The sequence below is a fragment of the Streptomyces maremycinicus genome, from assembly GCF_001184025.1.
GTDB lineage: Bacteria > Actinomycetota > Actinomycetes > Streptomycetales > Streptomycetaceae > Streptomyces > Streptomyces maremycinicus.
In genome coordinates, this window is sequence record NZ_BBYG01000015.1 from 505,715 (window position 1) to 559,825 (window position 54,111).

The window sequence follows — 54,111 nt, forward strand, 5'->3', positions numbered from 1 at the left end:
CATGGGTACGGGCTGCCTCGGCGCGGCCGAGTTTGGCGTAGTCCGCCGCCAGGTTGAGGTGCAGGGACGGGTAGAGGGCGCGCACCTCGGCCGAGCCGCGGTGCTCCTCCGCCGCCGTGAGCGCCCGCAGGTCCCACGCCAGCTCGTCGCAGGGGTCGTCGTGGGTGTCGGCCAGGTAGTGGGCGAGGGTGCAGCGGTGCAGCGGGGCGCCGTCCTCGCCGAGTTCCGTCCACAGGTCGAGGAGCCGGCGCCTTGCCTCCTCGCGGTCTCCCCCGTGGTGCAGCATCACGACCTGCCCGATCCGCGTCAGCAGGGCGTCCGGCACCGTCTGCCCCTGTCGCTCCGCCACCTCGGCCTCCTTGCGTCGTTGCGACGACGCTAGCCGCAGGCCCGGGCAATCCCGGTCAGGCGGCACCGTGCCGGTCCGCGGAGGAACCGGCCCGGCGGCAGGCGCGCGCCTCGCGGTCGCCCCGGGCCGCGTCGGGGGCGCGTCGGAGCGGGGCGCTTCGGGTCAGGCCTGGTCGGCCAGGTTCGGGATCGTCCAGTCGATCGGCTCGTGGCCCTGCCGGGCGACCGCCTCGTTGATCTGCGTGAACGGCCGGGAACCGAAGAACTTCTTCGCCGACAGCGGCGAGGGGTGGGCGCCCTTGACCACGATGTGCCGGCTCTCGTCGATGAGCGGGAGCTTCTTCTGCGCGTAGTTGCCCCACAGGACGAAGACGGCCGGGTCGGGCCGGTCGGCCACCGCGCGGATCACCGCGTCCGTGAACTTCTCCCAGCCCTTGCCCTTGTGCGAGTTCGCCTCACCGGAACGGACCGTGAGGACCGCGTTGAGCAGCAGCACGCCCTGCCGGGCCCATGGCATCAGGTAGCCGTTGTCCGGGATCGGCGTGTCCAGCTCCGCGTGCATCTCCTTGTAGATGTTGCGCAGGGACGGCGGGATCTTCACCCCAGGCCGCACCGAGAAGCACAGACCGTGCCCCTGCCCCTCGCCGTGGTACGGGTCCTGGCCGAGGACGAGCACCTTCACCCGCTCGTACGGCGTGGCGTCGAGCGCGGCGAAGACCTCCTCGCGCGGGGGATAGACGGGACCCGCCGCGCGCTCCTCCTCGACGAACTCCGTCAGCTCCTTGAAGTAGGGCTGCTGGAGTTCGTCGCCCAGAATCCCGCGCCAGGACTCGGGCAGCATGGCGATGTCGGTCACGTCAACGTCCTTGTGTCGTGCGGTCACTTGCAGAGCACAGAACCTACAGGCGACCACTGACAACCGGCGCCGCGGACCGGTCGCCGACCGCCTACCAGCTGGTCTTCCGCGTCAGCTCCCACACCATCATGATCGTCGAGGGGTCCAGGGACCGCTCGCCGCCGGAGACGTCCTCGGACGAGGCGAGGTACTGCTTGCCCTGCCACAGCGGGAGCAGCCGGGCGTCGTCGACGAGGATCTGCTGGGCCTCCTCGAAGTCCTTCACCACGTTGGCCCGGTCGCTCTCGCCACGGGAGCGGGGCAGCAGGACCTGGGTGATCTCCTTCGCCGGGTAGGGCGTGCCGAGGGCGTTCTGGTCGCCGACGAAGGGGGCGATGAAGTTGTCCGCGTCGGGGAAGTCCGGGGCCCAGCCGCGCCCGAAGACCGGGTACTCGCCCTTCTGGTAGCCCACGACGTAGGTGTTCCAGGGGCGGCTCTTCAGCGTGACCGAGAACAGGCCCGAGGCTTCGAGCTGCCGCTTGATCTCCTTGAACTCGAGAGCGGTGTCGGAGCCGTAGCGGTCGGTGGTGTACCAGAGGGTGAGCGGGACGGTCTCGGTGATCCCCGCCTCGGTGAGGATCTTGCGGGCCTTGGACTTGTCCGGGTCGCCGAAGGAGTCGAAGAAGCCGGTGGTGTGGCCGGTCAGGCCGGACGGGACCATGGAGTACAACGGCTCGACCGTGTCCTTGTAGACCTCGTGGGCGATGGCCGCCCGGTCCACGACCTGGGCCACGGCCCGGCGCACGGCGACCTTCTCGGACCACGGGTCCTTGGGGTTGAACACCAGGTAGTTGATGTTGCTGCCGGCGCCCTCGATGAGCTGGAGGCCCTCGTTGGCGGCGGTCTTGCCGTCGAGGTCGACGATGTCGTCGGCGGCGAGGCCCTGGTACGTGATGTCGATGTCGCCGCCGCGCAGGGCCTTGACCATCTCGCCGGAGTCCTGGAAGTAGCGGATCGTCACCGCGTTGTTCTTGCGGTCGGCGAAGCCCTTGTAGTTGTCGTTGCGCACCAGGACGGACTGCTTGCCCTGCTCGTAGGACTGGAGGCGGTACGGGCCGGAGCCGACGATGCCGTCCTCCTTGCGCAGGGCCTTCGCGGAGTAGTCGTCGGGGTTGACCAGGGACATGCCCGGGGTGGCGAGCACGAACGGGAAGGTGGCGTCGGGCTTGTTGAGCCGGAACAGCACCTGCCGCTCGCCCTTGGTCTCCACGCTGTCGAGGCTGCCCAGGAGTCCGTTCGGACCGGTGTCCGCGTTGATCGTCCGGATGCGGTCGATCGAGTACTTCACGGCCTTCGCGTCCAGCGTGTCACCGTTGGAGAACTTGAGGCCCTCGCGCAGGTCGCACTTGTAGGTGCGGTTCGAACTGTCCGTGAACTCACAGGACTCGGCGGCGTCCGGCTGGGGGCTCGTCGCTCCGTTGGGGTAGTTCAGCAACGTCTGGTAGACGTTGCGGAACAGCTCCCAGGAGCCGTCCCAGGCGGCGGCGGGGTCGAGCGTGCTGGGAGCACTGGTGGTGCCCACGACGATCGGTCCGGCATCGTCGGAGCTCTCCTCTCCCAGGAGGCTGCATCCGGCCACCAGGGATATGGACACGATCGCCGCCATCTGCTGCAAGGATCGGTTCCGGTTGAACACGCGCACGCTCCTCGATCTGCCATGCCAAGGGTTGGCAGACCATACCGCAGCCCCAGGCGCCGTGAACCCACGCCCTTGAAGCATTCTTGATCACTTTTGGGTGACTACGTTGTCATCGACCGTGACGGCGCCCGAACGACGCCACGGGCGCCGTTTCCGTCAGGAAACGGCGCCCGTGGAGGTCGAATTCCGGCCAGGCCGTGATCAGCCCACGCCGGCGTTGAGGAAGATCCCGCCGTCGACGACGAGCGTCTGGCCGGTGATCCAGTCCGACTGTGCCGAGGTCAGGAACGCGGCGGTGCCACCGATGTCGGAGGGCACGCCGAGCCGGGCGAGCGGGTAGGCGGCGGCCGCCTCCGCCTCGCGGCCCTCGTACAGGGCCTCGGCGAACTTCGTCTTCACCACGGCCGGGGCGATCGCGTTGACCCGCACGCGCGGCGCGAACTCGTGCGCCAGCTGCTGGGTCAGGTTGATCATCGCGGCCTTGCTGACGCCGTAAGCGCCGATGAAGGGCGAGGCGGAGAGTCCCGCGACGGAGGCGATGTTGACGATCGCGCCGCCGTTGTCCTTCTGCCAGGCGTGCCAGGTCCGCTGCGCGAAGCCGAGCGCGGAGACCACGTTCGTCTCGAAGACCTTGCGGGCCACGTCCAGGTCGAGGTCGGCGATCGGCCCGAACACCGGGTTCGTACCGGCGTTGTTGACCAGGAAGTCGACCCGGCCGAAGGCCTCCATGGTGCGCTCGACGGCGGTGGCCTGGTGTGCCAGGTCGTGCGCCTTGCCGGCGACGCCGATGACCCGGTCGGCGCCGAGCTGCTCGACGGCCTCCTTGAGCGCGTCCTCGTTGCGGCCGGTGATGCAGACCCGGTCGCCACGGGCGACGAGCGCCTCGGCGACGCCGTAGCCGATGCCGCGGCTGGCGCCCGTGACGAGGGCGACCTTGCCGGAGAGTGCGGGCAGTTCAGTCATGTGATCCCCAGTGCTTCCTAGTGCTCCCTGGTGGCCTTTAGTCGAGCGGTCCGCCGGCGACGTACAGCACCTGCCCGGAGACGAAGCCGGCGGCCTCGTTCGTGAAGAAGGCGATCGCGTTGGCGATGTCGTCGGGCTCACCGACGCGCGCGACGGGGATCTGGGTGGCGGCCGCGGCCTTGAACTCCTCGAAGCCCATGCCGACCCGGGCGGCGGTCGCGGCGGTCATGTCGGTGGCGATGAAGCCGGGGGCGACGGCGTTGGCGGTGATGCCGAACTTGCCGAGCTCGATGGCGAGGGTCTTGGTGAAGCCCTGGAGACCGGCCTTGGCGGCGGAGTAGTTGGCCTGACCGCGGTTGCCGAGCGCCGAGGAGGACGACAGGTTGACGACCCGGCCGAAGCCCGCGTCGACCATGTGCTTCTGGACGGCCTTGGTCATCAGGAAGGAGCCGCGCAGGTGCACGCCGAGGACGGTGTCCCAGTCGGCGACGCTCATCTTGAACAGCAGGTTGTCGCGGAGCACGCCCGCGTTGTTGACGAGGATCGTCGGCGCGCCCAGCTCCTCGACGATGCGTGCGACCGCCGCCTCGACCTGGGCCTCGTCGGAGACGTCGGCGCCGACGGCGAGGGCCTTGCCGCCCGCCGCGGTGATCTTCTCGACCGTGTCCTTGCAGGCGGCCTCGTCGAGGTCGACGACCGCGACCGCCCGGCCCTCCGCGGCCAGCCGTACGGCGGTGGCGGCTCCGATGCCGCGCGCCGCGCCCGTGACCACGGCGACCCGCTGCTCAGTGGTGGACATTGCTGGTTCTCCTCGCCCTTGAGAAAATCTGGATGCGCCCGAGTGGTGAGCGACCGCTTAGTACCTTCGGCAGACGTGACGCTAGAAGCCCTGGCACCCGGTGTCAACGCCACACGGCGCGGGTGTGATCCATTACCTCACCAGCAGTTCCAGCAGCCGCTCGGTCTCGGCGGCGGGATCGGTGGTGAGCCCGGTGTGGACGGGGCCCGGCTGGACGATCGTCGAGCGGGGCGCGATCAGCCAGCGGAAGCGACGTCCGGCGTCGTCGTGCGCCGCCTGTCCCGCCGACGCGCCACCGGCGCACACGCCCTCCACCGCCCGCAGCGCGGCCCGCACCCCGGCCACGTCCGCTTCCGGGTCCAGCGCCAGCAGTTTCGCCTCGTCGAGGTGGGTGCGGGCACCGACGTAGTCCTGGCCGCGGCAGTACACCAGCACGCCCGCGTTGACACACTCGCCGCGCTCGACGCGCGGTACGACGCGCAGCAGGGCGTACTCGAAGACGTCCCGGTCGCCGCCCTGACCCGGCCGGATGATGTGGCGCTCGTTCACTTGGTCCCCTTGATGCGGTCGTGGATGACGGCGGCCCGGGCGAGCAGCGGGGCCGCGTAGGCCCGGCGGAGCGCGTCCGGGGTGTCGAAACCGGGCTCGTCCGCCAGCCAGACGTCGGGGATCTCGGCGGTCACCTCGGCGAGGAGGTCGGCGGTGATCAGCGGCGCCAGTTCCGCCGCGGCGGCCGCGACGTCCGGCCCGAACCGGGCGAGGGCGTGGTCGCCGGCGTCGTAGGGGCGGGCCGCGGAGGTCTCGGCGGTGGGCCAGTTGTGCTGCCAGATCATGGTCGCGCCATGGTCGATCATCCAGAGGTCGCCGCGGTGGACCAGCAGGTTGGGGTTGCGCCAGGACCGGTCGACGTTGTTCACGAGCGCGTCGAACCAGACGATCCGGCCCGCCTCCTCGGCGCTCACCGGGAAGGCGAGCGGATCGAAGCCGAGGGCTCCGGAGAGGAAGTCCATGCCGAGGTTGGTGCCGCCGCTGGACTTCAGCAACTCCTGTACCTGCTGGTCGGGTTCGCCGAGTCCCAGCACGATGTCCAGCCGCACGGTCACCAGGCGGGGCACCCGGAGGCCGAGCCTGCGGGCGAGTTCACCGCAGACCACCTCGGCGACGAGCGTCTTGCGGCCCTGTCCGGCGCCGGTGAACTTCATGACGTACAGACCGAAGTCGTCGGCCTCGACGAGTCCCGGCAGGGAGCCGCCCTCACGCAGGGGGGTGACGAAGCGGGTCGCGGTGACTTCCTTGAGCATCGCCCCAGGCTACTGGGCCTGGCACGATGCGCGGCCGACAGCTCCGCGACAGCTCTGGCTTACGCCGCACTCATCTCGAACGGGTCAAGATCTCGACACTGTCCGGACTTGGCGGGGGTGCTGAACGACCGGCGCCCGCGGCTCGTACCTCTCGGCAGATCCACGCACCCCCTCGAAGGGAACCTCCAGCATGACCAGCGCATCGATCAAGTCCGCGTCGGGGCCCGCCCGCCGCACCGTCGTGGCAGCCGCCGGAGCCGCGGGGCTCGCCGTGGCGCTGACCGCGTGCGGAGGTTCCGACGACGACTCGTCGAGCTCCTCCGCCTCGGCCGGCACGTCGGAGGCCGCGAGCACGGGCGGCACCGGGGGCGGGGACAACGCCGCGGCCGGTTCCGCGCTGACCACGACCGCCGACATCCCCGAGGGCGGCGGCAAGGTGTTCGCCTCCGAGAAGGTGGTCGTCACCCAGCCGACGGCGGGCACGTACAAGGCGTTCTCCGCCGTCTGCACCCACCAGGGCTGCGCGGTGAAGAGCATCAGTGACGGCGTGATCAACTGCCCCTGTCACAACAGCAACTTCTCGATCACGGACGGCAGTGTGAAGAGCGGCCCCGCGCAGAAGCCGCTGCCCGAGGTGTCGATCACCGTCAGCGGGGACTCGATCACGCTGGCCTGACGGCGGGCCGCCGCAGACACGCCAGTACCTCGTCGGTGGTCGCGACCGTGGCGACCAGTGCGAGGGTGTGGCGGATCATCGCGGGGGTGTAGTCGGCGGGCACCCCGGCGATGGCGTCCGACGGCACGACGGCCGTGTAACCGCGGTTGACGGCGTCGAAGACGGTGTTCGGGATCGCCACGTTCGCCGAGACTCCGGTCACGACCAGCGTGCGGCAGCCCAGGTTGCGCAGCAGGGCGTCGACGTCGGTGCCCTGGACCGGCGACAGTCCGTGCAGCCGCCGGACCACGAGGTCCTGTTCGGCCACCTCGATCGGGGGCGCCGGGCGGGTCGCGTCGGTGCCGGCCAGCTGCTGGACGGGCAGCCGTTCGGCCGCGCGGAACAGCCGCGCGTTGCGGTTGGCGCCCAGGCCGTCGGGGCGGCGCTCGGCGACGGCGTGCACGACCTGGACGCGGCTCGCGTGAGCGGCGTCGACGAGCCGGGCGACGTTGGCGAGTGCCCCCGACTCCCGTGCCTCACGGGCGAGTTCGGGCAGCGCGGCATCGGGCCCGACGACGCCCCGCTGGCACTCGACCGTGATCAGCACGGTGCTCGCCGGGTCGAGGAGGGCGCTGAGCTGTTCGTACGTCGGCATGACTCCTCCTGGCGTCGGTCTGCGGCGGGCGACGGTAGCCGCCATTGCGCGCAGAAGGAAGAACACCCATGCTTTCCTGACGGATTTTCAGGAGAGCGGCACGTCCACACAAGAAAAGAATGAGGGGGCCGGATGACCGTCACGCAGCGCCGGGGCCGGAAGATCATGATGTCGCCGGGTGAACTGGACGCGTTCCTCACCCTCCAGCGCACCTGCCGGGTCGCGACCGTGTCCACCGACGGCGCCCCGCACGTCAGCGCCCTGTGGTTCCTCTGGGACGGCACGGCGTTGTGGCTGTACTCGGTCGTGCGCAGCAAGCGCTGGGCGGACCTGAAGCGCGATCCCCGGGTCGCGATCGTGATCGACACGGGCGAGGAGTACGACGCACTGCGGGGCGTCGAGCTGTCCGGCGCCGTGGAGTTCGTGGGCGAGAGCCCGCGCACCGGCGAGCTGTGCGCCGAACTCGACGCCGTGGAGACGCTGTTCGCCCGCAAGAACTTCGGCCTGGACGCGATGCCGCACGACGGGCGGCACGCGTGGGTGCGGCTGAAGCCGACGAAGATCGTCTCCTGGGACTTCCGCAAGCTGGGCGGTCTGTAGGACCGTTCGGCCCACGGCCCGCCCCCGGTTCGGCGCACCGCCCGCCCGCGGTTCAGCCCACGGCCCGCCCCGCCGCCTTGAGCGCCGCGACCGCCGCCCGGATCGACGGGCGGCGGTCGGCGTCCGCCCGCCAGAGCACATACACATGCCGGCGCACCCGCTGCCGCAGGGGAACCGTCACCACGCCCTCCGGCACCGGGTGCCGTCCGAGCAGGGGCGCGATGCACACGCCCAGTCCGGCGGCCACCAGACCGAGCTGGGTGTGCGTCTCGGCCGCCCGGTGGCCGACGATCGGCTCGACGCCCCGGGAGCGCAGCGTGAACATCAGCCACTCGTGACAGAACTCGCCCTCGCCCCAGGTGATCCACTCGTCCTCGGCGAACTCCGCCAGATCGACCTCGTCCCGGCCCGCGAGGGGGTGCGCGGTCGGCATCGCGACATCGGCGGGATCATCCAGGATGGGCGCCTTGACCAGGCCGTCGGGCACCGGCATCGGCTTGTTGTACCAGTCCAGGACGACGGCGAGATCGAGGTCGCCGCGGACCACGCCCGCGACCCCGCGCTCCGGTTCCAGTTCGCACGAGCGCAGGCGCAGCCCCGGGTGCGCCTTGCGCAGCTCGGCGAGCGCGACGGGGAAGAGCCCGCGGGCCGCGGTCGGGAAGGCGGAGAGCCGCAGCTCCCCCACCACCTGTCCGCGCTGGGCCTCCAGATCGGACTGGGCGAGCTCGACCTGCGACAGGATCCGGGACGCGTGGTCGGCGAGCAGCCGCCCCGCGTCGGTGAGCCGCACCCCTCTGCCCTGCTTGGCGAGGAGCCGCTGCCCGACCTCCCGTTCCAGCTTGGCCATCTGCTGCGAGACGGCCGAGGTGGTGATGTGCAGACCCAGGGCGGCGCCGCTGACCGATCCGTGCCGGGCCAGGGCGTCCAGGGTGCGCAGGCGCTCCAGGTTCAACATGTAAGCGATGCTACGAGGTATCGCTCGAATATTCTCGATTGTGTGAGGAGACGACGTACAGCATCGTTACGCTCATGACTGCTGTCACCGCCCCCGCCCGGACCTCGCCCCCGCCCGCCGCCACCCGCCCGCGCCGCACCCTCGACTGGCGGCTGCGCTTCGGCGTGCTGTCGTCGATCTGGGGCTTCAGCTTCCTGCTGATCAAGGTGGGCACCGACGGCTACGCGCCCTTCCAGGTCACTTTGGGCAGGCTGCTGTTCGGCACGGCGGTGCTGGCGGTCGCGATGGTCGTGAAGCGCGAGCGGCTGCCGCTCGGGGCCCGCACCTGGGCGCATCTGACGGTGGCGGCGTTCCTCCTCAACGCCCTGCCCTTCTCCCTGTTCGCCTACGCCGAGCTGACGATCCCCTCCACCCTGGCCGGGATCTGCAACGCCACCTCGCCGCTGTGGGGCATGGCCCTGTCCCTGGTGGCGCTGTCGGAGGACCGGCCGACCCGGCTGCGCGTCGCGGGACTGGGCCTCGGTTTCCTGGGCGTCCTGACGGTGCTCGGTGCCTGGCAGGGCTTCCACGGCCTGGACGCCCGGGGCACGGCCCTGGCCCTGCTGGCCTCGCTCAGCTATCCGATCGGCTGGATCTACCTCCGCCGCACGCTGGCGGACACCGGCTCCTCGGCCCTGTCGATGACCGGAGCGCAGCTGGCGCTCGCCACACTCCAACTGGCCGTCGTCACCCCGCTGTTCACGACCTTCCCGAGCCGTTTCCCGCTGGTCCCGCTGCTCGCGACGGCCGCCCTGGGCGCGCTCGGCACGGGTCTCGCCCTGCTGATCCAGTACGGCCTGGTCGCGGAGGTCGGCCCCACGACCGCCCAGATGGTCACCTACTTCATCCCGGTCATCGCGACGGCGGCGGGCGTCGCGATCCTCGGCGAGTCCCTGAGCTGGTCGACCCCGGTAGGCGCGGCAATAGTCCTGGCAGGAGCAGCCCTGACCCAGGCCCGCCGCAGACCCTGAACCGGGGGCGCACGCAGACCCTGAGCGGGGGGGCGCCGGAGACCCTGAGCCGGGGCCGCGCTGCGCGGCCGGCGCAGGGTGCGTCGCGTGGTGGCCAGTCACCTGCCCGGCACAGGATGCGTCGTGTGGTGGCCGGTCCGCCCACCCGGCGCGGGGTGCCGGCGCCCGAGGGACCGGCGTCCGCCACGTCGCGTCCGGTCGGCGGCCGCGCGTCTCAGACGTACCCCCGCGCTCCCCCCACCCGTACCGCCGCGGCGACCGCGTCCGCCAGGGGGTCGGTCTCCTCCCGGCCGAGGGTCGACACCGTGATCCGGATTCCCGGTGGCGCCTCGATCCGGAAGCGGGCCCCGGGCGCGACGGCCCAGCCCGCCTGGAGCAGCCGGGCGACGGCGCCCGTCTCGTCCGGCACGGGGATCCACACGTTCATCCCGCTGCGCCCCCGCGCCTCGACCCCCCGCTCGGCCAGCGCCGCGATCAGCGCGTTCCGCCGGCTTCCGTACGCCTCGGCCACCGCCCGCGCGTCCACCGCCCCGTCGGCCCACAGCCGCAGCACCGCCCGCTGGGTGATCAGGCTGACCCACCCGGGTCCGAGCCGCTGCCGCCCGCGCACCCGGTCGAGGGTGACCTCGTCCCCCGTGAGCACGGCGAACCGCAGGTCGGGCCCGTACGCCTTGGCCACCGAGCGCACGAACGCCCAGTGCCGGGTGACGCCCGCGAGGGGGTGCAGCGGGAGGTCGACGATCCCGTGGCCGTGGTCGTCCTCGACGAGCACGGTCCGCGGGTGTGCCCGCAGCACGGCACGCAGGGCACGCGCGCGTGCGGCACTCACCGCAGCGCCGGTCGGGTTCTGCGCCCGGTCGGTGACGATGAGGGCGCGCGCCCCGGCCTCCAGGGCGCGACGCACCTGCTCGGGCAGCGGGCCGTCGTCGTCGACGCCGACGGGGACCGGGCGCAGCCCGAGCGCCGGGACGAGGTCGAGCAGGGAGCCCCAGCCGGGATCCTCGACGGCCACGGTGTCGCCCGGCCGCAGATGCGCGGCGAGGACGCGTTCGATCGCGTCGAGCGAGCCGGAGGCGACGGCCACGGGTCCGGCCGGCACGCCGTCCTCGTCGAGTCCGGCCCGCGCGAGCCGCGCCAGTCCGGGCTCGAGCGGAGCGTGTCCGTACAGCACCGGCTCACGGTCGCCCTGCTCGGCGGCCCACGCGAAGGCCGGCGCCAGCGGGGGCAGCAGCGCGGTGTCCGGGTTGCCCGCGGCCGCGTCCCGCACCCCCTCCGACACCTCGACCCGGAGGAACTCGCGCCCGGTCGTGGCGGGCTTCGACCGCACCCGACTGCCCCGCCGGCCGTCGGTCTCGATCACCCCACGCTCCCGCAGGGTGCGGTACGCGGCCGCGACGGTGTTCGGGTTCACCCCCAACTCGGTCGCCAACTCCCGCATGGGCGGCAGCAGTTGACCGGGACCCAGCGCACCCGCCCCCACCGCCGCCTCGATGCTCGCGGAAATCTCCGCTGCGCGTCGGCCTTTGATCGGATATTCTCCTAGCACAAAGACCATTATGCACTAGTACAATGGAGAACGCCATGCAGGGGACCCCGGAGACGACCACGCGGCCCGCCGCCTACACCCCGACCGACCGCACGATCCCCACCCGGTCCGCGGAGAGGGCCTCGTACGACAGGGACGCCGTGCACGCGATACTCGACGAGGGCTACGTCTGCCACCTCGGTTTCGTCCGCGACGGCGTGCCGGTCGTGCTGCCGACCCTGTACGGCAGGGTCGGCGAGACGCTCTACGTCCACGGCTCCACGGGCTCGCGTCCGCTGCGGATGACGGGACAGGCGGACCCGGGACTGCCGGTGTGCCTGACGGTGACGCATGTCGACGGCCTGGTGCTGGCCCGCTCCGCCTTCCACCACTCGATCAACTACCGCTCGGTCGTGGTGCACGGCATCGCGTACGACGTGACGGACCCGCAGGAGAAGCGCGACGCGCTCGACGCCCTCGTCGACCATGTCGTGCCGGGCCGGGCCGCCGACTCGCGCCCCGCCAACAAGAAGGAGCTGGCGGCGACCGCGGTGATCCGCCTCGACCTGAACGAGGTCTCGGCCAAGACCCGCACCGGCGGGGTGAACGACGAACCGGAAGACCTCGCCCTCCCCCACTGGGCCGGCGTGCTCCCGCTGCGCAAGGGCTACGGCGCGCCCCTCCCGGAGGCCGACCTCGCCCCCGGCACCGCGCTCCCCGACTACCTCGCGGTGCCGTGATGCTCATCCACCCCTGGGACGCTCCCCACGACGACGCCGAATGGCGCGACTGGCTGTCCGGCCACGACTTCGGCCAGCTCGCGGTCAACGGCCCGGCGGGCGAGCCCCCGTTCGTCCAGCCCCTGCACTTCGCCTACGACCCCGACGCGGGCGAGGCCCTCACCCATCTGGCCCGCCCCAACCCGCTGTGGCCCGCCCTGGAGGCGGACCCGACCGTGATCCTGAGCGTGGTCGACGACTACGTGTTCGTCCCCGGCCCCTGGCAGGCGGCGCCGGGTGCCCCCGCCGAGCACGGCACCCCGACGAGCTTCTACGCGGCGGTGCAACTGCGCTGCACGGCGCACCTCGTGGACGATCCGACCGCCAAGGCCGAGCTGCTGGAACGCCAGATGGGGCACTTCCAGCCCGAGGGCGGCTCGGCCCGGCCCGCGGTCGGCGAGGCGCCGTACGGCCGACTGCTGTCCGGCATCCGTGGCGTCCGGCTGGAAGTGACCGGCGTACGGGCGAAGTTCAAGTACGCGGCGCACCGGCCGAGCGAGACCCAGGACCGGATCGCGGCCGGTCTGGCCGCCCGAGGCGGCCCACGCGACGCGGCGGCCGGCGCGCACCTGTCCCGGCGGCGCAGCGCATGACGGCGCGAGGTGCCCCACGGGACGGCGAGGTGCCCCACGGGACGGCGCGGGGCGCGGCGGGCAGTCGGCCCCACGCCCGCCCGCATCCCGTCAGGCCGGTGCCCCGGCGGTCCGTTCCTCCCCTGACTTCCGCGCCTCCCCTGACTTCCGCGCCTCCCCTGCCTCCCCGGGCTCCCGTGACCGCCGTCCGTCGGCGAGGGCCAGGCCGGTGACCGAAGCCGGCATCAGCAGAGTCCCCGCGAGGGGCGTCACCCGGAGTTGTTCGCCGAGGACGGCGACCGCCGACACCGCCGTGCTCACCGGTGCGAGGAGCATGATCACGGAGACGGTGGCGAAGGGCACGACGGCCGCGCCCGCGAAGTAGACGGCGTAGGCGAGGGCCGCGGGGGCAGCGGCCCTCGGACTTCATCCGCGGGCGGAACCGTCGACCCCGGCACCGTCGCCCCCGGCACCGTCGACCCCGGCAGCGGATACCGGGCGTGGTTCACGGGAGGGCCCGCCTCAGGAGGCCGACGGCGGCAGAACGCGTGCGTGCCAAGACAAGATCGACCCCCTAGGCGGCGGTTCCGCGGGCCGACAGCTCCCTTTCGGGGCTGCCGCCGGCCACCGGCTCCGGGGCGCCCTTGGCCGGCGCGGACGACTGCGCGATGAAGGCGCCCAGGAGCACCACCGCCCCGCCCACGATCTGCGGCGCCGACAGGTGTTCGCCGAGCAGCACCCATGCCAGGACCGTCGCGATGACCGCCTCCAGACAGGCCACGACGCCCGCGACCTGGGGAGAGAGCCGGCGCACGGAGACCACACCGGTGACGTACGCGATCACCGTCGCGATGAGCACGATCCAGCCGAGCAGCAGCCAGGCGGGGACCTCGGTGCCGTTCATACCGGCGGTGTGCGCGAGCACGGACCAGTCCATGCTCCAGGGGCGGGAGACGGCGGTCAGGACGACGGCGCCCACGAGCAGACCGTAGGCGATGACGCCCAGCGGATCGGGGGCCTGGTCCCCGGAGTCGCTGCCCTGGTCGGACAGGACGAAGTAGCCGACCTGGCAGCAGGCGGCCGCGAGCGCCAGCATCAGTCCGAGGACGTCGAAACTCAGCCCGGACCAGACCTCGACGACACAGGCCAGCCCGCCCACCGCGAGGACCACGCCGAGCGCGGCGGCGCGGGTCACCGGACGCCGCTGCACGAACTGCACCCAGCCGAGCACCAGCGCGGGCGCGAGGTACTCGACGAGCAGTGCCACGCCGACCGGGATACGGGAGATCGCGGCGAAGTAGAAGGCCTGGACGCCCGCCACGCCCAGCAGCCCGAATCCGGCGAGCAGGGCCGGGCGGGTGCGCAGCAGGGCGCGGTGCCGTACGGCGAGCGGCAGCATCACCAGGGCCGCGCCGGTCACCCGCAGCCACACCACATGCAGCGGATCGAGGCCCGCTTCGATCAGCGGTTTGGCCGCGACCCCGGATCCGCCGAAGGCGATGGCCGACCCGATCGCCAGACCGAGCCCGATGCCCCTTCCGCGCTTGCCCTCACTGCTCACAGACGTATGCACGGGCACATGATGACAGGCGATGACATGAGCGTCATCCCCGTTGACACCTGTCTCATCGGGTGGACTGCCCGGAACCGCCGACAAGGGCGCCGGAGCGGGCTCGGCAGACGGGCGCTTCGGGCAGGCTCAGCAGGCGCCCTCGGCACCTCCGGCGCGGGCCCGGAGGTCCCGCGGACCGTCCTCGATCCGGGCGCGCAGCCCCTGGACGTCGACGGCGGCACGGGTCAGCACCTCGACGGCCCGCGCCTGCGGGTCGGCGACGATCGCCGCGAGCAGGTCGACACCGCGGGCGGGCGCTCCGTCGCGCAGGGCGGCCCGCACGCACGCCTGCTCCAGGGCGGCCGCGGCCAGCGGGGAGAGGCCCTCGACGGCCGTCACGACGGGCAGGGTCCCGGAGTCCTCGACTCCGCTCTGCCAGCGCAGGCCGTAGCCGATGCTGCGCTGGACGAGGTAGCCGAGCAGCCGGGCGAGCTGGGGTCCGCCGTCGAAGGCGGCGCGTACCTGCGGGTCCTGTTCCAGGAGCGAGTGCAGCAGGTGGGCGGTGTCGATCTGCCGGTCCCCGTCCCGCACCGCCCTGCGGCGGGCGGCGGCGAGCGCCGCCGCGGGCTCGGCGGCGAGCCTGGGGTCGTCGTCCGTGCCGTGCGCCACCGGGTTCTGAGGCGACTGCCGGGAAGTACGGGATTGCACCATCCCACCCCATCAGTGCCCGCGGATGCGGTCATCCCCGGGGAGGAGCATCTTCGCGTCCCACACAGAGCTGACCCCTGCCGTCGGAATCTCCTCCCTACGGAGGAGATCAGGCCGTTCGGCCTCCGGGGCGCGCGCCGACTTGCCACACGCCCCCTTCACGGCCGGGCCGCCCCCGATCCGCCCGCGCCGAACGTCTCAGCGCTCTCCGCACCTCCGTCGCGTCACCCCCGTCGCACCTGCGCCTCCGCACCTCCGTCGCGCCACTCCGTCGCACCCGCGCCTCCGCACCTCCGATGTCTCACCCCCGTCGCACCTCCGTCTCCGCACCCTCCCCTCCGCACCTCCTTCTCCACACTTCCTGACGGTTCGTCAGTATTGAATGTTCGAGGTCCTGGAGTTACGTTCCGCGACACCGCAGCCCGAGTTGCCCGACACGAAGAGGTGGTCGCATGGCCGAAGTCAGCGCGGAGGCACGCATCCAGGCACCGGCCGAGAAGGTGTGGGCCCAGCTCACCGACTGGCCGGCGTACGGGGAGTGGAACGCGACCCACACCAACTTCCCGAAGGGCGGCCCGGAGACCCTCGAAGTGGGCGCGACCTTCCAGGAGAACATGAAGCTCATGGGCTTCCCGGCCGAGGTCGAGTGGACCGTGACGGAGCTGGAGCCCGCCCGGGTGCTCGAAATCCGCGGGAAGGGTCCGATGGCGGTGTCCGTCGCCACCCGCTACACCCTGACCCCCGAGGGAGACGCCACGACGGTCCGCATCGACGGCGAGTTCACGGGCGCGGCCGTGTCCCTGATGGCGGGCAGGCTCAAGGACTCGGGGACGGCCGCACTGGCCGAGTCACTGCGCAAGCTGGCCGGACTGGTCGCCTGACCGGGCGGCCCGGCCCGACCCGGCGGACCGATCACCCGTTCCGGCGCGGCGCCCGGCACACGAAGGCGCCCCGCGGATGACTCCACGGGGCGCCTCGACATCGCCGTACGGCGATCAGTCCTCGTCGGCGAGGATCAGGTACAGCTTCTTGCGGGCGTCGTTGATGACCGTGAGCGCCTTCTCGCGCTGCTCCTTGCTGCCGGTCTTCCACACCTGCCCGAAGGCCTCCATCAGACCGAATCCGGCCTGGCGGATCTCACTGAGAGCCTCCCAGTCGACCCCGCGCGAGGCCTCCTCCCAGGGAGCCTCCGGGCCCTCCTCGGCGGCCGTGCGACCTTCCTCGGTGAGCGAGAACAGCTTCTTGCCGCCGTCGCTCTCACTGCTGATCAGGCCCTCGTCCTCCAGCAGCTGGAGGGTGGGGTACACCGAGCCCGGACTGGGCTTCCACGCCCCGCCACTGCGCTCGGCGATCTCCTGGATCATCTCGTAGCCGTGCATCGGCCGGTCCTTGAGCAGGGCCAGGATCGAGGCCCGTACGTCACCGCGCCGCGCCCTCCCCCTCGGCCCGCCACGCCCTCGTCCGCCCCAGGGACCACCGAAGCCCGGCCCGAAGCCGGGACCGCCGGGGCCGAATCCCGGACCACCGGGGCCACCCGGACCGAAGGGCCCGAAAGCCGCCCGCCGTCCGTCGAAGCCGCCGCGGCCACGCCGGGGGCCGTCCTGTCCATGTCCACGCTCGAATCCGTGGGTACGCATCGCAAACCACTCCTTCATTCCATCGTTGATCTGTCGCGATGCGTCAACGATATATCGGAACAGTTCGCTTGGCAAGGACCCTGGACGTCCGGGGCGCGGCCGGCGTTCTAGGGTGCGGACATGACACCCAGCAGCTCCTCGCACGGCACCCCGGCCACCTACCTCTCCGAACTGTTCTCGCTGGAAGGCCGGGTCGCCCTGGTGACCGGCGGCAGTTCCGGCATCGGCCGGGCCATCGCCGGCGCTCTCGCCCGGGCGGGGGCGGCCGTGGTGATCGTGGCGCGCAAGGAGGCGGAACTGGCCGCCACGGTCGACGAGCTGACGGCGGACGGCTGCCGGGCCGCCTGGGTGAGCGCCGACCTGAGCACCCGTGACGGGGTGCGCGCCGCCGCGGAACAGGCGGCCGGCGTGTACGGCGAACCCGACATCCTCGTCAACTGCGCCGGGATCAACCTGCGGCCGCCGATGGGCGAGCTGGGCGAGGACGTGTGGGACGCCACGATGGCGGTGAACCTGGAGGCGCCCTATCTGCTGGGCCTGCGGTTCGGACCCGGCATGGCCGAGCGCGGCTTCGGCCGGATCATCCACATCAGTTCCCAGCAGGCGCACCGCGCGTTCGTCCAGAGCGGCGCCTACGGCGTCTCCAAGGGGGCCCTGGAGTCGCTGGCCCGCTCACAGGCCGAGGCGTGGTCACCGTACGGCGTCACCTGCAACACGCTGGTGCCCGGCTTCGTGCTGACCCCGCTCAACGCACGGCTTCAGTCCGACCCGGAGAAGGTCACGGCGCTGGCCGCGCGCACGATGGTCGGGCGCAACGGCCTGGCCGAGGACTTCGCCGGAGCGGCCGTGTTCCTGGCCGGCCGCTCCTCCGGCTATGTGACGGGCCAGTCGCTCTTCGTCGACGGCGGCTTCTCCGTCCACTGACCGCCCACGGCTCCTCCGTACGCCGACGGCCGCGGCTCCTCCGTACGCCGACGGCCGCGGCCTCTCCGTACGCCGACGACCAGCGGCCATCCGATGCACCGACGTCGCCGGTGCACGGATGGCCGCTGGTCGTCGGGGCTAGGCCGCCTGCGGGACGAAGTGGACGATGTCGTCCCCGCCCGGCTGCACCACGCCGTACGTGCTCTCGGGGACCTTGTTCCAGGCGCCGGGCAGATCGCCCAGGGGCTCGGACACGATGAGCCGGGTCTCGTCCGAGACCTCGCGCAGGAACGCCATGTCGGGGTGGAGCGAGCGGAGCGTGTCCACGGCGGTGCTGTAGAACAGCGAGCGCGAGTCTCCCTGGGTGGAGTAGCGGAAGGCCCACAGCCGTTCCCCGTCGGTCACGGCCACCGTCATCTGGACCGGGTACTCCACCCCGTGTGCGCGTCCGGTGCGTTCCACCAGGCCGACCATCCGCGCGACGGCGCCCGGCGGATCCTCTTCCAGGCCGAGGGTGAGGGCCAGGTAGAACATCATCTCGGAGTCCGTCGACCCCTCGATGTCGAGGAAGAGCTGCGGGTCGACGGAGAGGGCGAGATCCCGGCGCATCCGGTGGAAGTCGGCGATCGCTCCGTTGTGCATCCACATCCAGCGCCCGTGCCGGAACGGATGGGAGTTGGTCTGCTGCACCGCGGTGCCCGTCGAGGCCCTGATGTGCGCGAAGAACAGCGGTGAGCGCACATGACCGGCGATCTCCCGCAGATTGCGGTTGCTCCACGCCGGGCCGATCTCCCGGACCACCGCGGGGGTCCCGACGTCCGTCTCGGGTCCGTACCAGCCGACGCCGAAGCCGTCACCGTTGGTGGTCTCCACGCCCATCTTGGAGTGCAGACTCTGGTCGATCAGCGAGTGCGTCGGCCGGTAGAGAATCGTTTCGAGCAGGACAGGGGTTCCCGAGTAGGCGAGCCAACGGCACATCGTCTACCGCCTTCCTGGTGTGCTGCGGACGGGACGGCCCCACCCGGTCAGTCCGCGGACCTGTCCGGCTGCACCACGCACAGGGCCCAGATGACGAACCCGGAGAAGGCGATCATCACGACGGACCAGACCGGGTAGTACGGCAGGGAGAGGAAGTTGGCGATGACGATCAGCCCGGCGATGGCCACGCCGGCGACCCGTGCCCACGTCGCCGTACGGAACAGTCCGAGACTGACGAGCACCGCGACCGCGCCCAGGACGAGGTGGATCCAGCCCCAGCCGGTGAGGTCGAACGCGAAGACGTAGTTGCGGGTGGAGAGGAAGACGTCGTCCTCGGCGATCCCCATGATGCCCCGGAAGATGTCGAGCACTCCGGCGAGCATCAGCGTGACGGCGGCGAAGACCATCAGGCCTTCCGCCCATTGCTGTCGGGCCGAGTGCCGCTTGGCCGACGGCGCGTGAGTGGGGTGTGTCGCTGTCATCCCGAAGCCTCGATTCGGTTTCTCGTTCCGGCGTGCTCAGTGGCGGGAGCCGCTCAGCACCATCTGCTTGGCCCTGTTGAACTCCTCCTCCGTGATGTCACCCCGGGCACGGATCTCGGAGAGCTTGGCGAGTTCGTCGACGCTGCTCGTGGGTGCCGATCCCTTGGCGGTCTCGCGGACGTAGCTGTCGAAGGCCTGCTGCTGCTCCCGCGCCTGCTTGATCTCCCTGCGGCCCATGTTCTTGCCCCGCGCGATCACGTAGACGAAGACGCCCAGGAAGGGCAGCACGATGCAGAACACGAGCCAACCGGCCTTGGCCCAGCCACTGAGCTCGTCGTCCCGGAAGATGTCCACGACGATCCGGAACAGCAGGACGAACCACATGATCCACAGGAAGAACACCAGCATCGTCCAGAAGGCGCTCAGCAGCGGATAGTCGTACGCGAGGTACATGTCCCCACTCATCTCTTCCTCCGTTCCGGGCCGGGGCCCGATGCCGTGGATGGCGTATTCAGAGTGCGCGCGGCGAGGTCGCGCCGTCCTCACCCGAGGCGGGTGAGAGCACCGGCCTCTCAGACGGTCCCCGCGGGAGCCCCCGGCCCCGCCGCCCGCGCCCGGCGCAGCGCGGACCGCCAGGCGAAGGCGACCGCGGCCTCGACCAGGCCGAGCAGGACGAGCCACAGGCCGAGCAGCCTGGTCAGCGCCCTGGCGGACTCGGTGGGCAGGGCGAGCACCACGATCCCCGCGACGATGGCGAGCACGGCGGCGCCGAGCACGACTCCCCGGTGGGGCAGGTCCTTGGTGGCGAGCGCCGTGTGGAGGGTGAGGATGCCCGACACCAGCCACAGGACCCCGACGATGAGCGAGAGGGTCGCGATGGTCTGGAGCGGGTTCCTCAGGCACAGCACGCCGGCGACGACGTACAGCACCGCCAGCAGCAGCCCGGTGAGGCGCTCCCCGTGGTCCTCCCTGGCGAAGGCCGCGACGAACCGGAACCCTCCGGTCACCAGCAGGTACAGGCCGATCAGGACCGCGAGGACGTGCAGGGTCTCGTCCGGCCAGACCAGGATCAGGATGCCCGGCACGAGCGTGGCGACCGCCGAGCCCAGGATCCACGTCCAGGACCGCCCGAGCACGGCCAGCGCAGCGGCGGGATCCGCGCCCAGCGGCCCCGGTACCGTCCCGCCGGACGGCCGGTCACGGCCGCCGAACGGGTCGTCGGGTCCTGTGTGCGGTGCGGGACCAGGCGAAACGCTCATGACTCCTCCTCGTGCCGGCCGGCGACGACGCACCCCGGCACATCACTCCGGCAGTTGACGCATCTCCAGGACCCGCAGCCCCAGTGACTGGCAGCGGGCCAGCAGCCCGTACAGGTGCGCCTCGTCGACGACGTACCCGAACAGGACGGTCTGACCGGACATGACCACATGGTCCAGTTCGGGGAAGACCCTGGTCAGCGCCTCCGACAGATGTCCGTCGACGCGGATCTCGTAGCGCATGAGCTGCTCTCCCGGGATGGCCTGGGACTGGCGGACTGCGCACTCACTCTGCGATCCTCCGGCCGGTCGGGCCGGGTGGCCTCACCCCTTGCAGGTGATACCTGGACGATTCACGTCCCGCCGGTGCGTCACGGGCTGGCCCGGGGAGTCCCGGGCCCGCGAGTCCCGGGCCCGCCGAGTGCGTCACGGTCCCGGCTGGTGCGTCACGGACCCGGTGCGTCACGGACCCGGTGCGTCACGGACCCGGTGCGTCACGGTCCCGGTGCGTCACGGTCCCGGCTAGTGCGTCACGATGAGCTTGAACAGGATGATCAGCAGGCCGAGCACGAGGTTCACCGAGGCCGTGAGTGCCACCATGCGCCACGAGGCTCCGGCCCGCCGTGCCGCCGCCGAGGACCAGCCCACCTGGCCCGCCACGGCGACCGCGAGGGCGAGCCAGAGGGTGCCTTCGATGTCGAGCCCGAGCAGGGGACTGACGGCCACGGCGAGAGCCGGCGGGAGGGCCGCCTTGACGATGGGCCACTCCTCCCGGCACACGTGCAGCACGGTCCGGCGGTCCAGGCCCCCCGCCACCAGCCGCGCCCCGAACAACTGGGCGTGCACGTGCCCGACCCAGAACACCACTCCCGTGAGCAACAGCAGCAGCACGAGTTCCAGCCGGGGGACCGAGCCCAGGGTGCCCGCGCCGACGACCACCGAGGCGGCGAGCATCGATCCGTAGACGCCACCGGTGTAGTCGACGTCGCTCCTGCGCTCGACGGCGCCTGCCGGGTCCGCCGTGACGCGTTCGGTCCTGGGCATCGCGGCCTCTCTCGGCGAGCGGGAAGAACGGGACGAGCGGGACGGGTCCGGTGACTCCCCCGAAGACGAGTTCCGTGAAGGCGGGTCCGGTGAACCGGACGGGCGGCTGTGCACACTCCCATCGCAGCGGAGAACCCCGGTCGACGCCTCACCCGCCACGGGCGAGCCGCAGGAGGCTCGGGGCGGGCCGGAGGAAGCCCGGTGGCGAGCCGCAGGACGCTCGGGACGGGCCGGAGGAAGCCCGGTGTGGCGAGCCGGCGCTCGGGTGGGCTGCCCGAGGGCGCGCGGAGCCTCGCTCAGAGCAGTTTCAGCTCACGGGCGCGGCGCACCGCGTCGCTGCGACGGTTGACCGCCAGCTTCCGGTAGACGCTCTTGAGGTGGGTCTTGACCGTGTTCACGGAGACGAACAGGTCGGCGGCGATCTCCTCCGTCGACATGGTCAGGGCGAGCCTGCTCAGCACGTCCCGCTCGCGCCCGCTGAGCTCCTCCACGATCGGGAGCGGCGGGGCGGACGCCGGCGCGCCGGAAGTGACCCGGTCCGCCGCACGCACCCGCGGTGCCATGGCGTCCAGGAACGGGCGGATCCATGGACCGGCCTCGAGGAAGGGCCGTCGCAGCCCGTCACGCCGTGCCTCGCGCAGGGCCTGGGCGACCAGTCGGCGCGAGGTGGCCGTGTCCCCCGCCCCGTCCGCCGCCTGCGCCCTCACCAGCAGGGCCCGGACGGTCACCGCGGGGCCCGCACGGCCCTCGGACCGCACCCCGTCGAGCAGGTCGAGCGCCGCCTCGGGCCGGCCCGCCGCGAGCTGGGCCCGCGCCGCCCCCACCGCGCACGCCGACTGCTCGTCGGACACCTCCGCGAGCACCTCGACGGCCGTCTGCGGCCGCCCTTCCGCCAGATGCACGGCGGAGACGACGAGTGCCGTCTGACCTGTGGCCCAGGGGGAGGCGACCGTGGCTGGAACGGCTCGTTCCGCCGCTTCGAGGGCTGCCCGCGTGTCTCCGCGGGCCAGATGCAGACGGGCGGTCGCGATGGCCCGGCCGGCCTCCATGACCGGGTCCGCCAGTGCCGGGTCCGCCCCGGCCGCCTCGGCGAGGAGCGCCCGCGCCCGGCCCAGGTCGTCGCGGTCCACGGCGACGGCGGCCAGCACCAGGCGCCCCATGCCGGAGCCGGACGGCTGGGGGAGGCCGTACCGCTCCGTGGCGGTCACCGCGGCCCGGGCCTTGCGCTCCGCCCTGCCGAGCCAGCCGTCCAGATAGTCGATCAGGGCCAGCCGGGCGAGCGAGTCCTCGCGGGCGTGCGCCGTGGCAGCCCCCGCCGAGGACTCGGCGACCTGCGACAGCGCGGCACACGCCTCGTCGAAGTGCCCGGCCCACAGGCGCGCCGAGCCCAGATGGGCGAGCAGCAGCGCGGTGAGTTCGGGATGCCGCTCCAGCAGGTGGGCCGGAGCCCGGTCGCACAGCGTCTCGGCCGCCGCCGCGGCCCTCTCCGCCCGGCCCGGCGCGCCGGTCAGCCGGCCGGCCAGCGTCTCGAGCAGGGCGCAGCTCAGCCGGGCCGCCACCAGGCCCGGCTCCTCGCCCGCCGTGTCCCACTCCGCCGTCAGGGCCGCGTCCGCCACGGCGTCGGGACCGGCCGTCGGGCCCAGCTCGCCCGCCAGGCCCCGCTCCGCGTCGCGCAGGTGCCGCAGCCCCCGGTCGAGATCGCGCCGGGACAGGTCCCGGGCGGCCCGGACCAGGTCGGTCGCGGGGCCGGCCGCTTCCGGTCCCATCCGGGAGAACAGCTCGGCGAGTTCCTCGGAGCGCAGGCCGGTGAACAGCCAGCCGATGGCGAAGTCGTCGATCAGGGCGCCGGCGGTGAACTCCCAGTCGCCGGCGGCCGCGCCCTGGCCCAGGGTCTCCGTGAGGGACCCCGAACCCCGCAGCCAGTGCGCGGCCCGCCGGTGCAGCTCGGGCTCCAGGCCCGGCGAGCGCATCCGCAGATGGGCGCGGAGGATCTCCCCGAACAGCGGGTGGAGGCGGTACCAGTCCTGTCCGAGGTGCTCCACGAAGGCGTTCTGGCGGTGCAGGCCGGCCAGGATGGGCCCGGCGTCGGTGCGCTCCGTCAACGCGTTCACCAGCTCGGGGCGGAAGCGGTCGAGGACGCTGACCCGGAGCAGGACGTCCTGAGTCTCGGGCGGTTGCCGGCTGAGCACCTCCGCCAGCAGGAAGTCGGCGACCGTGGACCGGTCGGCCTCGAACTCCTTCAGATAGGTCTCCGGATCCGGCTTCTCCCGTGCGGCGAGCGCGCACAGCCGCAGTCCGGCGGCCCAGCCCCCGGTGCGCTCCACGAGGCCCCGCGTCGCGTGCGCCGGAAGCCGCAGTCCGTGCAGATCGAGGAGTTCGGCCGCCTCCTCGGCGGTGAAGGCCAGCTCCGCGCCCCGGATCTCGGTCAGGTCGCCGGCCGCCCGGTACCGGTGCAGCGGCAGCAGCGGTTCGGTACGGGTGACCAGGATCAGCCGCAGCCCGTCGCCCGCGTGGTGCAGCACGAACTCCAGCTGGTCCGCGACCTCCGGGTCGATCACCCGGTCGTACTCGTCGAGCACCACGATCGCGGGGCGGTCCCGGGCACTCAGTTCGGCGGCGAGCCGGGCCAGCAGGTTGGGAGGCACCCGGCTCGCGTCCGCGGGGCAGCCGATCTCGGCGGGCAGCGTCGTTCCGGCGGCCCGCAGGGCCTGGAGCAGGTACGCCCAGAGCATGCCCGGGCCCTGCTCCGCCGCGTCCGTGGTCAGCCAGGCGACGGGCCGGTCACGGGCCGCGGCCCAGTCGGCGACCAGCAGCGTCTTGCCGGCCCCCGCGGCCCCGTTGACCATGGTCAACGGGGTGTGCAACGCCTGGTCGAGATGGCTGACCAGCCGCTCGCGCCGCAGGAACGTCACCGGCCGGGCCGGTACGACGAACCGCGTGCGCAGGAACGGATCGCCCTGCGGATCGGCGTACGACGCCGTCGGATCGGTGTCGCTCTCCTCGAGCCCGGCCATGGCGCTCACCGCCCGTGGTCGTCAGGTCATGGGTCGCGCTGCTCTCGCTCAGGATCCCAGGGTTCCGTCCCTCGTGCCCTGCGAGAGGACCGCGCGGGACACCTCGACCCGGTCACGGAGGGTGCCGGAGGGACCTGAGAACCGGGAATCCGGGCGATCGATAAGGAGGAGCCGGGCGCAGCGGAAGCCAGATGCCGGGAGCCAAGCGAACCGGGGGAAACGGGCCACGACCCGCCGATTGGCCTTGGCCCACGGCTCCGCCCACCCCCTACCGTCACCGGCATGCGCATCCGAATCGTCGACGCCTTCACCGACCGCCCCTTCTCCGGCAACCCCGCCGGGGTCCTGCTCCTGGACGCCTTCCCGGACGACAACCGGCTCCAGAGCGTGGCCCTGGAGGTCAACCACGCCGAGACGGCGTTCGCCCACCCGCTCCCCGGGGGCGGCGAGGCGGACTGGGCCCTGCGCTGGTTCACCCCCGTCGCCGAGGTCGACCTGTGCGGCCACGCCACGCTCGCCACGGCCCACGTCCTGCACACCACGGGCGCCCACGCGGGCCCGGTGCGCTTCGCCACCCGCAGCGGTGTCCTCGTCGCGACGCCCGCCGAGGACGGCTCGATCACCCTGGACTTCCCCACCGCCCCGCTGACCGCCGTGGACATCCCGGACGGGGTCGCCGAGGCGCTGGGCGCCGAGCCGCTCGCCTGCTTCGACACCGGCCCCCACGTCGGTGACCTGCTGATCGAGGTCGCCGACGAGAAGACCGTCCACGCCCTGAAGCCCGACCACAAGGCACTGGCCGCCCACTCCCGCCGCGGTGTCATCGCGACCGCCCGCGCCGAGAACCCGGACCTGGGATACGACTTCGTCTCCCGCTGCTTCTTCCCGAACATCGGCATCGACGAGGACCCGGTGACGGGCAGCGCGCACACCGCCCTGGCGCCCTACTGGGCCGAGCGGCTCGGCAGCACCGCCCTGACCGGCCTCCAGGCCTCGCCCCGGGCCGGCCGGGTCCGCACCGAACTGTGCGGCGAGCGCACCCTGCTCAGCGGCCGGGCGGTCACGGTCATCGAGGGCGAACTGCTCGCCTGACCGCTGCCCGGCGGGAAAGCCGGCAGCAGGGAAACCAAGCCGGCCGGGGAAGCCGGGGCAGTCGGGCACGGAGGAGGAAGGCGGGGCGGCGAGGGCCGGCTCACGCGGTCGGCAGCCAGCCCACCTTCCCCGCCAGCAGCGCGTATCCCACGAAGGCCCCGATGTCGAGCAGGGAGTGGGCCACCACCAGGGGGCCAACCCGGCCCCAGCGCCGGTAGAGGTAGACGAACACCACCCCCATCACCATGTTGCCGATGAAGCCGCCGATGCCCTGGTAGAGGTGGTACGAGCCGCGCAGCACGGAGCTGGCCACCAGCGCGGCGCCCGGCGTCCAGCCCAACTGGCCCAGCCGGCGCAGCAGATAGCCGACGACGATGACCTCTTCGAGGATCGCGTTCTGCATCGCGGAAAGGATCAGCACCGGGTACTTCCACCACACGTCGGGCAACGCCTCCGGCACCACCGTGAGGTTGAAGCCGAGGCCGCGTGCCGCCAGGTAGAAGGCGATGCCGCTGCTGCCGATCACCGCCGCGATCGCCGCCCCGCGGCCGAGGTCCGGCCAGGGCCGGGTGCGGTCGAAGCCCAGGGTCCGCAGCCCCTGTCCCTCGCGCAGCAGGAAGTGCGCGACAAGGGCCACCGGGACCAGCGCCGAGGCGATCCCGAACAGCTGCCAGGCGAGATCGAGCCATGGACGACCCGGCGCGGCCGAGGCGTTGAGCGTCGCCGCCTGGTCCTTCAGACCACCCGGCTTGGTGACCGATCCGACAAAGCTGATCAGGGCGGACACACCGCTCGCACCGAGCGAAACCCCCAGGACGAGCAGTGTCTCGTCGCGGAAAATCCGGCGCGAGAGCTGTTCCCGCGGAAAAGAATCAGCCACCGACCCTGCCTCCACCTGCACACGTGCCTCCAGTTGCGTGAACCCGCCGCATCCCCACCGCAGCCTCGCTAGGGTCTCGAAAGAATTGACGAAGATCGTGCGTGACAGGCCGTCGGGGGGACGGACGCCGTACGGGGCGTCCTCCCCTTCGCAGGCCGTGCGGCGGATTTCCGCCACGGGGGCCGACAGGGAGGGGCACCACCGTCATGGGACGTCACAGCTTGCCCGATCGGTACGGGGCGGGCGGCAGCGACCCCCGTGCTCGTAGTCGCCGCCGTACCGCGGCCCTCGCCACCGCACTCGTCCTCACGGTCGCCGGGGCCGCCGCGGCCACCCTGCGCGGCGGTCTGCTCTCCTTGGGTTCGTCCTGCCGCGACCACCCCGTACGGCTGACGGTGACCGCCTCCCCTGATCTGGCCCCGGCGCTCACGGTCGCGGCGAAGCGGGCCGAGGACAGCGGTCTCACCTCCGACGGACAGTGCCTCGCGGTCAGTGTCGCGGCGCGCGAGTCGTCCGAGGTCGCCGGGACGCTCGCGGCGGGCAAGGACCCGGAGGCGCAGGTGTGGGTCGCCGACTCCGACCTGTGGGTCCAGCGGATCACCGCCGACCGCAAGGCGACCGGCGTGACCCCGGTGGGCAACGTGGCCTCCACCCCCGTCGGGGTGGCGATGGTCCCGGCGGCCGCCAAGTCGCTGGGCTGGCCGACGAAGACGTACTCCTGGCCGGAGCTGGCCGGCGCGACCCTTCAGGGCGGCTCCCCGCGGCTGGGCGCGGCCGATCCGGCGCGCAGCGCGACCGGGCTGCTCGCGCTGACCCGGATCGGCGCCGCCGCGTCCGGCGTCGAGGACGGCGACACCCGGACGGCCGCGTTGATGAAGGCGCTGTCCCAGCGGGTGTCGGAGACGGACGCCCAGGTCCTGGAGACACTGCCGCGCGGCGCCTCGGGCGCCGAGCAGGGCGATCCCCGGCGCAATCAGGCGGTCGTCGTCACCGAGCAGGCCTCGTTCACGTACGACGCGTCGGCGGACGCGGGCCCGGACCTCGACCTGTTCTACCCGAAGGACGGCTCACCGCGGCTCGACTACCCGTACACGCTGGTCGACAAGACCCGGCTGAGCACCGACGAGAGCCGGGCCGCGATCCGGTTCATGACCTATCTGCGCCGCCCCGAGCAGCAGCGGCTCCTCCAGAAGCACGGCTTCCGGACCTCCGACTACGACACCCCGCGGACCCTGGTGACGGCGGCCGGCGGCAGCAGCCCGCAGCCGTTCTCCGAACCGGCCGCCGAGCCCGCGTCGGACACGGCGGTCGAGGAGACCCTCGGCACGTGGACGATCACCGTGCAGAGCGCCCGGCTCACCACGGTCGTCGACGCCTCCTCCTCCATGGCCGAACCGGTCCCCGGTACGGGACGCTCCCGCATGGACGTCACCAAGTCCTCGCTCCTCCAGGCCCTCGCGACCTTCACGCGGGAGGACGAGATCGGCCTGTGGGAGTTCTCCACCGGCCTCGACGGCGACAAGGACTACCGCGTCCTGGTCCCCACCGAGCGGCTCGGCGACACCGCGAGCGGCGGCGGCACCCAGCGCGACAGACTGTCCGCCGCCTTCGGCGCGCTCGCCCCGGTCCCCGACGGCGCCACCGGCCTGTACGACACCACGCTCGCCGCGTATCAGCAGGCCACCGCCTCGTACGTCAAGGGCAAGTTCAACGCCGTGGTCATCCTGACGGACGGGGTCAACCAGGACCCGGGCAGCATCTCCCGCGCCACGCTTCTCACCGAACTCGGGAAACTCGCGGGCCCCGAGCGCCCCGTACCCCTCATCATGATCGCGGTGGGCCCGGACGCGGACCGTGAGGAGGCCGACCGGATAGCCCGGGTCACCGGCGGCTCCGGCCAGTCGGTGACCGACCCCTCCCAGATCCACACGGTGATCCTGAAGGCGATCGTGGCAGCGGGAACCCAGGGCGACGCGAACTGATCCCCTCGAGAAGCCCCCGGGTCGGCGCGAATCCGACCCGAGCGGGAACCCAGGGCGACGCGAACTGATCCCCTCGAGAAGCCCCCGGCTCGGCGCGAATCCGACCCGAGCGGGAATCCCGCCGTCCGGCACGAACACCCACGTGCGCGCCGGAACCCCCACCGGCCCGCACGGAAACCCACCCACCACGCAACCCCCACCGGCCCGCACGGAAACCCACCCGCGTCGGAGTCCCGCCCGCCACCGACCCCGCTCAGGGGCGCGGGGAACCGCGCGACCAGCCCCCACGGCCCCGCGGCCGACGAACCACCGAGAGCCCCGAGCCTCCCCGATCCCCCGGACTCCCCGAGCCCCCCGAGCCCTCGGACAGCACCCCGCCGACCGACTCCGCCGAACCGACCCCGCCTCACCCCAGGGACGCAGGCTCCGGCAACCCCACGGGCCACGTATGCACCGGCTCCCCCAGATGCATCAGCTCCGCGTACCGCCGCGTGGTCGCCGCCAGCGCCGCGTCCCGCGACATCCCGGCCTCCACCGCCCGGTGGAACGTCTCCACCTGCCAGGACGCCCCGTTGGTCCGCCGCCGGCACCGCTCCTCGATCACGCCGAGATAGAAATCACGGTCCGCCGGCTCCACGCCCCACCCGTCCAGCCCGGCCTCCGCCAGCGGCAGCAGCTCGTCCCGTACGAGACTCACCGCGTCCACCTCGGCCACACCGCCCAGCCGCCCCCGCCGCGGCCACTGGAGCCGCGCGTCGATCCCGTACCGGCAGGCCGCGTCGAAGTTGGCCTCGGCCGCCTCGAACGGCAGCCGGGACCACACCGGCCGGGACTCCTCCGCCAGGGCCCGGACCACTCCGTAGTAGAAGGCCGCGTTGGCGACCACGTCGGTCACGGTCGGCCCGGCGGGCAGGACCCGGTTCTCCACCCGCAGGTGCGGAACACCGTCGGCGATGCCGTAGACCGGCCGGTTCCAGCGGTACACCGTGCCGTTGTGCAGGACGAGTTCGGCGAGCGACGGCACCCCGCCCGCCTCCAGGACCTCCAGCGGGTCCTCCTCGTCACAGATGGGCAGCAGCGGCGGGAAGAACCGCAGGTTCTCCTCGAACAGCTCGTACGCCGAGTCGATCCACCGCTCGCCGAACCACGTCCGCGGCCGTACGCCCTGCGCCTGGAGCTCCGGCGGCCGCGTGTCGGTGGCCTGCTGGAACAGCGGCGGCCGCGACTCCCGCCACAGCTCATGACCGAACAGGAAGGGCGAGTTGGCGCCGACGGCGATCTGCGCGGCGGTGACCGCCTGCGCGGCGTTCCACACCGCGGCGAAGCGGCCCGGCGTGACCTGGAGGTGCAGTTGCACGGAGGTGCAGGCCGCCTCGGGCACGATCGACTTCGAGGTGCACGACAACCGCTCCACGCCGTCGATCTCCAGGGTGAAGTCCTCCCCCCTGGCGGCCACGATCTGGTCGTTGAGGAGGGTGTAGCGGTCGACGTCGGAAAGGTTCGACGAGACGAGGTCGTCCCGGTCGAGGGTGGGCAGAATACCGATCATCACGATGCCGGCGTCGACCTCGCCCGCCTTTCGATGGGCATATGCCAGTGACGTACGGAGTTCTTCCGCGAGTCGGTCGAAAACCCGGCCTCCCAATCGGTGTGGAGCAATGTTCACTTCCAGATTGAACATGGCGAGTTCTGTTTGAAAATCTCGGCTGGCGATCCGCTCCAGCACCTGTCCATTCAACATTCTCGGCTGGCCGTCGGCACCCGCGAGATTCAGTTCGATCTCGAGCCCCATGAGGTTCTTGGGGCGATCGAAGCGCTTCTGGGCCAGGAGCCGCTCGAGCCCCGTCAGGCACCGCCGGAGCTTGTCCCGGTAGTGCTGACGATCGGACAGGTCGAACGCGCCTGCCACGACCTTTTCCCCCATCGAAGCGTCCCTCCTCGCGTGGGCGGTCCGGCGATCCCGGCCGCCGGATGATCCGGGTCAGGGTGGATGATGCCCAGCCGTGCCGATCGATAACGTCCCCCGCGGGCCCCGGCACCCGCTACGCTGACCGAAAGCCACCGGCGGTGACCGCTGGCACATTCACCGGGCATGCGGCCGAAGGACTTTTCACGAAATGAGGAACTCGTGAAAAATGCCGACAGGAATACGCCGACCGCGTCACACGCATAAGACGAGGTCATCGCCGCGCACCCCGTTCTGAATCGGGATGATTCACCCCTATCGCCGACCGAATGAACCCTTGCCGAGTGTCCCGGGATCGACTAGACGAAACACAGTCTGAACACATGTCGTATAAACTCCGCGGACAAGGCAGAGAAGGTTGGCGCCCACGGTCGAAGGAGCCTGTCGTCGAGCTGACGGCAGGCCGCTCGCGCACCCCCGCACTCCCGCATCCCCAGACTCCGGCCCCCGCCTCTCCGACCTGTTCGAGAGCTAGCTGACAGCGCCGTCCGCCCACGCCCTCGCGCCACCGTGCCTGTCGAATGAGAGGCGACCCACCATGCCTTTGCATGTCCCCCCGGCTCCCGCGCCCGCACTTCGCTCCGTCCTCATGGCACTCGGTTCCCCCACCGCGGTCCGTGAGGCTCGTACCCCCTCCCTGCGCACCGCCCAGGGCGACGTCACTCCCGAACTCCCTCTGCCCCTGCACGTGCTGGACCGGATCACCCCCGACGGCGTGGCCGCGACCCGGCTGGCCGGCTGGCGCTTCCTGATCCGCTGCGGCGACCGCGCCGTGGCCGCGGCCGAGACCCGGCTCACCCCGGACGGCTGGGCGTTCTCCCATTTCTTCGAAGGCCCCTACATCGCCTCCACCGAACGCGCCCTGCGCCAGGCCGAGTCGACCTCCCAGCCGTTCCAGGCGCGACTGCTGTCGGTGCCCGGGCTCTACATGCTCACCCTGTGGCTGCACGGCGACAGCGCCTCGGACGGCACCACCGGCCGCCCCGTGCCCACCGACCTGCTGGTGCCGCTGGCCCCGGCCCCGCCCGGGATCGCGGCACACCGCGCGCACCGGGTCGCCGAGTTGCTCCCGCTGCTGACCCTCCGGGTGACACCGGCGGCGCCACCGCTGCTCGGTTCACCTGCCTGACCGCCCGCCCGCACAACCGCTCGACGCCGTACCCACGCGCCCCGTACCCCGTCACCGCGGCCCCGGTGGCGGGGTACGGCGCGCTCCGGTGACCGCGGAACCTGCGGGGCGCCGTCGGGACTAGTCCTGTCCGGCCATCGGGAACCATCCGAAGTGACAGTGCGGTTGAGATGAACCGCCCGCGTGGGTGACGCGTCATGAACCTGTGAGAAGCGGTGCCGCGAAATCCCTGCGGATCGACCTCCGTGGGGCAACACTGGGTTCCGACGGACTTATCACAACGGGGGGCGGCCATGAACGACGTTTCACGCCGCGGAACAGACACCACAGCCATCTCGGACCACACGCCAGAGCGGAAGTTCCCATCCATGTGCCAGCACCAGCCACCGTGTCCGACAGCGACCTCAGCCGACCGGGAGTCGGCGCGCCTCGTGGCGCACCACCCCGAGCAGGGCTGGAGCCTGCTGTGCAACGGCGTCCTGCTCTTCGAGGACACCGGTGAGCTCCTGCCGGACGGCCGGGTCATCGCCCCCCACCGGGTCGTGACCGCGGCCTGACACCGGCCGGACGGCGCGGGACCGCCGTCCGTAGACCTGAGGGGCCGGCCCGCGGCCACACCGCGAACCGGCCCCGACGCATGTGCACCGCCGCTCACTCCCCGTGTCCGGTCCGTCTCGGCGTGGTGCGGCCTTCGTCATGACTTCCCACGGCGGCGCGTGTTCCGGAAGACTTCTGGAAGTTTCGGCGCGGTGGCCGGAACCACGACGGAGGTGGGGGAAGTGACAGCGGACGGCACCGTGCCCGCGTCCCGGCGCAGGATCACGATCACGGAGATCGCCCGCGAGGCCGGCGTCTCGGTGCCGACCGTGTCCCGGGTCGTCAACGGCCGCTCGGACGTCTCGCCGCTCACCCGGGCCCGGGTCGAGGACCTGCTGCGGCTGCACGGCTACCGCAAGCGCCCCACCGCCTCCCGCACCAGGGCCGCGCTGCTCGACCTGGTCTTCGACGACCTCGACAGCCCCTGGGCGGTGGAGATCATCCGAGGGGTCGAGGAGGTCGCCCACGCGGCCGGGGCGGGCACCGTGGTGTCGGCGATCCACGGCCGCTCGGGCTACGCCCGCGAATGGATGCGCAACCTGCGCGCCCGCGCCTGTGACGGCGTCATCCTGGTCACCTCGGCCCTCGAACCCACCCTGCACGAGCAGTTGCGCATCCTGGGCGTCCCGCTGGTCGTCGTCGACCCGATGGGCTCCCCCGCCCTCGACACCCCGACCATCGGCGCCGCCAACTGGGCGGGCGGTCTGGCGGCCACCGAGCATCTGCTGTCGCTGGGCCACCGCAGGATCGGCCTGATCGCCGGCCCGCCCCGGCTGCTGTGCTCCCGCGCCCGTCACGACGGCTACCGGGCCGCGCTGGAGGCGGCCGGTCTCACCGTCGACGAGAGCCTCGTCGTCCCCGGCGACTTCCGGCCCGAGTCGGGCTTCACCGGCTGCACCACCCTGCTCGGCCTGGCCGAACCGCCGACCGCCGTGTTCGCGGCCGGCGACCGGATGGCGCTCGGCGCGATCGAGGCGCTGCGCCGACGCGGCCTGCGGGCCCCGGAGGACATGAGTGTGGTCGGCTTCGACGACCTTCCGGAAGTCCGCTGGTCCGCCCCGCCGTTGACCACCGTCCGCCAGCCCCTCGCCGACATGGGCAAACTCGCCGCCCGCACCGTGCTGAGCCTGGCCCGCGGCGAGCGCCCCGACTCGCCGCGGGTGGAACTGGGCACGGAACTGGTGGTCCGCGCGAGCACCGCGCCGCCGCGCGCTAGCTGAGCGCCTCCCGGATCGCCCCGTAGGCCGGCTTCGGCGCCAGCTGCTCGTCCCAGGGCAGGGCCGCGCCCTCACCGGGGAAGAACGCCGGGATCCAGGAGTACTTGTCGGTGTAGTCCCAGACGGTGATGCCGACGCACCGCCGCACCGCCAGGCACGCCTCGGTCATGTCCCGGTACCAGTCGGCCTGTTGTGCCAGTTTCTCGTCGGTCGCGGGGAGCTGCATCCGCACGTCGACCTCGGTGAGCGCGGTGTCCAGGCCGAGCCGGGAGAAGCGGCGGAGGTTGTCCTCCAGGGTCGTCGGATAGCCGTACTGGAGGGCGAGATGCGCCTGGAGGCCGATGCCGTCGAGCGGGACGCGCTGCGCCTTCAGCTCCTTGGCCAGGGCGTGGTAGGCGTCGCTCTTCGGGCCCACGGCCTCGATGTTGTAGTCGTTGAGATACAGCTTGGCCTTCGGGTCGGCCTGGTGCGCCCAGCGCAGGGCGTCGGCGATGTAACCCGGGCCGAGGGTCTTGTAGAAGACCGTCTCGCGGTAGGTGCCGTCCTCGTTGAACGCCTCGTTGACGACGTCCCAGGCGTAGACCTTGCCCCGGTAGTGGCGTACCTCGGTCTGGATGTGGTTCTTCAGGACGGCCCGCAACTCGTCCGCCGTCCACTCCTTGCCGGTCAGCCAGCCGGGCAGCTGACTGTGCCAGACGAGGGTGTGGGCGCGGACCTTCTGGTGGTGGTCGCGCGCCAGACCGACGATCTCGTCGCCGGCCGTCCAGTCGAAGACGCCCTGCTGCGGCTCGGTGGCGTACCACTTCATGCCGTTGCCGGGGGTGATCATGTCGAACTCCTCGCCCAGGATCCTCGTGTAGGCGGCGTCGGTGAGTTCGGGGTTGTCGGTGGCGCTGCCGAAGTAGCGGCCGTGACGCTGGGCGAGGTCGGCGAGGGTCGTACGCGGCTTGCCGTGCGCCGGGCCCTCGTGCGCCCGCGCGGCCGGTCCGGTGGCGAGACCGGAGGCGACGAGGACGGCTGCGAGGGCGCCGGCGACTCTGAGCCGGGTGCGGGCGGCGGTGCTGGGCATGGTGCGACTCCTCACGGTAGGGGTGAGCCGTACGGTCCGCGGGCGCGCGTCATCCCTTCGTGGCGCCGGCGGTGAGGCCGCCCACGAGCTGGCGCTCGGCGACGGAGTAGAACGCCAGGGCGGGCACCATGGCGAGCACGAGATAGGCGAAGACCCGCGCGTACTCCGCGGAGTACTGGCCCTGGAACTGCTGGACGCCGATGGGGATGGTCCACCAGGTGGGCTCGTTGAAGACCAGCAGCGGCAGCAGGAAGTTGTTCCAGCTGCCGACCACGGCGAGCACGGAGACCGTGCCGAGGGCGGGCCGGGCCATGGGCAGCAGGATCCGCCAGAAGAACTTCAGGGGCCCGCAGCCGTCGAGGGTGGCCGCCTCCTCCAGCTCGGCGGGGATCTGCCGGAAGAACCCGCGCAGCACGACGATGGTCATGGGCAGCCCGAAGGCGGCCTGCGGCAGGATCACGCCGAGCGGGTTGTCCAGCAGTCCGATCGAGCGCAGCAGCAGGAACAGGGGCAGCGCCGCCACGGCGAAGGGGAACATCAGCCCCATCGTGAACAGCGTGAACAGCATCTCCCGGCCGCGGAAGGCGAACCGGGCGAAGGAGAACGCGGCCAGCGCGGACACCGCGACGACCACCACGGTCGTACCGGCCGCGATGAGCGTGCTGCTGCCGACGAGCTGCCAGAAGGAGCCGGAGCCCAGGATGTCCGTGTAGTTGGAGGTGACCCAGGGGTCGGGCAGGCCGATGGGGTTGCGGGAGAGCTGGTCGGTGGACTTGAAGCCGGACAGCACGGCGTAGAGGAGCGGTACGGCCATCACCGCGCCGACGATCCCGAGGACCAGGTGCAGGGGGTACGTCCGTCCGGTCCTGCGGGCGCCGTGGCCGGTCTCGCGGGTTCTCACGCGCCGCCTCCTCGCATGGTCGTGGTGGCGCCCTGAAGGTCGCGGCGGAGCACGAACCGCTGGTAGGCGAGGGCGAAGACGAGACTGATGCCGAACATCGCCACGCTGATCGCGCTGGCGTAGCCGACCTGGTAGCGCTTGAAGCCGTACTGGAACATGGTCACGGCCATGGTCTCGGAGTGGTGGTCGGGACCGCCCGCGGTGACCACCCACACCAGGTCGAAGAGCTGGATCGAGCCGATGACCGACAGGAAGACGCTGATCCGCAGGGTCGGCGCGAGCAGCGGCAGGGTGACGTTGCGGAAGCGCTGCCAGGGGCCCGCTCCGTCGATCAGGGCGGCCTCGGTCAACTCGGCCGGGATGGACTGGAGTCCGGCCAGGTAGAGCATCATGTGGAAGCCGAAGTACTTCCACGTCATGACCAGGAACAGGGTGGCCATGACGGTGGAGGGGTCGGCGAACCACTGACCGCCCACCCCGTCCAGACCGACCGCTCCCAGGACGTGGTCGGCGAGACCGTCGTCCGGGGCGAAGATCATGCTGAACAGCACGCCGGTGATCGCCTCGGAGAGGATGTACGGCGCGAAGAACAGCATCCGGTACACGGCCCGGCCGCGGATCTTCTGGTTGAGCGCGACCGCCAGGGCGAGCGCGAACGGCAGTTGGAGCAGGAGCGAGAGCCCGACCAGGAGCAGACAGCGCCACAGGTCGCCCAGGAACACCGGGTCCTGGAGGAGGCGGGTGAAGTTGTCGCCGCCGATGTAGTCGTCGGGCATGCCGAAGCCGCCCCAGCGGAAGAACGAGGCGTACAGCGCGAACAGCATCGGCAGCAGCACGAGCGTGCCGAACAGGACCAGCGCGGGCACCTGGAAGCCGACGGCGGTGAGCCAGTGCCGCGCCCGCCGCCGCGCCCGGGCCCGGCCCGAGCCGGAAGTCGGGAGCGGCGGGCCGACGTCCGGGCCGCTGCGCTTGTCCGGAAGGAAGGTGGAGGTCATCGCCGGCTACTGCTCTTCCTTCGCGACCTTGGTGATCGACTCGGTGACCTGCTGAGGCGACTTGGACCCGGCGATGAGGGCGGCGACGCTGTCGTTGACCTCCTGGCCGAGGGCCGGCGCGTAGGCCTGGTCGAGGTAGAGCTGGAAACCGGTGGCAGCCTTCAACTGGGCTTGTACGGCCTTGATGTTGGGGTCGGTGATGGCGCTCTCGGCGGCGGGCAGCACGGGCAGCACCCCGGTCTTCTTGACCAGTTCGGTGTCCGTGGCGGCGGAGGCGAAGAACTTCAGGAAGTCGACGGCGGCCTGCGGGGCGCCCTTGCGCAGGGCGTGCCCCCCGCCTCCGCCGAACACCTCGGTGATCACGCCCTTGCCGCCGTCGACCGCCGGGAAGGGGAAGAAGCCGAGCTTCTCCCCGAGCCCCTTGCCCGCGTCGGCCTCCACCGTCGGCGCCCACTGCCCCATCAGCTCCATCGCCGCCTTGCCGTTGCCGACGGCCGCGGCCTGGCCGGTGGGGCTGGAGTAGGCGGCGCCGAGGAAGCCCTTCTGGAACGGCTGGAGATCGACGAGGTCCTGGAGGTGCCGTCCGGCCTGGACGAACCCGTCCGAGGTGAAGTCCTTGTCCTCTCCGGCCTTGGTCAGAGCGTCGACCCCGGCGGTACGCATCGCGAGATAGGCCCAGTAGTACATGCCGGGCCACTTCTCCTTGCCCGCGAGCGCGAGGGGCGTGATCCCGGCGGCCTTCAGCTTGCGCACCGCGTCGAGGAAGGCGGTCCAGGTGGCCGGGGGAGCGCTGATCCCGGCCTGCTCGAAGTGCGCCTTGTTGTACCAGAACCCGATCATGCCGATGTCGAACGGGATGCCGTACGCCTTCTCGTCGAGCAGGTAGGGCGCGCGGGCGACCGGGAGCAGGCCGTCGCCCCACTCCTTCGTCCGTTCCGTGAGGTCCTCGACGAGCCCGGCGTCGACCTGCTGCCTCAGGACACCGCCGCCCCAGGTGTGGAAGATGTCGGGCAGCTTCCCGGAGGCGGTCAGCGCCGTCATCTTCGATTTGTAGGCGTCGTTCTCCAACTGCACGATCTTGATCTTCACCTTGGGGTTCTGGGCCTCGAACCGCTTGGCGAGTGCGGCCCAGACGTCCTTGGCCGGCTGGGTGGTGGAGATGTTCCACCACTCCACGGTGGTCGTTCCCGACGACCCCCCGTCCGAGTCGCCGCCGCAGGCGCTCAGTGCCGTCATGCTCAGACCGGCCGCGGCGGAGGCCGCCAGAAAGCCGCGGCGGGAGAGTGCCGGGTCGCCCATCGTGCGCTCCTTGATAGATCGAAAGTTTCGAACCAGATCCAGAAAGCTTCGCTGCTGCCGCACCCTAGGGACACCGTCCGACGGGTGGCAACCCCTTGAACACAGGGAATCCGGGGGTCAGTTCACGAAAGAAGGCCCAGCGGGGCCTCAAAGACTCTCGAAACATTCGGATCAATCGGCGAACATTACGTGGCGCGCTGCGGCGTCACCCTCGCGAACGGCGGCAGACCCGACGGAATGTCACGGTGCGTATCCGCCCACCGACCAGTCTTAACGGAAGCTTGACGCCGTCCCGTCCATGATCCAGGGGCCCTGGCGTCACTCTCCGCTTACGCTGATCCCGCCGTCCGCGTGATGGCCGAAACCACACGCCGATCAGCACATCGGGAGCACCCCCATGCCCACCACCGAGCACCCTCCCCCGGGCCGCCTGCGCTCCTGGATGCTGGAGGGCCTGTCCGACATGGGCAAGGGACACCCTCACCGGACGGCCCAGGACAGCGCCGCCGCGCCCCCCGCGCACACCGAGCACAAGGGCCAGCGCTGGTACCGCGTGATGTGTCTGACCGGTGTGGACTACTTCTCGACCCTCGGCTACCAGCCGGGCATCGCCGCCCTCGCGGCCGGCCTGCTCTCCCCGGTGGCGACCATCGTGCTGGTGATCGTCACCCTGGCGGGCGCCCTGCCGGTGTACCGGCGGGTCGCCGAGGAGAGCCCGCACGGCGAGGGCTCGATCGCGATGCTGGAGCGGCTGCTGTCCTTCTGGAAGGGCAAGCTGTTCGTCCTGACCCTGCTCGGGTTCGCCGCCACCGACTTCCTGATCACGATCACCCTGTCCGCGGCGGACGCCTCGACCCACCTGGTCGAGAACCCGCACCTGACCAGCGTGCTGCACGACCGGCAGATGGTGATCACGCTCCTCCTGGTCGCCCTGCTGGGCGCCGTGTTCCTCAAGGGTTTCCTGGAGGCCATCGGTGTGGCGGTCGTGCTGGTCGTCGTCTATCTGGGCCTGAACGTCGTCGTCGTGGTCGTCGGCCTGTGGCACGTGGTCACCGAGGGCCATGTGGTCACCGACTGGGCCGACGCGCTGACCGCGGAGCACGGCAACGTCCTCGCGATGATCGGCGTCTCGCTGCTGGTCTTCCCCAAGCTCGCGCTGGGCCTGTCCGGCTTCGAGACCGGCGTCGCGGTCATGCCGCACGTCCAGGGCGACCCGGACGACACCTCGGCGCATCCCGCGGGCCGCATCCGGGACACGAAGAAGCTGCTGACCACCGCCGCCCTGATCATGAGCGTCTTCCTCATCGCCACCAGCTTCATCACCACGGTGCTGATCCCGGAGAAGGAGTTCGAGTCCGGCGGCCAGGCCAACGGACGCGCCCTCGCCTACCTGTCCCACGAGTACCTGGGCAACGCCTTCGGCACGGTGTACGACGCCTCGACGATCGCCATCCTGTGGTTCGCCGGCGCCTCGGCGATGGCCGGGCTGCTCAACCTGATGCCCCGCTACCTCCCCCGCTACGGCATGGCCCCGCACTGGGCCCGCGCCGTCCGCCCCATGGTCGTCGTCTTCACCCTGGTCGCCTTCCTCGTCACCTGGATCTTCGACGCCGACGTCGACGCCCAGGGCGGCGCCTACGCCACCGGCGTCCTGGTCCTGATGTCCTCGGCGGCGATCGCGGTGACCATCGCCGCCCGCCGCGCCCGGCAGCGCGGCTGGACCGTCGGCTTCGCCGTGGTCTCGGCGGTCCTGCTCTACGTGACCGTGGTGAACGTCATCGAGCGCCCCGACGGCGTGAAGATCGGCGCCTGCTTCATCGCGGGCATCATTTTGGTCTCGCTGCTGTCCCGGCTGGCCCGGGCCTTCGAGCTCCGGGTGACCAGCGTGACGCTGGACGATATGGCGGAACGTTTCATCCGGGACATGGCCAGCCGCAAGATACGGTTCATCGCCAACGAGCCCGATCAGCGCGACCGGGCCGAGTACCGCGACAAGATCGAACAGATCCGGCAGGACAACGACATCCCCGGGGAGGATTTCGTCTTCGTCGAGGTCACCGTCGTCGACCCCTCCGAGTTCGAGTCGGGCCTGACCGTGCGCGGCGAGGTCCTGCACCACCGCTACCGCGTCCTGACCCTGGAGTCCTCCTCCATCTCCAACGCCCTGGCCGCGCTGCTGCTGCACACCCGTGACTCGACCGGCTGCATCCCGCACATCTACTTCGAATGGACCGAGGGCAACCCCTTCGCCAACTTCCTGCGCTTCTTCCTCTTCGGCCAGGGCGAGGTCGCCCCGGTCACCCGGGAGGTCCTGCGCGAGGCCGAACCGGACCGCGACCGCCGCCCCCGCGTCCACACGGGCTGACCCGCCCCCGAGCCACCGCTCCGACACGGTTCGAAGGACCCGCGGCCGGACCGAGGCGGCGTGGCGGCGGGTCGCGTCTTGACGCGGCCCTGACGCGACCCGCGCGACGCACACCCGTACATCACCCGCACAAGGCGCCCGGCGGCCTACCGTTGACGCTCATGAGCTTGAGCATCCGCAACCAACTCCCGGGCACCGTCACCGCCGTCGATCCCGGCGAGGTCATGGCCATCGTCAAGATCCGTCTGGACGGCGGCCAGGACCTCACGGCGGCCATCACGCTGGAGGCCGTGAACCAACTCGCCCTCACCGCCGGCACCGCCGTCCACGCCCTGGTGAAGTCGACGGAGGTCTCCCTGGCCACCGGCCGGGTCGACGGCCTCTCCATCCGCAACCGGCTCCCCGGCGCGATCACCGGCCTGGTGACGGGCGGCGTCATGGCCTCGGTGAAGGTCTCCCTGGACGGGGGCGAGCTCACCGCCGTGATCACCAAGGAGGCGGCCGCCGACCTCGGCCTCTTCGTCGGCTCCGACGTGGTCGCGCTGATCAAGGCGACCGAGGTGTCCCTGGCGAAGGCGTAGGGCGCGCGAGGGCGCGCGAAGGGCATGTGAGGGCCCCCGCCCGGAACGGACGGGGGCCCTCACCCACGCGCTCGGTGCCCGCGGCAGTCCTCGTGTCAGTCCTCGTACGCGTCCAGCGGCGGGCACGAGCAGACCAGGTTCCGGTCGCCGAAGGCCTGGTCGATCCGGCGCACCGGCGGCCAGTACTTGTCGGCGGCGGACACACCGGCCGGGAAGACGGCCTCCTCACGCGTGTACGCGTGCTCCCACTCCCCGCCCAGCGCGGCCGCGGTGTGCGGGGCCCCGCGCAGCGGGTTGTCCTCGGCCGGCCACTCGCCCGCCCCGACCTTCTCGATCTCCCCGCGAATGGCGATCATCGCTTCGCAGAAACGGTCGATCTCGATCAGGTCCTCGGACTCGGTCGGCTCGATCATCAGCGTCCCCGCCACCGGGAACGACATCGTCGGCGCGTGGAACCCGTAGTCGATGAGCCGCTTGGCGACGTCGTCGACGCTCACACCGGTCGCCTTGGTGAGCGGCCGCAGGTCGATGATGCACTCGTGCGCGACCAGCCCGCCGGGCCCGTTGTAGAGCACCGGGTAGTGCGGCTCCAGCCGCTTGGCGATGTAGTTGGCGCTCAGCACAGCCACCTGCGTGGCCCTCTTCAGCCCCTCGCCGCCCATGAGCCGCACATACGCCCACGAGATCGGCAGGATCCCGGCGGAGCCCCAGGGAGCCGCGGAGATCGGCCCCACCCCGGTCTCCGGCCCGGCGGCCGGCTGGAGCGGGTGGTTCGGCAGATAGGGCGCCAGGTGCGACCGTACGGCCACGGGCCCGACGCCCGGGCCGCCACCGCCGTGCGGGATGCAGAACGTCTTGTGCAGGTTCAGGTGCGACACGTCGCCGCCGAAGTGACCCGGCTTGGCGAGACCGACCAGCGCGTTGAGGTTTGCGCCGTCGACGTACACCTGCCCGCCCGCCTCGTGGACCTGGGCGCAGATGTCGGCGACGTGCTCCTCGAACACGCCGTGCGTCGACGGGTAGGTGATCATCAGCACCGACAGCTCGTCCCGGTGCCGCTCGATCTTCGCCCGCAGGTCCTCGACGTCGATCTCGCCGTCCTCGGCGGTCTTCACGACGACGACCTTCATGCCGGCCATCACGGCACTGGCCGCGTTCGTGCCGTGCGCGGAGGACGGGATCAGGCACACCGTCCGCTGCATGTCCCCGTTGCCGCGGTGGTACCCGCGGACGGCGAGCAGCCCGGCCAGCTCACCCTGCGACCCGGCGTTCGGCTGGAGCGAGACCTTGTCGTATCCGGTGACCTCGGCGAGCCGCTCCTCCAGCTCGCGGATCAGCGTCAGGTAGCCCTCCGCCTGCTCGGCCGGCGCGAAGGGGTGCAGCTGTCCGAACTCGGGCCAGGTGACCGGCTCCATCTCGGTGGTCGCGTTGAGCTTCATGGTGCAGGAGCCCAGCGGGATCATGCCCCGGTCGAGCGCGTAGTCACGGTCGGCGAGCCTGCGCAGGTAGCGCAGCATCGCGGTCTCGGAGCGGTGCTGGTGGAAGACGGGGTGCGTGAGGACCGCGTCGGAGCGCAGCAGCGCGGCGGGCAGGGCGTCGGCGGTGGCCGCGTCGAGCGCCTCGATGTCGCCGTCCACCCCGAAGGCGGCCCAGACGGCGGACACCTGCGCTCGCGCGGTCGTCTCGTCGCAGGCGACCGACACGTGGTCGGCGTCGACGAGGTGCAGGTTGACCCCGCGCTCCCGCGCGGCGGCGACGACCTCGGATGCCTTCGCCGGCACCCGCACGGTCAACGTGTCGAAGTACGAGCCGTGCACGACCTCGACACCACCGGCCGCGAGCCCGGCGGCGAGGATCGAGGCGTACCGGTGCGTACGCCGGGCGATCGCCCGCAGCCCGTCGGGGCCGTGGTAGACCGCGTACATCCCCGCCATCACCGCCAGCAGCACCTGCGCCGTGCAGATGTTGCTGGTGGCCTTCTCCCGGCGGATGTGCTGCTCACGCGTCTGGAGCGCGAGCCGGTAGGCCTTGTGCCCGTCGGCGTCCACCGACACGCCCACCAGCCGCCCGGGCAGGCTGCGCGCGAACTGCTCGCGGACGGCCATGTAACCGGCGTGCGGCCCGCCGAAGCCCATCGGCACACCGAACCGCTGCGTCGTACCGACCGCGATGTCCGCCCCGAGCTCGCCGGGCGACTTCAGCAGCGTCAGCGCGAGCAGATCCGCCGCGACGGTGACGCACGCGCCGAGCTCGTGCGCCTGGTCCACGATGGCCTTGAGGTCACGGACGGCACCGGAGGCGCCGGGGTACTGCACGAGGACGCCGTTGATCTCCCGCGCGGCGATCTCCGCCGGAATCCCGTCGCTCAGGTCGGCGACGACGACCTCCACACCCGTCGGCTCGGCGCGGGTCTCGATCACGGCGATCGTCTGCGGCAGCGCGTCCGCGTCGATGAGGAAGAGGCCCTTCTTGTTCTTCCCCATGCGCCGGGACAGCGCCATCGCCTCTGCGGCGGCCGTGCCCTCGTCGAGCAGCGACGCTCCGGAGGTCGGCAGCCCGGTGAGGTCGGCGACCACGGTCTGGAAGTTCAGCAGCGCCTCGAGCCGGCCCTGGGAGATCTCCGGCTGGTACGGCGTGTAGGCCGTGTACCAGGCCGGGTTCTCCATGACGTTGCGCAGGATGACCGGCGGCGTGAACGTCCCGTAGTAGCCGAGGCCGATCATCGGGGCGAGGACCTGGTTGCGGTCGGCCAGCGAGCGCAGCTCGGCCAGGACCTCGGCCTCGGTGCGCGCGCCCGGCAGGTCCAGCGCGTCGGCGTTCTTGATCACATCCGGGACCGCGGCGGCGGTGAGCTCGTCGAGCGAGCCGTAGCCGACCTGTGCGAGCATCTTGGCCCGCGCTTCGAGGTCGGGCCCGATGTGGCGCTGTTCGAAGGGGATTCCCTGCTCGAGCTCTGTGAGCGGAATGCGGTGGGCGGTCATTACGGAGGCCTCCTGGTCTGACACGACCTTCGAGGGTCACCACGGTGGGTACCCGGACGGCCTCCCCCTCTGTCATCTCAACCTGAGAGCTTCACCGGGTCGCCCGAGGGCACCCGGCTTTCACCGTCGGTGAGAGCGGAAGCCGTCGACGCCGTCGGCACCCGCCCTGCTTTCCAGAGTGACCTCGTCCGTGCGGTACGTGAGCCTGAGAGATTCCGGGGAGGATTTGCTCCTTCGGCGCCTCCGGTGATGTCCGGAGGACTCTCCCGCGCGGTGTCAGCAGCCGTTGTCAGACTACCAGCGGGGTCAACGAGACTCGCTCGAGTGGCCGCTCGTCCCAATGTGCTCTTTTGTAGTGCTTACGGATGAGTTGCGACCAAGTGGAGGGCCCGTGCAGACCGACATCGATCCGCGCAACCTGATCGGCCGCAAGGCGTTCGACCGCAACGGCACCAAGATCGGCACCGTCGACGAGGTCTACCTCGACGACGCCACCGGGGTGCCGGAGTGGGCCGCCATACGCACCGGTCTGTTCTCCCGCGACGCCTTCGTCCCCCTGGAGCCCAGCCGCTTGGTCGAGGGCACCCTGCACATCCCCTTCGACCGGGCTCTGATCAAGGACGCTCCCGATTTCGGCGTGGGCCGCCACCTCTCTCCGGAACAGGAACTCCAGCTCTACCACCACTACGGCCTCGACGTGGGCGCCCCTCCCCCGCTGCCCGACCACGACTTCGGCCGGCTCGCCGGCACGGACGACGGCTGAGCCCCCTCAGCCGCAGGCCCGTATCAGCGCCCCGAGAATCCCGGCGGGGTCGTACAGCGGCACGGCGCCGTCCGTGACCACTCTCCGGGTTCCGGCGTCGACCGGATCGGTCCGAGCCCAGTGGGCGGGACCGACGCCCACCTCGACCTCCAGCCCCGAGGCCGTCGCATACCGCCATTCGGTGACGGGCCCCCGCTCCGCGACCCCGATCGCCTCCCCCAGGGCCAGCTCACGCGCCCACCCGCCGTCCTCCGCGTACTTCGCGGGCGCCGTCGACAGCACCACCAGGTCCACGTCCGAGTCGGGCCGCGCGGTCCCCCGCGCACAGGACCCGACCAGCAGCAGCCCCACCACATCGCTCCGGTTCCCGGCCCACCGGGTGACCCGGTCCACCACCCGGCGCGTCTCGGCCTCACGCTCCGGCGCCACCCCGGCCGGATCCGCGCACCGGCCTCCGTGCAGCTTCATGCAACTCCTCCCCGTCACCGGTGTCACCTCTCGGGACACCGCCCCCGCTCCGTCTCACCCCGCACTTCGAACCGCTTCACTCTGTGTAACTGATCCGCCTCAGGCAGAGTTCCCGGACTCCACACCCGACGGCTCCGTCTCCGGATCCGGCGCTCCCGCCACCGCGCCACCGCCGTCGCCCTCAGGTCTTCGCCGCACCAGCGGCAACGGATCCGCCGGCTCCAGCTCAGGATCGTCGGTCCTGAAGGTCCGCACCCGGCCCGGCTCCGACTCGGGCGTCTCGAACCGCACGGTGACCCGGCCCAGGCCGCTGCCCTGCACCCATCCGTGTCCGAGCCCGGCATGGCGCACGTCGTGTCCCGGGCGCCACTGGTGCTCGACCGGCACCGGCACCTCGCCCACGGGCTCGACCTCGGCGAGTTCCTCCTCGGGCCCGTCCGTCCGGTCCCCCGCGGCCTGCGCGAACAGGTCCTCCTGGGTGAAGTCGGCCAGCCCGCTCACTCCCACGCCCAGCAGCCGCACCCCGCCCGTGCTGTCCACCGAGTCCAGCAACCGGGCCGCCGCCTCCCGGACCACCGCCGGATCGTCGGTGGGCCCGCGCAGGGTCTCGGACCGGGTGAGCGTGGAGAAGTCGTACCGCCGGACCTTCAGCACGATGGTCCGCCCCGACAGACCGGCCCCGCGCAGCCTGCGCACACACCGGTCGGCGAGCCGCTGCACCTCCAGCTCCACCCGGACCCGGTCATGGATGTCCACGTCGTAGGTGTCCTCGACCGACACCGACTTGGCCTCCCGCTCCGCCACCACGGGCCGGTCGTCGCGGGCCAGCGCCATGGCGTACAGCGCGTGCCCGTGCGCCTTGCCCAGCAGCCGCACCAGCTCGTCCTCACCGGCCTCGGCGATCTCGTCGATCGTGAGGATGCCGGCCCGCCGCAGATGGTCCCCTGTCGCCGGACCGACCCCCGGCAGGGTCCGCACCGACATCGGGCCGAGCAGGGCCCGCTCCGTGCCCGGCTCGATGAGCACCAGCCCGTCCGGCTTCGCCTGCTCCGAGGCGATCTTCGCCAGCATCTTGCAGGAGGCCAGGCCCACCGAGCCCGTGAGCCCGGTCACCGCCCGGATGTCCGCACGCAGTCTGATCCCCGCCAGCCGCGCCGAGTCACTGTCCCAGGCCGCTCCCCCGGCCTCCAGGTCCACGAACGCCTCGTCCAGACTCAGCGGCTCCACCAGCGGCGACAGCGCCCGCAGCAGCCCCATGACCTGCTCGCTGATCGTCCGGTAGAACGCGAAGCGCGGCACCAGATACGCCGCGTTCGGCGCCCGCCGGCGCGCCTGGGCCATGGGCATCGCCGAGTGCACCCCGAAGACCCGCGCCTCGTAGGAGGCGGTCGCGACCACGCCGCGGGGCCCCAGACCACCCACGACCACCGCTCTCCCGCGCAGGCTCGGCTTGGACGCCTGCTCCGCCTGCGCGAAGAAGGCATCCATGTCGAGATGCAGGATCCTGCCTTCTCGACGGTAGGCAGTCACCAGGGGTGCGTCAACGATCGCCACACTCGGCACGCCGAGTGATAATCACCCTGAGAGTGGTTTCCCGCACCCCGCCGCGGGGAAAGGCTAGCCGAATGCGCTGAGAAGAAGCCGTAGGACGCTCTCACTCGCCGGTGGCATTTGCCGAAAACAGTGCGGGCGTCCCGGTGCAGGACGCCCGCCTCGCGCGCATGTGCCGGCTACTGGTTGCTGGTGCCGAAGTCCTCGGGCGAGATCTGGTCGAGGAACTCGCGGAACTTCTCCACCTCGTCCTCCTGCTCGTCGGGGATGGCGATCCCCGCGTCGTCCAGGACCGTGTCACTGCCGTAGATCGGTGTCCCCGTGCGCAACGCCAGCGCTATGGCGTCCGAGGGACGCGCGCTCACCTCGACCCCGCTGGCGAAGACCAGCTCCGCGTAGAAGACGCCCTCCCGCAGGTCCGTGATGCGCACCTCGGTCAGCTCCTGGCCCACGGCCTCCAGCACGTCCTTGAACAGGTCGTGGGTCAGCGGTCGCGCGGGAGCCATGCCCTGCTGGGCGAAGGCGATCGCCGTCGCCTCACCCGGTCCGATCCAGATGGGAAGGTAGCGGTCGCCTCCCACTTCACGCAGCAGCACGATCGGTTGGTTGGAGGGCATCTCGACCCGGACACCTACGACATCGAGCTCGTTCACACAGCAACCCTAGGCCGTGCCCGGGACGTTTGGGTAGTCGGGCCGGGAACGGGTGACCGATCCGCCCAGGGCGAAACCGCCCGCTCAGGGCAGCCGCACCCCCAGCGCCGTCTGCACCAACGCCGTGTGCAGCCGCACCGTCAGGCCCGCGATCTCCTTCGTACGGGCCTGCGCGTGGGCCCTCGTCTGCGGATTGCGGTGGCGCTTCAGCGGGGCCACCACCTGGTCCACCAGACCGGCCTCACGATCGGCCGCGGCCTTCATCACCCGCAGATGCCGGGGCTCGATCCCGAACCGGCCCAGCTCGGCGACGAGCGCCGCCACCGTGGCCGCCTCGGCGTCGTAGACCCCGTCCTCCAAGGGCGCGACGAGGCCGTACGACTCCCACTCCTCGAGCTCCGGCTCACCGATGCCCGCGGCCGCCAACAGCTCGGACCGGCCGATCCTGGCGACGGTGGGACCCTCCGGCGCCTCCACGACGCTCTCACCGTCCCGCTGCCGGCCGACGGTCGGCAGCGCAGCTGCCTCACCGCGCTCCATGGCGTCCAGGTGCTCGCGGATGACCTTGAGCGGCAGATAGTGGTCCCGCTGCATCCGCAGGACGTGACCGAGACGCTCGACGTCCCGCACACTGAACTTCCGGTACCCCGAAGGGGTCCGCTGCGGCTCGATCAGCCCTTCCGACTCCAGGAAACGGATCTTGGAGATGGTGACCTCGGGAAACTCGTCACGCAGCGCGTTCAGTACGGTGCCGATGCTCATCGAGCCACCGTCCGTGGCGGCGGTGCCGTGGCCGGCACCGCCCCTCGGTGTTTGAAGCATGGACCTTCCCTGGGGAGTCCCCCCGGACGGTGCCCGGGGGCCGGTCAGTAGCCCCGCTGGCTCGCGTAGAAGACCAGCCGGTACTTGCCGATCTGCACCTCGTCACCGTTCGCCAGAGGGACCTCGTCGATCCGCTCCCGGTTGACGTACGTTCCGTTCAGACTGCCGACGTCCGCCACCTTGAACGTGCCGTCCGGGTTGCGCCGGAACTCCACATGGCGACGCGAGACCGTCACGTCGTCCAGGAAGATGTCGCTCTGCGGGTGACGGCCGGCCGTCGTCAGGTCGCCGTCCAGAAGGAAACGGCTGCCCGAGTTCGGACCACGGCGCACGACCAGCAGGGCGGAACCCAGCGGCAGCGCGTCGACCGCGGCCTGCGCCTCGGGCGAGAGGGCGGGCAGCTGCGTCTGACCGGTGACCTCGGCGTCGTAGGCCTCGAGACCGGAGATGGAAATGGTGGAGGTCGTCTCCGACGCCCGCTCGGGCGTCAGCCCGGGGCGCAGCGGCGCGCCGCAGTTGGAGCAGAAGCGGCTGTTCTCCGCGTTGCGGTTACCGCACCTCGTACACACCAGGGCCGACATAGGGGAAAACCCTCCACCCGTACTTGAGGTTGACGGTTGGCCGAAACCTATGCCGCCGGACTGCGCAGGGTCAACCGACGCCGCGCCCTGGCCACCGGAAATGTCGCCGCCCGGACCAGCCACCTGATCCCGGAACAGCGGCCGCTGACCCTCCGCGTCAGGCTGTGCGCGATGGCGAGCGGTCGCGTTGTCGCTACCCTCTCGCGCGCTCTTGCCGAACAACTTCGCAAACAACTTCACGGGCGATTCCCCTTGACCGAAACAGACCCGCCCGTGGGGCAGGACGAACCCTGACTGAATACACCGGTCGACCCGGACATCTTCACAACGTCCGTGTCCACCAGACAGTTTCCACCACGCACCACCCGATCGGTGCGTCGACCCCCCGCAACCTCATGCCCCTGCCGGATGCCCCCCATGCACCCCCGGTTCACTGGCCCGACGACCGAGCGTAGTCAGGCTGCTTCGCCGCTCGCAAGGCGTCCACGACGATCTTGTCCGACCGCTCGACAGTCACCGTGGCCTGCTCCTTCTCGAGAGTCTGCACCACTCCTCCAGGAATGTTCAGCGCCGGCTCCAGGTCCTGCGGGTTGCCGATGACCTTGAAACGAAAGGGCGTGTTGATCTTGTTCCCGTCGACGCTCACGCTGTTGCCCGAATCCGTCAGAAAGGTGTCGGCGACGACCCGCACCCCGTTCACCTGGATCGCCTCGGCCCCCGCCGCGCGCAGTTCCTGGATCGCGTCGAGCAGCATGTCCGCCTCGACCGTCCCCTTCGTGTCCTCGATGGTCATCGTGATACCCGGCCCCTGCGCAGCCACCGTGCCCGCCAGGATGCCGAGTTGTTTCTCCTTCTCGACCGTCTGCTTCCGGGCCTCCTCGGCCTGGTCGGAGCTGTTCTCCAGCTCCCGCTGCTGCGTCTCGAGTCCTTGCTTCTCGTCCTCAAGACGCTGACTTCGGTCGTCGAGTTCATCGAGGATGCGTACGAGATCTTCCTGACGCGCACCGCGCAGCGCGTTTCCGCTGTCGCTGTTGGAGGCGACCTGCACCGCCAGGCCGAAACCCAGGCCGAACAACAGCAGGGCGACGATGAGTTGGGCCCTGGACACCCGCGGCGGCCACAGCCCCTGCACCAGCCGCTGCCGCCCGGTCACCACGGGCTCGGCCGGCTTCTCGGCCGCCGCGTCCGCCGGCGGCGTCACCGGCACCTCGTCGGGCAGCTCCTTGCGGAGCATGTACTCGGGCGTCTCGTCCTGGTTGCTCATCGGCCTCACGCCCGGAAGACATGCCGACGGATCGCCGCGGCATTGGAGAAGATCCGGATACCGAGGACGACGACGACACCGGTGGACAGCTGCGACCCCACGCCCAACTCGTCACCCAGGAACACGATCAGCGCGGCCACCACCACGTTCGACAGGAAGGACACGACGAACACCTTGTCGTCGAAGATGCCGTCGAGCATGGCCCGCAACCCGCCGAAGACGGCGTCCAGCGCCGCCACCACGGCGATCGGCAGATACGGTACGACGGCCGCCGGAACCTCGGGCTGGACCAACAGTCCGGCCACGACTCCCACGACGAGGCCCAGTACGGCGATCACGATGTGCCCTTCTCAGTCTTCGGCTGCGCTGTACGTACGATCACACTCGGTGCGGCGGGCAACCGGACGTCGTCGGCCACGGAGATGGCCGTCCGGATGCCGTAGTTCTCCTGCAAGGCGTTCAGATACAGCCCGTCGGCGCTGTTCTGGAACCTGGTGCTGAGGTTTTTCCCGTCCCCCACCGCGAGCACCGTGTACGGCGGAACCAGCGGCTTGTTGTCGACCAGTATGGCTTCGCCGGCGGCCCTGATGGCGGAGAGCGCCGTCAGCCGCTGTCCGTTGATGGAGACGGCCTCGGCGCCCGACGCCCACAGGCCGTTGACCACCCGCTGCATGTCCCGGTCCCGCACCCGCCCGGTGTCGGAGAACCCGGTGGTCTCCCGCGGGTCGCCGTCACCGCCCGTGCTGGCTTCCTTGGCGTCGTCCACGACCAGCTTGACGCCCGGCCCGTGCACCGCGACGGCGCCCGACAGCACCCCCATCAGATCCGCCCGCTCACTGCCGCCGCTCTGCTTGAGCGCCTCCTGCTGCCGAGCGCTCACATCGTCGCGCAGCTTGTCGACGGCGCTCTCCAGCTCGTCGGCCGCGTCGGTCTCACGATCGATACGGTCGATGAGCTCCTCGCGCTCCTTCGCGACGACCGGCGCGGCGACCCGCGCCTGCGCAGCACCGACGGTGACCACGAGGGCAGCGAGCACCAGGCCCACGGCGAGACCGAGCTTCGCCCGTACCGTCCTGGGCAGGCCACCTGCCCCCTCGGCCTGCTTACGGGCGGCGGCCTCGGCATAACCGTCGTCGAGGCTGTGATCCATGACGTTGGTGAGCAGCGACATGGAAGCGTCCGGGCGCGACACACGCGCGGGTGTGCTCCGAACGGGGGGCTGCTGCGGCATGCCGCACATCGTCGCACGTCGTGCCCAGTACCTCCGAATGGCCCCACCGGCGTGCCGGACAGGCCCCCTTGGGGACACTTGTCCGGCACGCGCGCGTACGCGTGGTCAGCGTCCGGCGCTGTCCACGACCGCCGCCCACTCGTCGAGCAGAGCCTGCGCGGACGCGTCGTCCGGCCCCTCCGCCCACAGATGGGTGACGGCCTCGGCCGGGTCCGGCAGCACCATCACCCAGCGCCCGTCCGTCTCCACCACCCGGACGCCGTCGGTGGTGTCCACGAAGCGATCTCCGGCCGCCTCGACGACCCGCCGCATCACAAGACCCTTGACGGCCCACGGGGTCGCCAGATCCCGCTTCAGGACGTGCGCCCGCGGGATCCGCGCGTCGATCTGGCTGAGGGTGAGCTGCGTGCGCGCCACCAGCCCGATCAACCGTACGAAGGCCGCCGTGCCGTCGAAGACACTGCTGAACTCCGGGACGATGAAGCCGCCCTTGCCGTCACCGCCGAAAATGGTCGTCTCGTCCCGCCCGACCCGGGTGAGGTCGTCAGGGGAGGTCGTCGTCCACTCGACCTGCGTCCCGTGATAAGCCGCCACCTGCTCGGCGATCCTGGTCGTGGTCACCGGCAGGGCGACCCGCCCGCTGCGCCGCTCGGCGGCCACCAGGTCGAGCAGCACCAGGAGGGCCCGGTCGTCCTCGATGATCCGGCCCTTCTCGTCCACGAGGGAGAGCCGCTCACCGACAGGATCGAACCGCACACCGAACGCGGCCCGCGACGACGCCACGATCTCGCCGAGGCGGACGAGCCCGGAACGCCGCTGGTCCCCCGTCTCCGTGGGCCTGGCCTCGTTCAGACCGGGGTTGACGGTCAGCGAATCCACCCCGAGCTTGCCCAGGAGGCTCGGCAGCACCAGCCCGGCACTGCCGTTCGAGGCATCCACCACGACCTTGAGACCGGACTCGGCAATTCCTGTCGTGTCCACGTTCCGCAGCAGGGACCCGGTGTAGGAGTCGAAGACGCTCGCCGGGAAGTGCAGGTCCCCGATCTCTCCCGGGAACGCCCGCCGGTACTCCTGACGGGCGAACACCCGGTCCAGCTTGCGCTGACTGCCCTGCGACAGGTCCGCGCCCCGCCCGTCGAAGAACATGATGTCGACGGAGTCCGGCACCCCGGGCGAGGTCCGGATCATGATCCCGCCGGCGCTCCCTCGCGCCGTCTGCTGCCGCGCCACGGGCAGCGGTACGTTCTCCAGGTCCCGTACGTCGATGGCACTGGCCTGGAGCGCGGAGATGACCGCCCGCTTCAGCGCACGGGCACCACGCGAGTGGTCCCGGGCCGTGGTGACCGTGGACCCCTTCTTGAGGGTCGTCGCGTACGCGCCGGCGAGACGGACCGCCAGCTCGGGCGTGATCTCGACGTTCAGGATTCCGGAGACCCCACGGGCACCGAACAGATGCGCCTGCCCACGGGACTCCCAGATCACCGACGTGTTGACGAACGCACCGGCTTCGATGGTCTTGAAGGGGTAGACCCGCACATTGCCCTGCACGATCGATTCTTCACCGATCAGGCATTCGTCACCGATGACGGCGCCGTCCTCGATCCGGGCCGCCCGCATGATGTCGGTGTTCTTCCCGACCACACAGCCGCGGAGATTGCTGTGCTGACCGACGTACACGTTGTCGTGCACGACGGCCTTGTGCAGGAAGGCCCCGCTCTTCACGACGACGTTGGAACCGATGACCGTGTGCTCACGGATTTCGGCGCCGGCTTCGACCTTCGCGTAGTCCCCGATGTAGAGAGGGCCGCGAAGATCGGCATCGGGATGCACTTCGGCACCTTCGGCGACCCACACGCCCGGCGAGATCTCGAACCCGTCGATGTCGACGTCGACCTTGCCTTCGAGCACATCGGCCTGGGCCTTCACATAGCTCTCGTGCGTGCCGACGTCTTCCCAGTAGCCCTCGGCGATGAAGCCGTAGACCGGCTTGCCTTCCTTCATCAGCTGCGGGAAGACATCTCCGGACCAGTCGACGGACACATCGGCCTCGACATAGTCGAAGACCTCGGGCTCCATGACGTAGATGCCGGTGTTCACGGTGTCCGAGAAGACCTGACCCCAGGTCGGCTTCTCCAGGAACCGCTCGACCTTGCCCTCTTCGTCGACGATGGTGATGCCGAATTCCAGCGGATTGGGCACACGCGTCAGACAGACGGTGACCAGCGCACCCTTTTCCTTGTGAAAGTTGATCAGCTCGGTGAGGTCGAAGTCAGTGAGGGCATCACCGGAGATGACGAGGAAGGTGTCGTCCTTCAGCGCCTCCTCTGCGTTCTTGACGCTTCCGGCGGTACCGAGTGGCTTCTCCTCGTTGGCATAGCTGAGCTCCATCCCGAGCTCCTCGCCATCACCGAAGTAGTTCTTGACCAGCGACGCCAGGAACTGAACAGTAACGACGGTCTCGTTGAGCCCATGCCTTTTGAGCAGCCTCAGTACGTGCTCCATGATCGGCCGGTTGGCCACCGGCAGGAGCGGCTTGGGCATGCTCGAGGTCATTGGGCGAAGGCGCGTGCCTTCGCCTCCGGCCATCACGACGGCCTTCATGTCGGAAGCGTCCTCCTAAAGAGACGACTGTCTAGCCGACTTCACCCGTCCAGATTGTCCCGCACTTTTCGTCGGCGGGCCATCGAGCCACTGCTCAGCTGCCGATCGGACAGGTCAGTCGGCCGTGGCGTCCGCACGAACCAGGCGGCGGACCTGTACCACATACAGGACTCCTGCCCACCAATAGAGCGTTGTACCCCACCAGGCGAACGCCCATCCGAAAATGGCAGCGAGTGACGCGAGCCAGCCACTTCCGTCACTGAGAAGAAGCAGCGGGAAGGCGTACATCAGGTTGAAGGTGGCCGCCTTCCCCAGGAAGTTCACCTGCGGCGGCGGATAGCCGTGGCGCCTGAGGATCCAGACCATCACCAGCAGAACCAGTTCGCGCGCCAGAAGTACAGCCGTCAACCAGAGAGGCAGAATCTCCCGCCACGTCAGGCCGACCAGCGTCGAGAGAATGTACAGCCGGTCCGCGGCAGGGTCGAGGAGCCGGCCGAGGCTGCTGATCTGGTTCCAGCGTCGAGCGAGCTTGCCGTCCAGATAGTCGGTGATCCCGCTGAAAGCCAGCACGAGGAGAGCCCAGCCGTCGCTCTGCGGGCCCCCGAACTCGGGCCGGAGGATCAACCACAGGAACACGGGCACGCCGACGAGACGCGCCATGCTGAGGATGTTCGGGATGGTGAGGACCCGGTCTGTCTGGACACGGGTCTCCTGGACCTCCACCCGGGGGCCTCCAGTAGAAAATGAGCCAACGATGCCCCCTGACCTTACCCCAACGCAAAAAAGCTCTGGCTCTCGGGCTGTATGCCCAAGAGCCAGAGCTCTAAAAGGA

At 71.1% G+C, this 54,111-nt stretch carries 52 protein-coding genes, 1 pseudogene and 1 riboswitch (1 of these 54 running past the window's edge); of the genes and pseudogenes, 15 read left to right on the plus strand and 38 right to left on the minus strand.

What is annotated here, in order from left to right; genetic code table 11:
- From AOQ37_RS23025 to AOQ37_RS23055, 7 genes are all read right to left on the minus strand, one after another.
- Nucleotides 1-349, minus strand: partial view of a tetratricopeptide repeat protein gene (locus AOQ37_RS23025; protein ID WP_062646494.1) — the 5' portion only. 152 nt of this gene lie to the left of the window's left edge; only the first 349 of its 501 coding nucleotides appear in the window; the start codon lies at nt 347-349; its stop codon lies off the left edge, out of view.
- A gap of 162 nt (nt 350-511) precedes the next feature.
- On the minus strand, nt 512-1,204 hold the full coding sequence (gene ung, locus AOQ37_RS23030; protein ID WP_062646495.1) for a uracil-DNA glycosylase: 693 nt from the start codon (nt 1,202-1,204) through the stop codon (nt 512-514).
- Between the two features lie 91 nt (nt 1,205-1,295).
- Nucleotides 1,296-2,879, minus strand: a complete 1,584-nt coding sequence (locus tag AOQ37_RS23035; RefSeq protein WP_062646496.1) for an ABC transporter substrate-binding protein — start codon at nt 2,877-2,879, stop codon at nt 1,296-1,298.
- Between the two features lie 204 nt (nt 2,880-3,083).
- A complete protein-coding gene (locus AOQ37_RS23040; RefSeq protein ID WP_062646497.1) occupies nt 3,084-3,845 on the minus strand; it encodes an SDR family oxidoreductase in 762 nt (253 codons plus the stop codon).
- Nucleotides 3,846-3,882: 37 nt separating this feature from the next.
- Nucleotides 3,883-4,644: a 3-oxoacyl-ACP reductase FabG gene (fabG, locus tag AOQ37_RS23045; protein ID WP_062646498.1), complete on the minus strand. Its 762-nt coding sequence runs from the start codon at nt 4,642-4,644 to the stop codon at nt 3,883-3,885.
- A gap of 132 nt (nt 4,645-4,776) precedes the next feature.
- Complete coding sequence (locus tag AOQ37_RS23050; RefSeq protein WP_062646499.1) at nt 4,777-5,193, minus strand: DUF3037 domain-containing protein; 417 nt, start codon at nt 5,191-5,193, stop codon at nt 4,777-4,779.
- On the minus strand, nt 5,190-5,945 hold the full coding sequence (locus AOQ37_RS23055) for a HipA family kinase (protein WP_062646500.1): 756 nt from the start codon (nt 5,943-5,945) through the stop codon (nt 5,190-5,192). Before AOQ37_RS23055 ends, AOQ37_RS23050 begins: the two co-directional genes overlap by 4 nt.
- A 190-nt stretch (nt 5,946-6,135) precedes the next feature.
- Between AOQ37_RS23055 and AOQ37_RS23060 the strand changes: the two genes are divergently transcribed.
- On the plus strand, nt 6,136-6,621 hold the full coding sequence (locus tag AOQ37_RS23060) for a Rieske (2Fe-2S) protein (RefSeq protein ID WP_062646501.1): 486 nt from the start codon (nt 6,136-6,138) through the stop codon (nt 6,619-6,621).
- On the opposite strand, the gene AOQ37_RS23065 is transcribed toward AOQ37_RS23060, so the two are convergent.
- Nucleotides 6,608-7,255 (minus strand): cysteine hydrolase family protein, encoded by a 648-nt coding sequence (locus AOQ37_RS23065; RefSeq protein WP_062646502.1) that lies wholly within the window; start codon nt 7,253-7,255, stop codon nt 6,608-6,610. The genes AOQ37_RS23060 and AOQ37_RS23065 overlap by 14 nt on opposite strands.
- Before the next feature lie 132 nt (nt 7,256-7,387).
- Between AOQ37_RS23065 and AOQ37_RS23070 the strand changes: the two genes are divergently transcribed.
- Complete coding sequence (locus AOQ37_RS23070; RefSeq protein WP_062646503.1) at nt 7,388-7,855, plus strand: pyridoxamine 5'-phosphate oxidase family protein; 468 nt, start codon at nt 7,388-7,390, stop codon at nt 7,853-7,855.
- Between the two features lie 52 nt (nt 7,856-7,907).
- On the opposite strand, the gene AOQ37_RS23075 is transcribed toward AOQ37_RS23070, so the two are convergent.
- Nucleotides 7,908-8,810, minus strand: a complete 903-nt coding sequence (locus AOQ37_RS23075; RefSeq protein ID WP_062646504.1) for a LysR family transcriptional regulator — start codon at nt 8,808-8,810, stop codon at nt 7,908-7,910.
- A gap of 74 nt (nt 8,811-8,884) precedes the next feature.
- Between AOQ37_RS23075 and AOQ37_RS23080 the strand changes: the two genes are divergently transcribed.
- Complete coding sequence (locus AOQ37_RS23080) at nt 8,885-9,820, plus strand: DMT family transporter (protein ID WP_062646505.1); 936 nt, start codon at nt 8,885-8,887, stop codon at nt 9,818-9,820.
- A 214-nt stretch (nt 9,821-10,034) separates the two neighbouring features.
- On the opposite strand, the gene AOQ37_RS23085 is transcribed toward AOQ37_RS23080, so the two are convergent.
- Complete coding sequence (locus AOQ37_RS23085; RefSeq protein ID WP_062646592.1) at nt 10,035-11,366, minus strand: aminotransferase class I/II-fold pyridoxal phosphate-dependent enzyme; 1,332 nt, start codon at nt 11,364-11,366, stop codon at nt 10,035-10,037.
- Between the two features lie 35 nt (nt 11,367-11,401).
- Here AOQ37_RS23085 and AOQ37_RS23090 point away from each other — a divergent pair, with 35 nt between their 5' ends.
- Together AOQ37_RS23090 and AOQ37_RS23095 are read left to right on the plus strand one after the other, a co-directional pair.
- On the plus strand, nt 11,402-12,085 hold the full coding sequence (locus AOQ37_RS23090) for a pyridoxamine 5'-phosphate oxidase family protein (RefSeq protein WP_062646506.1): 684 nt from the start codon (nt 11,402-11,404) through the stop codon (nt 12,083-12,085).
- Nucleotides 12,085-12,717, plus strand: a complete 633-nt coding sequence (locus AOQ37_RS23095) for an FMN-binding negative transcriptional regulator (protein ID WP_062646507.1) — start codon at nt 12,085-12,087, stop codon at nt 12,715-12,717. The genes AOQ37_RS23090 and AOQ37_RS23095 overlap by 1 nt, the downstream gene beginning before the upstream one ends.
- A 90-nt stretch (nt 12,718-12,807) precedes the next feature.
- Here AOQ37_RS23095 and AOQ37_RS23100 read toward each other — a convergent pair.
- The 3 genes and pseudogenes from AOQ37_RS23100 to AOQ37_RS23110 all read right to left on the minus strand — a co-directional run.
- A pseudogene (locus tag AOQ37_RS23100) lies at nt 12,808-13,113 on the minus strand (EamA family transporter); the annotation flags it as partial.
- 157 nt (nt 13,114-13,270) lie between these two features.
- Nucleotides 13,271-14,275 (minus strand): EamA family transporter, encoded by a 1,005-nt coding sequence (locus AOQ37_RS23105; protein WP_062646509.1) that lies wholly within the window; start codon nt 14,273-14,275, stop codon nt 13,271-13,273.
- Between the two features lie 120 nt (nt 14,276-14,395).
- Nucleotides 14,396-14,956 carry a Clp protease N-terminal domain-containing protein gene (locus AOQ37_RS23110; RefSeq protein WP_107085276.1) on the minus strand — a complete coding sequence of 187 codons (561 nt, stop codon included), beginning with the start codon at nt 14,954-14,956 and terminating at the stop codon, nt 14,396-14,398.
- A gap of 452 nt (nt 14,957-15,408) precedes the next feature.
- Here AOQ37_RS23110 and AOQ37_RS23115 point away from each other — a divergent pair, with 452 nt between their 5' ends.
- Nucleotides 15,409-15,837 carry a type II toxin-antitoxin system Rv0910 family toxin gene (locus tag AOQ37_RS23115; RefSeq protein ID WP_062646511.1) on the plus strand — a complete coding sequence of 143 codons (429 nt, stop codon included), beginning with the start codon at nt 15,409-15,411 and terminating at the stop codon, nt 15,835-15,837.
- Nucleotides 15,838-15,951: 114 nt separating this feature from the next.
- On the opposite strand, the gene AOQ37_RS38950 is transcribed toward AOQ37_RS23115, so the two are convergent.
- Nucleotides 15,952-16,593, minus strand: a complete 642-nt coding sequence (locus tag AOQ37_RS38950) for a PadR family transcriptional regulator (protein ID WP_078890315.1) — start codon at nt 16,591-16,593, stop codon at nt 15,952-15,954.
- Nucleotides 16,594-16,713: 120 nt separating this feature from the next.
- On the opposite strand from AOQ37_RS38950, the gene AOQ37_RS23125 reads away from it, so the two are divergent.
- The gene (locus tag AOQ37_RS23125; RefSeq protein WP_062646513.1) at nt 16,714-17,517 is read left to right on the plus strand and encodes an SDR family NAD(P)-dependent oxidoreductase; all 804 of its coding nucleotides are present in this window, start codon (nt 16,714-16,716) and stop codon (nt 17,515-17,517) included.
- A 138-nt stretch (nt 17,518-17,655) separates the two neighbouring features.
- On the opposite strand, the gene AOQ37_RS23130 is transcribed toward AOQ37_RS23125, so the two are convergent.
- The 7 genes from AOQ37_RS23130 to AOQ37_RS23160 form a co-directional block, all read right to left on the minus strand.
- Nucleotides 17,656-18,495: a class II glutamine amidotransferase gene (locus tag AOQ37_RS23130; RefSeq protein ID WP_062646514.1), complete on the minus strand. Its 840-nt coding sequence runs from the start codon at nt 18,493-18,495 to the stop codon at nt 17,656-17,658.
- 47 nt (nt 18,496-18,542) lie between these two features.
- Entirely contained in the window at nt 18,543-18,977 is a 435-nt protein-coding gene (locus AOQ37_RS23135) for a DUF7144 family membrane protein (RefSeq protein WP_062646515.1), read from the minus strand.
- 36 nt (nt 18,978-19,013) lie between these two features.
- Nucleotides 19,014-19,442, minus strand: coding sequence for an SHOCT domain-containing protein (locus AOQ37_RS23140; RefSeq protein ID WP_062646516.1), 429 nt, complete (start codon nt 19,440-19,442; stop codon nt 19,014-19,016).
- A 107-nt stretch (nt 19,443-19,549) separates the two neighbouring features.
- Complete coding sequence (locus AOQ37_RS23145) at nt 19,550-20,236, minus strand: HdeD family acid-resistance protein (RefSeq protein ID WP_062646517.1); 687 nt, start codon at nt 20,234-20,236, stop codon at nt 19,550-19,552.
- A gap of 42 nt (nt 20,237-20,278) precedes the next feature.
- Entirely contained in the window at nt 20,279-20,476 is a 198-nt protein-coding gene (locus AOQ37_RS23150; RefSeq protein ID WP_062646518.1) for a DUF8691 family protein, read from the minus strand.
- 279 nt (nt 20,477-20,755) lie between these two features.
- Nucleotides 20,756-21,277: a hypothetical protein gene (locus AOQ37_RS23155; protein ID WP_062646519.1), complete on the minus strand. Its 522-nt coding sequence runs from the start codon at nt 21,275-21,277 to the stop codon at nt 20,756-20,758.
- Nucleotides 21,278-21,573: 296 nt separating this feature from the next.
- The gene (locus AOQ37_RS23160; protein WP_062646520.1) at nt 21,574-24,291 is read right to left on the minus strand and encodes a winged helix-turn-helix domain-containing protein; all 2,718 of its coding nucleotides are present in this window, start codon (nt 24,289-24,291) and stop codon (nt 21,574-21,576) included.
- 282 nt (nt 24,292-24,573) lie between these two features.
- Here AOQ37_RS23160 and AOQ37_RS23165 point away from each other — a divergent pair, with 282 nt between their 5' ends.
- Nucleotides 24,574-25,383, plus strand: a complete 810-nt coding sequence (locus AOQ37_RS23165) for a PhzF family protein (RefSeq protein ID WP_062646521.1) — start codon at nt 24,574-24,576, stop codon at nt 25,381-25,383.
- Between the two features lie 100 nt (nt 25,384-25,483).
- Here the strand turns inward: AOQ37_RS23165 and AOQ37_RS23170 are convergent, their stop codons facing one another.
- On the minus strand, nt 25,484-26,284 hold the full coding sequence (locus tag AOQ37_RS23170; protein ID WP_062646522.1) for a CPBP family intramembrane glutamic endopeptidase: 801 nt from the start codon (nt 26,282-26,284) through the stop codon (nt 25,484-25,486).
- A 185-nt stretch (nt 26,285-26,469) separates the two neighbouring features.
- On the opposite strand from AOQ37_RS23170, the gene AOQ37_RS23175 reads away from it, so the two are divergent.
- Nucleotides 26,470-28,245 carry a substrate-binding and VWA domain-containing protein gene (locus AOQ37_RS23175; protein WP_062646523.1) on the plus strand — a complete coding sequence of 592 codons (1,776 nt, stop codon included), beginning with the start codon at nt 26,470-26,472 and terminating at the stop codon, nt 28,243-28,245.
- 406 nt (nt 28,246-28,651) lie between these two features.
- Here the strand turns inward: AOQ37_RS23175 and AOQ37_RS23180 are convergent, their stop codons facing one another.
- Nucleotides 28,652-30,169 carry a glutamate-cysteine ligase family protein gene (locus tag AOQ37_RS23180; RefSeq protein WP_062646524.1) on the minus strand — a complete coding sequence of 506 codons (1,518 nt, stop codon included), beginning with the start codon at nt 30,167-30,169 and terminating at the stop codon, nt 28,652-28,654.
- 580 nt (nt 30,170-30,749) lie between these two features.
- Between AOQ37_RS23180 and AOQ37_RS23185 the strand changes: the two genes are divergently transcribed.
- From AOQ37_RS23185 to AOQ37_RS23195, 3 genes are all read left to right on the plus strand, one after another.
- Nucleotides 30,750-31,340 carry a hypothetical protein gene (locus AOQ37_RS23185; RefSeq protein WP_062646525.1) on the plus strand — a complete coding sequence of 197 codons (591 nt, stop codon included), beginning with the start codon at nt 30,750-30,752 and terminating at the stop codon, nt 31,338-31,340.
- A gap of 368 nt (nt 31,341-31,708) precedes the next feature.
- Nucleotides 31,709-31,897, plus strand: a complete 189-nt coding sequence (locus tag AOQ37_RS23190; RefSeq protein ID WP_057580598.1) for a DUF5999 family protein — start codon at nt 31,709-31,711, stop codon at nt 31,895-31,897.
- 222 nt (nt 31,898-32,119) lie between these two features.
- Complete coding sequence (locus AOQ37_RS23195; RefSeq protein WP_062646526.1) at nt 32,120-33,157, plus strand: LacI family DNA-binding transcriptional regulator; 1,038 nt, start codon at nt 32,120-32,122, stop codon at nt 33,155-33,157.
- Here the strand turns inward: AOQ37_RS23195 and AOQ37_RS23200 are convergent.
- The 4 genes from AOQ37_RS23200 to AOQ37_RS23215 all read right to left on the minus strand — a co-directional run bounded on the left by AOQ37_RS23200 (nt 33,150) and on the right by AOQ37_RS23215 (nt 37,418).
- Nucleotides 33,150-34,223, minus strand: a complete 1,074-nt coding sequence (locus tag AOQ37_RS23200; protein ID WP_062646527.1) for an endo-1,4-beta-xylanase — start codon at nt 34,221-34,223, stop codon at nt 33,150-33,152. The two genes, AOQ37_RS23195 and AOQ37_RS23200, sit on opposite strands and share 8 nt — an antisense overlap.
- A 49-nt stretch (nt 34,224-34,272) precedes the next feature.
- Nucleotides 34,273-35,037 (minus strand): carbohydrate ABC transporter permease, encoded by a 765-nt coding sequence (locus AOQ37_RS23205; protein ID WP_234436989.1) that lies wholly within the window; start codon nt 35,035-35,037, stop codon nt 34,273-34,275.
- 83 nt (nt 35,038-35,120) lie between these two features.
- Entirely contained in the window at nt 35,121-36,119 is a 999-nt protein-coding gene (locus AOQ37_RS23210) for a carbohydrate ABC transporter permease (RefSeq protein ID WP_062646529.1), read from the minus strand.
- Nucleotides 36,120-36,125: 6 nt separating this feature from the next.
- Nucleotides 36,126-37,418 carry an extracellular solute-binding protein gene (locus AOQ37_RS23215; protein ID WP_062646530.1) on the minus strand — a complete coding sequence of 431 codons (1,293 nt, stop codon included), beginning with the start codon at nt 37,416-37,418 and terminating at the stop codon, nt 36,126-36,128.
- A 397-nt stretch (nt 37,419-37,815) separates the two neighbouring features.
- Between AOQ37_RS23215 and AOQ37_RS23220 the strand changes: the two genes are divergently transcribed.
- Complete coding sequence (locus tag AOQ37_RS23220) at nt 37,816-39,783, plus strand: APC family permease (RefSeq protein WP_062646531.1); 1,968 nt, start codon at nt 37,816-37,818, stop codon at nt 39,781-39,783.
- Between the two features lie 161 nt (nt 39,784-39,944).
- Nucleotides 39,945-40,364 carry a TOBE domain-containing protein gene (locus tag AOQ37_RS23225; protein ID WP_062646532.1) on the plus strand — a complete coding sequence of 140 codons (420 nt, stop codon included), beginning with the start codon at nt 39,945-39,947 and terminating at the stop codon, nt 40,362-40,364.
- A 95-nt stretch (nt 40,365-40,459) separates the two neighbouring features.
- On the opposite strand, the gene gcvP is transcribed toward AOQ37_RS23225, so the two are convergent.
- Complete coding sequence (gene gcvP / locus AOQ37_RS23230) at nt 40,460-43,345, minus strand: aminomethyl-transferring glycine dehydrogenase (RefSeq protein ID WP_062646533.1); 2,886 nt, start codon at nt 43,343-43,345, stop codon at nt 40,460-40,462.
- A 183-nt stretch (nt 43,346-43,528) separates the two neighbouring features.
- Nucleotides 43,529-43,624, minus strand: a riboswitch (glycine riboswitch).
- Nucleotides 43,625-43,736: 112 nt separating this feature from the next.
- On the opposite strand from gcvP, the gene AOQ37_RS23235 reads away from it, so the two are divergent.
- The gene (locus AOQ37_RS23235; protein WP_062646534.1) at nt 43,737-44,108 is read left to right on the plus strand and encodes a PRC-barrel domain-containing protein; all 372 of its coding nucleotides are present in this window, start codon (nt 43,737-43,739) and stop codon (nt 44,106-44,108) included.
- 6 nt (nt 44,109-44,114) lie between these two features.
- On the opposite strand, the gene AOQ37_RS23240 is transcribed toward AOQ37_RS23235, so the two are convergent.
- The 10 genes from AOQ37_RS23240 to clsA all read right to left on the minus strand — a co-directional run bounded on the left by AOQ37_RS23240 (nt 44,115) and on the right by clsA (nt 54,002).
- A complete protein-coding gene (locus AOQ37_RS23240; protein WP_062646535.1) occupies nt 44,115-44,576 on the minus strand; it encodes a nucleotidyltransferase domain-containing protein in 462 nt (153 codons plus the stop codon).
- A gap of 99 nt (nt 44,577-44,675) precedes the next feature.
- Nucleotides 44,676-46,064, minus strand: coding sequence for a DNA polymerase IV (locus AOQ37_RS23245; RefSeq protein ID WP_062646536.1), 1,389 nt, complete (start codon nt 46,062-46,064; stop codon nt 44,676-44,678).
- 242 nt (nt 46,065-46,306) lie between these two features.
- Nucleotides 46,307-46,780, minus strand: coding sequence for a bifunctional nuclease family protein (locus AOQ37_RS23250; RefSeq protein WP_004934251.1), 474 nt, complete (start codon nt 46,778-46,780; stop codon nt 46,307-46,309).
- Between the two features lie 84 nt (nt 46,781-46,864).
- Entirely contained in the window at nt 46,865-47,602 is a 738-nt protein-coding gene (gene ftsR, locus AOQ37_RS23255) for a transcriptional regulator FtsR (RefSeq protein ID WP_062646537.1), read from the minus strand.
- 44 nt (nt 47,603-47,646) lie between these two features.
- Nucleotides 47,647-48,531: a zinc-ribbon and FHA domain-containing protein gene (locus AOQ37_RS38955; protein ID WP_078890317.1), complete on the minus strand. Its 885-nt coding sequence runs from the start codon at nt 48,529-48,531 to the stop codon at nt 47,647-47,649.
- Between the two features lie 82 nt (nt 48,532-48,613).
- Complete coding sequence (locus tag AOQ37_RS23265) at nt 48,614-49,447, minus strand: DUF881 domain-containing protein (RefSeq protein ID WP_062646539.1); 834 nt, start codon at nt 49,445-49,447, stop codon at nt 48,614-48,616.
- Nucleotides 49,448-49,452: 5 nt separating this feature from the next.
- Entirely contained in the window at nt 49,453-49,785 is a 333-nt protein-coding gene (locus AOQ37_RS23270) for a small basic family protein (protein ID WP_020133151.1), read from the minus strand.
- Complete coding sequence (locus tag AOQ37_RS23275; protein WP_062646540.1) at nt 49,782-50,618, minus strand: DUF881 domain-containing protein; 837 nt, start codon at nt 50,616-50,618, stop codon at nt 49,782-49,784. The genes AOQ37_RS23270 and AOQ37_RS23275 overlap by 4 nt, the downstream gene beginning before the upstream one ends.
- A gap of 165 nt (nt 50,619-50,783) precedes the next feature.
- On the minus strand, nt 50,784-53,279 hold the full coding sequence (locus AOQ37_RS23280; protein ID WP_062646541.1) for a mannose-1-phosphate guanyltransferase: 2,496 nt from the start codon (nt 53,277-53,279) through the stop codon (nt 50,784-50,786).
- A 114-nt stretch (nt 53,280-53,393) separates the two neighbouring features.
- Nucleotides 53,394-54,002: a cardiolipin synthase ClsA gene (gene clsA, locus AOQ37_RS23285; protein ID WP_062646542.1), complete on the minus strand. Its 609-nt coding sequence runs from the start codon at nt 54,000-54,002 to the stop codon at nt 53,394-53,396.
- Between the last annotated feature and the right edge of the window lie 109 nt (nt 54,003-54,111).

Excerpts from the sequence above, each read along its gene's own strand:
- AOQ37_RS23130 (WP_062646514.1), bottom strand. The coding sequence starts at position 18,495 with ATGTGCCGTTGGCTCGCCTACTCGGGAACCCCTGTCCTGCTCGAAACG.
- fabG (WP_062646498.1), bottom strand. The coding sequence starts at position 4,644 with ATGTCCACCACTGAGCAGCGGGTCGCCGTGGTCACGGGCGCGGCGCGC.
- AOQ37_RS23075 (WP_062646504.1), bottom strand. The coding sequence starts at position 8,810 with ATGTTGAACCTGGAGCGCCTGCGCACCCTGGACGCCCTGGCCCGGCAC.
- AOQ37_RS23185 (WP_062646525.1), top strand. The coding sequence starts at position 30,750 with ATGCCTTTGCATGTCCCCCCGGCTCCCGCGCCCGCACTTCGCTCCGTC.
- AOQ37_RS23065 (WP_062646502.1), bottom strand. The coding sequence starts at position 7,255 with ATGCCGACGTACGAACAGCTCAGCGCCCTCCTCGACCCGGCGAGCACC.
- AOQ37_RS23040 (WP_062646497.1), bottom strand. The coding sequence starts at position 3,845 with ATGACTGAACTGCCCGCACTCTCCGGCAAGGTCGCCCTCGTCACGGGC.
- AOQ37_RS23215 (WP_062646530.1), bottom strand. The coding sequence starts at position 37,418 with ATGGGCGACCCGGCACTCTCCCGCCGCGGCTTTCTGGCGGCCTCCGCC.
- AOQ37_RS23165 (WP_062646521.1), top strand. The coding sequence starts at position 24,574 with ATGCGCATCCGAATCGTCGACGCCTTCACCGACCGCCCCTTCTCCGGC.
- AOQ37_RS23265 (WP_062646539.1), bottom strand. The coding sequence starts at position 49,447 with ATGAGCAACCAGGACGAGACGCCCGAGTACATGCTCCGCAAGGAGCTG.
- AOQ37_RS23160 (WP_062646520.1), bottom strand. The coding sequence starts at position 24,291 with ATGGCCGGGCTCGAGGAGAGCGACACCGATCCGACGGCGTCGTACGCC.
- AOQ37_RS23135 (WP_062646515.1), bottom strand. The coding sequence starts at position 18,977 with ATGACAGCGACACACCCCACTCACGCGCCGTCGGCCAAGCGGCACTCG.
- AOQ37_RS23150 (WP_062646518.1), bottom strand. The coding sequence starts at position 20,476 with ATGCGCTACGAGATCCGCGTCGACGGACATCTGTCGGAGGCGCTGACC.
- AOQ37_RS23225 (WP_062646532.1), top strand. The coding sequence starts at position 39,945 with ATGAGCTTGAGCATCCGCAACCAACTCCCGGGCACCGTCACCGCCGTC.
- AOQ37_RS23125 (WP_062646513.1), top strand. The coding sequence starts at position 16,714 with ATGACACCCAGCAGCTCCTCGCACGGCACCCCGGCCACCTACCTCTCC.
- AOQ37_RS23155 (WP_062646519.1), bottom strand. The coding sequence starts at position 21,277 with ATGCCCAGGACCGAACGCGTCACGGCGGACCCGGCAGGCGCCGTCGAG.
- AOQ37_RS23220 (WP_062646531.1), top strand. The coding sequence starts at position 37,816 with ATGCCCACCACCGAGCACCCTCCCCCGGGCCGCCTGCGCTCCTGGATG.
- AOQ37_RS38950 (WP_078890315.1), bottom strand. The coding sequence starts at position 16,593 with ATGCGTACCCACGGATTCGAGCGTGGACATGGACAGGACGGCCCCCGG.
- AOQ37_RS23180 (WP_062646524.1), bottom strand. The coding sequence starts at position 30,169 with ATGGGGGAAAAGGTCGTGGCAGGCGCGTTCGACCTGTCCGATCGTCAG.
- AOQ37_RS23205 (WP_234436989.1), bottom strand. The coding sequence starts at position 35,037 with ATGGCCGTACCGCTCCTCTACGCCGTGCTGTCCGGCTTCAAGTCCACC.
- AOQ37_RS23210 (WP_062646529.1), bottom strand. The coding sequence starts at position 36,119 with ATGACCTCCACCTTCCTTCCGGACAAGCGCAGCGGCCCGGACGTCGGC.
- AOQ37_RS23200 (WP_062646527.1), bottom strand. The coding sequence starts at position 34,223 with ATGCCCAGCACCGCCGCCCGCACCCGGCTCAGAGTCGCCGGCGCCCTC.
- AOQ37_RS23090 (WP_062646506.1), top strand. The coding sequence starts at position 11,402 with ATGCAGGGGACCCCGGAGACGACCACGCGGCCCGCCGCCTACACCCCG.
- gcvP (WP_062646533.1), bottom strand. The coding sequence starts at position 43,345 with ATGACCGCCCACCGCATTCCGCTCACAGAGCTCGAGCAGGGAATCCCC.
- AOQ37_RS23275 (WP_062646540.1), bottom strand. The coding sequence starts at position 50,618 with ATGTCGCTGCTCACCAACGTCATGGATCACAGCCTCGACGACGGTTAT.
- AOQ37_RS23070 (WP_062646503.1), top strand. The coding sequence starts at position 7,388 with ATGACCGTCACGCAGCGCCGGGGCCGGAAGATCATGATGTCGCCGGGT.
- AOQ37_RS23245 (WP_062646536.1), bottom strand. The coding sequence starts at position 46,064 with ATGGATGCCTTCTTCGCGCAGGCGGAGCAGGCGTCCAAGCCGAGCCTG.
- AOQ37_RS23240 (WP_062646535.1), bottom strand. The coding sequence starts at position 44,576 with ATGAAGCTGCACGGAGGCCGGTGCGCGGATCCGGCCGGGGTGGCGCCG.
- AOQ37_RS23060 (WP_062646501.1), top strand. The coding sequence starts at position 6,136 with ATGACCAGCGCATCGATCAAGTCCGCGTCGGGGCCCGCCCGCCGCACC.
- AOQ37_RS23080 (WP_062646505.1), top strand. The coding sequence starts at position 8,885 with ATGACTGCTGTCACCGCCCCCGCCCGGACCTCGCCCCCGCCCGCCGCC.
- AOQ37_RS23055 (WP_062646500.1), bottom strand. The coding sequence starts at position 5,945 with ATGCTCAAGGAAGTCACCGCGACCCGCTTCGTCACCCCCCTGCGTGAG.
- AOQ37_RS23280 (WP_062646541.1), bottom strand. The coding sequence starts at position 53,279 with ATGAAGGCCGTCGTGATGGCCGGAGGCGAAGGCACGCGCCTTCGCCCA.
- AOQ37_RS23190 (WP_057580598.1), top strand. The coding sequence starts at position 31,709 with ATGTGCCAGCACCAGCCACCGTGTCCGACAGCGACCTCAGCCGACCGG.
- AOQ37_RS23095 (WP_062646507.1), top strand. The coding sequence starts at position 12,085 with ATGCTCATCCACCCCTGGGACGCTCCCCACGACGACGCCGAATGGCGC.
- AOQ37_RS23145 (WP_062646517.1), bottom strand. The coding sequence starts at position 20,236 with ATGAGCGTTTCGCCTGGTCCCGCACCGCACACAGGACCCGACGACCCG.
- AOQ37_RS23140 (WP_062646516.1), bottom strand. The coding sequence starts at position 19,442 with ATGAGTGGGGACATGTACCTCGCGTACGACTATCCGCTGCTGAGCGCC.
- ftsR (WP_062646537.1), bottom strand. The coding sequence starts at position 47,602 with ATGCTTCAAACACCGAGGGGCGGTGCCGGCCACGGCACCGCCGCCACG.
- AOQ37_RS23115 (WP_062646511.1), top strand. The coding sequence starts at position 15,409 with ATGGCCGAAGTCAGCGCGGAGGCACGCATCCAGGCACCGGCCGAGAAG.
- AOQ37_RS23175 (WP_062646523.1), top strand. The coding sequence starts at position 26,470 with ATGGGACGTCACAGCTTGCCCGATCGGTACGGGGCGGGCGGCAGCGAC.